We start from the raw sequence: 57,671 nt of genomic DNA on the forward strand, positions 1-57,671 counted from the left end.
GGGCTGGGCGGGTCGGGCGGGCCGGGCGGGTCGGGCGGGCTGGGCGGGTCGGGCGGGCTGGGCGGGCCGGGCGGGCCGGTGGCCGCCCGGCGCGGTCCCCCGTCGCCGCGCGACGGCCTGGCACCGGGGAAGGTGCGCCAGGACGTCGGCGGCGACGGGAGGCCGCGACGGGCGGACGTGCCCGGGACGGGTGCCCAGGAGGCCGGCGGCGCTCACAGGACACCCGGGACGATCTCGGTGGAGCGCTCGGAGAAGGCCTGCTCGCCCTGCTCCTGCAGCTGCTGCCAGGTCGCGGCGTCCCAGATCTCCAGGCGCCGTCCGACGCCGAGGACGGCGAGGTCGCGCGTCAGGCCCGCGTACTCCCGCAGCAGCGGCGCGACCGTGATGCGGCCCTGCTTGTCCGGCACCTCGTCCTGGGCGCCGGCGAGCAGCATGCGCGAGTAGTCGCGGGCGTCCTTGTTCGTGAGCGGCGCACCGGCGAGCTCGTCGACGAGCGACTCGAACGCCGAGCGCGCGAAGGCGAACACGCAGCGCTCCTGCCCGCGGGTCAGGACGATCCCGCTCTCGAAGGAGGGGCGCCACTTCGCCGGGAGGATCAGCCGGTTCTTGTCGTCGAGGCGCGGGGAGAACGTGCCGAGGAACATCGGCCCTCCTTCCCCGCGCCCTGGTGCCCACCACTGGACTCCACGTTACTCCACTTCGCTCCACTTCGTCGGTCGCACACTCCACCAACTTGAGAACCTGCTGCTCAGCGCCGCGCGGGCGCGCCGGTGCGCCGTCGTCACCCGACCGACGGCGCGACGCGCCCGCCACCGTGCCGGCACCGCGACGACCCGCTGACCTGCGCCGTCACCCTCCGGCGTCCGCCGGTGGGCCCGGGCGCCGGCTCCGGACGAGCGGTGGTGGAGCGGTGTGGAGCGCGGGGGTGCGCGGCGGCGGGGCCGGGCCGGGGCACGCCGTCCCGCCCGCGTCGCCGCCGTGCGACGATCGGGGCGGTACCGGACGACGGAGGGTCGATGACGACGGTGGAGGGGCAGGCACCGACCCTGGCGGAGGCCGCGGCGACAGCCGGGGCGGTCCGTCAGGCGGTGCGACGGGTGGTCGTGGGCAAGGACGACGTCGTCGACGTCGCGCTCGTCTGCCTGCTCGCCGAGGGGCACCTGCTGGTGGAGGACGTGCCCGGCGTCGGCAAGACGCTGCTGGCGAAGACCCTGGCGCGCAGCATCGACTGCTCGGTGCGGCGCATCCAGTTCACGCCCGACCTGCTCCCGAGCGACGTCACGGGCGTGAGCATCTGGAACCAGGAGCGCGCGGACTTCGAGTTCCGGCCTGGCGCCGTCTTCGCCAACGTCGTCATCGGCGACGAGATCAACCGCGCCTCCCCGAAGACGCAGTCGGCGCTGCTGGAGTCCATGGAGGAGCAGCAGGTCACGGTCGACGGGACCACGTACCCGCTGCCGCCGCCGTTCCTCGTCGTGGCGACGCAGAACCCCGTCGAGATGGACGGCACCTACCCGCTGCCGGAGGCCCAGCGCGACCGCTTCATGGCCCGGGTGTCGATGGGCTACCCGCGGGAGGCCGACGAGCTGCAGCTGCTCGACAGCCACGTCGGCGCCGACCCTCTGCTGGGGCTGCACCCGGTCGCCGACGCCGACGCGGTCCGCCGGGCCATCGGCGCGGTGCGCACCGTGCACGTCTCCGACGCCCTGCGCCGCTTCGTCCTCGACCTCGTCTCGGCGACCCGGCACCACCCGGACCTCCGGCTGGGGGCCTCGCCCCGCGCGGGCCTGCAGCTGGTGCGGGCGGGCCGGGCGCTCGCCGCGCTGCACGGGCGCGACCACGTGCTGCCCGACGACGTGCGCGCGCTGGCGGGCCCCGTGCTCGCCCACCGTCTCCTGCCGAGCGCCCGCGGCCGGTCGGGGCGCAAGGACCCGGTGGAGGTCGTGGCCGAGGTCGTCGCGCGGACGGCGGCGCCCGGGGCACGCGGCTAGGCGCGCCGGTCGTGCGGCTCACCGACCTGCGCAGCGCGTGGTCCGGGCTCACCGCCCGGGGCACGTCCTTCCTCACCGCCGGCGTCGTCGCGTTCGCGTGCGCGCTGCTGCTCGGGCAGTCCGACCTCGTCCGGGTCGCGGCCCTGCTGGCGGTGCTGCCGGTCGTCGTCGTCCTCGTCATGGCCGCCCAGCAGCTGCACCTCGCGGTGACCCGCGTCACCGACCCGCCGCGCGGCAGCGTCGGCGAGCACGTCGACGTGCACGTCGAGGTGGTGAACCGCGCGGGCCGGCGCACGCCGCTGCTCCTGCTGGAGGACACCCTGCCGGCCGGCCTCGTCGCCTCCACCCGCGTCGTGCTGCCGCCGCTGCGCCCGCGGGAGGCCGCGCGCGTCGCCTACCGGCTGCTCGCCGCGCGCCGCGGCCGCTACGCGGTGGGCCCCGCGCGGCTCGTGAGCGTCGAGCCGTTCGGGCTGGTCGAGCGGACGTGGGAGGCCACGAGCACCGACGAGCTGCTCGTGCGGCCCGTCGTCCACGAGCTCCCGGGCGTCCTGCCGGTGCGGCGCACCGGTCGCGGCGGCGACAGCGACCTCGGCGGGGCCGGGGTGGCCGGCGACGCCGACCTCAACGTCCGCGAGTACCGCCAGGGCGACGACCTGCGGCGCGTGCACTGGCCCACGACGGCGCGGCGCGGCGAGCTCATGGTCCGCCCGGACATGCACCCGCAGGACCACAACGCCGTCGTGGTCGTCGACACCCGCGCCGAGGCCCACCGCGGAGAGGGGGACGCGTCCTCGCTGGAGGACGTCGTGAGCGCCGCCGCGTCCCTCGCGGTGCACGCCTCGGACCTCGGCCAGCGGGTCGTCCTGCTCGGCGACGGGCAGGAGCCGCTGCTGTCGTCGCACGACAGCGCCCACCGCGACGCCGCCGACGACGACCCGGTCGAGGACGCGCTGGACCGTCTCGCCCTCGTGCGGGCCGGCGGCGCCGACCGGCTCGGCGACGCCGTGGAGCAGCTGCCGCGCTACGTGCCCTCGACCGTCGTCGCCGTGCTCGGCGAGGTCGGCCCGGAGGACGTCGAGAACCTCGCCGGCTCGTGCCGCGACGCGGTCCGGGCGGCCCTCGTGTGCGAGACGACGACGTGGGAGCAGCTGTCGCCCGGCCGGGCGCGCGGCCTGCGCGAGCGTCACGACGCCGCCGTCTCCCGGCTCGCCGACGCGGGCTGGCGGGTGGCGGTGTGGCGGGCCGGGGAGCCGCTGGCCGACGTGTGGGCCCGGCTGGAGGCCGGGGCCGGGGTGCACGCGTGAGCCGCGACGTCCGCGCGCCCCTCCTGGCCGGGCTCGCCACCGTCATGACGCTGCTCGTGCTCGCGCCGCTGCTGGCGGACCGGACGTGGCTGCAGCCCGTCGTGCTCGTCGTGGCCGCCGTCTCGCTGGCCGTCGCCGGCGTCGCGCTCGCGGAGCTGCCCCGCTGGCTCGGCTTCCCCGTCGGCGCGCTCGCGGGTGTCGTCGTGACGACGGCCCTGCTCGTGCCGGGCGAGGCGCTGCTCGGCGGCTTCGTGCCGACCCGCGACTCGGTGGAGGCGCTCGTCCTGCTGGCCGGGCGGGGGGTCGCGACGACGGAGCAGGTGGTGGCGCCCGCGCCCGTCGACGCCGGCATCGTCGCGCTCCTAACCGCGGCCGCGGCGGCGGTGGCGCTGGTCACGGTGACGATCGCCGGGCCGCTGCGCCGCCCGGGGGCGGCGGGCCTGCCGCTGCTGCTCGTGGTCTGCGTGGCGACGGCGCTGACGCCCCGGGGCATCGGGCTCGTCGGCTACCTCGCCGCCGCGGCGGGCTACCTCGCCATGACCCTGAGCGACGCCGACGGCCGGGTCCGCTCGTGGGGGCAGGTCCTCACCCGCCGCAGCGCGGGCGGGTCCGCCGTGCCCTCCGGCGTGGCCGAGCACCTCGTGCGGGCCGCGGCCGTGACCGCCGCGGTCGCCGTCGCGCTCGGCGCCCTCGTCCCGGTCGTCGTGCCGGGCGCGTCCACCGACCGGCTGCAGCGCCTCGTCGACGAGCGCTTCGGCGAGGGTGCCGGCGGGGCGCGGACGGTCAACCCGTTCCTCGACATCCGCGCCGACCTCGAAGCCCAGTCCGACACGGTCCTCATCCGCTACGCCACGACCGCGGAGGACCCGGACCCGCTGCGCATCGTGACCGCCGACGTGTTCGACGGGGCGCTGTGGGAGCCCTCCGGCGAGACCCCGCCCGCGGACCAGCAGGTCGGCGACGGGCTGCCCGCCCCGCCGGGGGCGAGCGCCGAGGTGCTCGGCGCGTCCCCGCTGGTGTCGACGTCGGTGTCGGTCGGCGGCCTCGCCCAGAGCTACCTGCCGCTGCCCTACCCCGCGGCCGAGGTCGACGTGGCCGGCGAGTGGCGCTACGACGCCCGGACGCTCAACGTCGTCTCGACCGAGCAGACGACGGAGGGCCTCTCGTACGGGGTCCGCCACTACGACGTCCGCCCGGACCCCGCGCAGCTGGCCGGGGCACCCGAGGGGGACGGCGAGGGGCTCGACCCGACGTGGACGGAGCTGCCGGACGGTGTGAGCGAGGTCGTCCTGCCCGTCGCCGAGCGCGTGACCGCGGACGCGGACGACCGCTACGGGCAGGCGCTCGCGCTGCAGCAGTGGTTCCGCAACTTCGGCGGCTTCACGTACTCCCTCGACGCGCCCAGCACGACGGACCGCGACGCCGTCGCCGCCTTCCTCGAGGACCGCCGGGGCTACTGCGTGCAGTTCGCCTCGACCATGGCGCTCATGGCCCGCTCGCTCGGCATCCCCGCCCGGCTCGGGGTCGGCTTCCTCCCCGGCGAGGAGACCGAGCCGGGGCAGTGGGAGGTCCGTGCGAACGACGCGCACGCCTGGCCCGAGCTGTACTTCGACGGCGTCGGGTGGGTGCGCTTCGAGCCCACCCCCGCCGGGCGCACCGGGGCGCCGCCGGAGTGGGCCGTCCCGCAGTCCGACCCCGCCGACGCCGCACCCGAGGACCGGCCGTCCGCGCCGTCGCAGCTGCCGGAGGAGCAGCGGCCCGAGCAGGACGTCGCCCAGGGCGGCGCGGGCGCCGGCACCGGGCTGCTGGACCGCGTCGCCGAGCTCGCGGGCGTGGTCGCCGGGTGGCTCGGTGGCCTCGCCGTCGTGCTCGTCGTGCTCGCCGTGCCGCGCGCATGGCGCTGGTGGCGCTCGCGTCGTCGCGCCCGCCTGGCCGGGGACGACGACGCCGAGCGCGCCGTCGCCGCGTGGACGGAGCTGCTGGAGCGCCTCGCCGACCTCGAGTCGCTGCCCCCGGGCACGACGGCCCGGACCCAGGCGCGGGCGCTGGCGGCGAGGGAGACCGGCGGTGGCCGCCCGCCCCTGCCGGAGCCGGCGGCCGCCGCGCTGTCGCGGCTGGTGGAGGCGTGGGAGCGGGCGCTGTACGCCGCGGAACCGGCGCCGTCCCGCGACCTCGACGACGACGTGGCGACGGTGCTGGCCGCGATCCGGGAGCGCCGGTCCTGGCGGCAGCGCGTCGTCGCGACGTGGTTCCCGGCGCCGTCGCCGGACCTGAGCGCGCCGGCCACGTCGACGCGGGACACCGGCGCGAGGGTCGGCGGGTCCCGCCGCGAAGGCCGGGCGGGTCGGGCGGACGGGGACGACCGACGGGTGACGGCGCCCCGGCGCTGACGCGGACCACGCGCCGGGCCGGGCCGGGAGACGGGCCACGAACCCGGGCCCCACGCCTGCAGTGCAGCCCTCACGGCGGTCGACGAGCCACGAACCCGGACCCCACGCCTGCAGTGCAGCCCTCACGGCGTCGAGGGGCCACGAACCTGGGCCTCACACCTGCAGTGCAGCCCTGGGGGCGGTCGCGGGCGGGGAGCAGGCCGCGCCGGCACACGCAGGCCGGCGGACGGGGTGGGTCAGGGGGTCAGAAGCCGCCCTCGGAGCGCCGCTCCCAGCGCTCCTCCATCCGCTGCACGAACGACGAGCGGCCCTTGCCCGGTGCGGCCTGGCGTTCGCGGCCGACCTTGGCACCCTTGCTGACCGAGCCCCCGCGGGCGGGTGCGGCCACGGCGAAGACGACGCCACCGAACATGATCACGAAACCGATGACGCTGAGCCACAGCAGCCCGCCGGCGGCGATGCCGACGATGACGAGCGTGAGGCCGACGACGACGGAGCCGAGCCCGACGAGCGCGCGCGACAGGCTCCCGACACCGCGTGCCCGCCCCGTCAGCGTCGTGGCGAACTTGGGGTCCTCGGCGTACAGCGCCTCCTCCATCTGGGCGAGGAGCTTCTGCTCGTGGTCGGAGAGCGGCACCGTCGACCTCCTGGCTCTCGTTGGTCGGGTCAAGGATAGACGCGCGTTCCGTCCCGCGACACCTCGCGGTACCTCCGGCCACGACCATCGTCCTGCTGTGGTCCTCACTGCTTTCCTCATCGGCACAACGTCCCCCGGACGTGAGGAGTGCCCGCCGGTCAGGTACCCCGCCCCGACGGCTCGTAACCGCGCCCGTCCGGGACCGGTTCGCCGCGCGAGCCGTCCGGCGCCGCGGTGAGGCCCACCCGTCGGCGGTCCACGAGCGTGCCCGGTCGGACCACCCCCGCCCCGAAGCGGCGGCTGAGCCGGTCGACGGCCTGCTCGGCGTCGCGCCACCCCTGCTCCGGCGCGCCCAGCTCGAGCTGGAGCGGGGCCTCGGCCGCGTCCTGCAGGCCCTCGAGCCGCACCCCCACGAGCCGGATCCGGGCGCGGTCGAGCCCGAGCCCGTCGAAGGCGGCGACGGCCGCGGCGTGCACGTCGCGGGACACGTCGGTCGGCGTCCGCAGCGTCCGCGAGCGCGTGATGGTCGTGAAGTCGGCGAAGCGCACCTTGAGCACGACCGTCCGGCCGACCTTGCCGTCGCCGCGCACGCGGGCGGCGACCTTCTCCGACAGCCGCAGGATCTCGCGGTGGACGATCCGCGGGTCGTCGACGTCGCGGGCGAAGGTCTCGTCGGCCCCGATGCTCTTGCCGGGTGTCTCCGGCACGACCCGTCGCGGGTCGCGGCCCCACGCGAGCTCGTGCAGGTGCGCACCCTGCGCCTGCCCGAGCGCACGCTCCAGCGTGCGCAGCGGCGTGTGGGCGAGGTCGGCGACGGTCCGCAGGCCCAGGCGCTCCAGCACCTCCTGGGTGCGCGGGCCGACCCCCCACAGGTCGCCGACCGGCAGGCTGTGGACGAACGGCACGGTGTCGGCGACGGGCACGACGAGCAGGCCGTCGGGCTTGGCGGCGGAGCTCGCGAGCTTGGCGACGAACTTCGTGCTCGCCACCCCGACGGAGCACGTGATGCCCTGCTCGTCGGCGATGCGGTCGCGTACCTGGCGGGCGATGGCGGTGGGGCTCCCGAGCCGGCGGAGCGCCCCGGCCACGTCGAGGAAGGCCTCGTCGAGGCTGAGCGGCTCCACGAGCGGGGTGACGGAGCGGAACACCTCCATGACGCCGCGGGACACCTCGGAGTACGTCTCGTGGTGCGGCTGCAGGACGACCGCCTGCGGGCACAGCCGCCGTGCGCGGGCCATCGGCATGGCGGCGTGGACGCCGCTGCGGCGGGCCTCGTACGTCGCCGACAGCACGACCCCGCGCGTGCCGCCGCCCACGATGACGGGCTGCCCGAGCAGGTCGGGCCGGCTGCGCAGCTCGACGGAGGCGTAGAAGGCGTCCATGTCGGCGTGCAGCACCGTGCAGCCGGCGTCGTCGCCGGACAGCCCCAGCTCGGCGGCGCGGCCGTCGGCGCGCCCGACCTGCCGGCGGCTCACGGGGCCTCAGCCGCCTGCGCGGACGGCGTGCCAGTGCAGGTGCGAGGCGACGCCGCGGAGGTCGGCGTGCCCGAGCGCGGCGGCCTCGAGCCGCTGCAGCGCCTCGCGCAGCCGCGGGTCCGGGTCGACGACGGCCTCGGGGACGAGGTCGGCGAGGACGGGGACACCGACGACGTCGACGACGGCCAGGCCCGCGTGACGGAGCAGGTCGGCGGTGGCGGCGGCGTCCAGGCGCCGCAGCAGCGGGTCGTCGGGACCGGCCCGGCCGTCGGGGTCGGTGAGGACCGCGAGCGCCTCCTCGACCCGGCCGGCGGCGGCCCGCAGCGCGACCGCACCGGAGCGCTGCGCGGTGAGCAGGCTGAGCGAGCCGCCGGGGCCCAGGACGCCCGCGACGTCGGCGAGGGTGGCGGCGGGGTCGTCGACGAGCTCGAGCACGTCGTGGCACAGCAGCACGTCGACCGGGCGCTCGAGCAGCCCGGCCAGCTGGCGGGCGTCGCCCTGGTGCCCGCGGACTCGCTCGGCGACGCCGGCCTCACGGGCCCGGCGGTCCAGCGCGGCCAGCGCGTCCGGGCTGGGGTCGACGACGACGACGTCGTGGCCGTGCTCGGCGAGGCGCACCGAGTACGTGCCGGCGCCGCCGCCGAGGTCGACGACGAGGGCGCGGCCCTCGTGCCCGCCGGTCTCGCGCTGCGCGCGGGCCAGGACCGGCTCGACGAGCGCGTCGACCGCCGCCGCCCGCAGCGCGGCGCGGGTGGAGCGCCGCTCGCGGCGCGGGGAGGCGGTGTCGGGCACGGCGCCAGCCTACGAGCCGGGACCGACGCCGTGGGGACGCTCGCGCTCACCGCCCGGAGCTCCCCTGGCTGGCGTGCCACAGCCGGCGCGGGGCCGAGCGGGAGCCGCCCTCCCCCGCCGTCCGGCCCGGCTGGTCGCCCCGCTCGGCCCGCTCGCGCTGCGCGCGCTCCCGCTGCGCCCGGGCCTCCTCCGCGAGCTTGCGCGGCTCGCGCCCGCTCACCCCGGCCGGCTTGATGTCGGCGTACGGGGACTGCACGAAGCCGCTCGCGTGCACGAGCACCCGCCGCCGGGTGCCGCCCATGCCGCCGGCGTTCTCGCCGCCGTCGGTGCGGCCCGGGCCGGTGCCGGACGGCAGCGAGGCCGTGCTCGCCATGGTCCCGACGGGCGGGCGGACGAGGACGGGCCGGCTCGAGCGGCTGGCCGCGGCGCCCGCGACGGCGCCGTCGAGCGCGGCCGCGTCGAGGTCGAAGCCGGCGGGGACCGTGTCGAGCAGCGCGTGGACGGCCTCGAGGCCGCCGTCCTTCCACGCCTGCCACAGCACCGGCAGCTCCCACGCCCCCGTCGCGCGCAGCGACACCCCGCGTGGGCCGGTCCGCCGCAGCACGCCGCGCACGAGCAGCAGCCACGAGTGGAACACCGTGGCGGCGTACGGGCCCTGCACGTCCTCGAAGAACGTCGCGTCGACCGCGCCGGTGGCGTCGTCGAGGGTGAGGAACACGACCCGGCGCCCCGAGCGGATCGGCGGGGTCTGGGTCGCGACCTTGACCCCGGCGACGAGCAGCTCGCTGCGGCTGCGCTGCCCCACGAGGTCGGGGCTGCGGGTGACGCCGAGCGCGCTGAGCAGCGGGGCGTAGAAGTCGAGGACGTGGCGGGAGGCGTCGAGGCCGAGCACGTCGAGCTCGGCGACGACGCGCTCCGCGCTCGTCATGTCGGGCAGGTCGGTGCCGACGGTCTCGTCGGGCGCGTCGCCGAGGTCGAGGGCGAGCTGCGCGGCGGGCGGCGCCTCCTGCTCGGCCATGTGCCCGGCCGTCGTGCCGGCCACCCGGCGGCCGGGGCGGGCGACGCCCCGCCCGCCCGCCCGTCCCGAGCGCGCGACCGACCGGCTCCAGCGGTCGAGCTCGGCGACCTGCAGGAGCAGGTCGCGCCGCGTGACCCGGCCGCGCCTGCGGGTGGGGACGGCGTAGCCCGCTCCCCCGGCCGGCCCCGGGCCGAGCACCCGGCCGGTGAGCCCGTACAGCTCGTCGAACGCGCCGGCCATGACGAGCCGCTCCGCGACGGGCCGCGAGACCCCCGCCCGGTGCCAGAAGTCCGCGAGCGAGCCGTAGGGCCGCCCGGCGACGATGCGCGCGACCTCGGCGTCGGAGATGCCCTTGACGTCGGCAAGCGACAGCCGGATGCCGTAGCCGCGGGCGTCGGGCAGGCCCGGGGTGCGGGGTGCCTCCCGGGGCGGGGCGCCGAGCACGCCCGGTGGCGGCTCGTCCCAGGGGGCGACCTTCTCCACCCGGTACGTGCCGTCGGAGGCGTTGACGTCGAGGCCGAGCACCGCGATGCCGAGCTGGCGGGCGTCGTCGAGCACGAGCCGCTTGGGGTACATGCCGGGGTCGTGGGTGAGCACCCCGGAGAGGAAGGCGGCCGGGTGGTGCCGCTTGAGCCACGCCGACTGGTACGTGGGCAGCGCGAACGCGGCGGCGTGGGCCTTGCAGAACCCGAACGAGGCGAACGCCTTGAGCACCTCCCAGAACCGGGAGACGGTCTCGGGGCTGTAGCCGCGGCGCACGGCCGTGGGCACGTACCACTGCTGGACGGCGGCCTGGCCGTCGGTGGAGCCCATGGAGCGGCGCACCTCGTCGGCCTCCGCGAGGGTGCAGCCGGTCGTGACGGCGACGATGCGGATGACCTGCTCGTGGAACACGACGACGCCGTAGGTCTCGGCGAGCACGGGCTCGAGGTCGGGGTGGAGGTACTCGGGCGCGTTCCAGCCCTGCCGGGCCCGCAGGAACGGCGTCACCATGTCGGACTTGACCGGGCCGGGGCGGAACAGGGAGATGTCGGTGGTGACGTCCTCGAAGCGGTCGGGGGCGAACTTGCCGACGAGCTCGCGCTGCCCGGGCGACTCGATCTGGAAGCAGCCGAGGGTGCGGGTCGAGCGGATGAGGGCGTACGTGTCGTCGTCGTCCAGCGGCACCTGCGACCGGTCGTCGAGGTCGACGTGCTCCCCGTCGACGCGGGCGACCTCCGCGACGGCGTGGGCCATGGCCGACTGCATGCGGATGCCGAGCACGTCGAGCTTGAGCAGCCCCACCTCCTCGACGTCGTCCTTGTCGAGCTGGGTCATGGGGTAGCCCTCGTAGCTGGGCTCGACCGGCGTGCGGTCGAGCAGCCCGCCGTCGGACAGGATCACCCCGCACGGGTGGAGGGCGACGTGGCGCGGCAGGCCGTCGACCGCCTCGACGAGGTCGAAGAAGGCGTCGAGGTCGCCGGAGCCGAGACCGGAGGCGCGCAGCTCGGGCAGCTCCTCGATGGCCCGGCGGGCGTCGCGCGCGCGGATGTGCGGGAACGACGTCGCGATGGCGTCGACCTCGGTGGGCGGCATGCCGAGCGCGGCGCCCACGTCGCGCACGGCGTGGCGCACCCGGTAGGTGTCCATCATCGACACGCACGTGACCCGGTCGCCGCCGAAGCGCGCGAGGACCGCGTCGTACACCTCCTTGCGCCGCGCGGACTCCACGTCGACGTCGACGTCGGGCAGGGTCGCGCGCAGCGGCGACAGGAACCGCTCCATGAGCAGGCCGTGGCGGACGGGGTCGACCCCGGAGATCCCGAGCACGTGGCACACGAGGCTGCCCGCGCCCGACCCGCGCGCCGCGACCCGGACGCCGAGGCCGCGGGTGAGGTCGCACACCTCCGCGACGGTGAGGAAGTACCCGGCGAAGCCGAGCCGCGCGACGACGTCGAGCTCGTCGGCGAGGCGCGCGGCGATGTCGGCGGGGCCCGCGTGGCCGGTCGGCGTGGGCACGCCGCGCCCGCCGTAGACCCGGTCCAGGCCCTCGCGGCAGCGTGCGGCGAGGACGGCCTGCAGGTCGGTGCCCGCGTCGTGGCCGAGCACCTCGGCCTCCGGCAGGTGGACCGAGCCGACGGACAGGTCGGCGGCGGGGTCGAGGCGGCAGCGGTCGGCGAGCGCGGCGGTGGTGGCGAGCAGGCGGGCGGCGATCCGGCCGGTGTCCTCGTCGCGGCTGCCGGGCAGCCCGGCGGCGAGGCCGGCGACCTCGCGGGCGCGGGCGGCCATGTCGGCGCCGTCGGCGAGGTGCCCTGCGCTCGTCGTCCGGTCGAGGTGGCGGGGGTCCAGGCGCACGAGGCGGCGGGCGGCGTCGAGCACGTCGACGGTGAGCCCGTCGCCGACGTCGACGTGGCGGACGGCGTTGGTGAGGACGGCGGGCACGCCCGCGGCGTCGGCGACGGCGAGCATGCGGGCGGCGAGCCCGACGCTGCCGGGGGTGTCGCGGGGGCCGCGGTGGTGGACGACCTCGACGAACAGGCTCCCGGCGGGCAGCCGGTCCGCCCAGCGGCGCAGCAGCCGCACCGCGAGGTCGTCGCGGCGGGCGAGCACGGCGCGGCCGACCTCGGAGTGCGGGCCGAGCAGCACCGCGAGCGCGGGGGCGCCGGTGCGCGGGTCGCGCGCGTGGGAGACGAGGAGGTCCTCGGTGGCCACGGGCCGCCCCCGCTCGCCGCGGGCGTGGGTCGCGGACACGAGCCGGCACACCCGCGCCCACCCGGCCCCGGCCGGCAGCCCGGCACGCCGGTCCGCGCCGAGGGCGAGGACGGTCGCGCGCGGGTGGCGGGGGTCGACCTGCGCCCCGCCGCGGGCGGGGGTGCGGCGGGCACGGGCCGCGACGGCCGCCGACGGGTCGGCCCACGCCGGCAGCCCCGCGAGCGCCCCGGACGGCTCGAGGGCGAGGTCGGTGCCGAGCAGCGGGTCGATGCCCGCGTCGGCGCACGCGGTGGCGAACTTCACCGCGCCGTAGCAGCCGTCGCGGTCGGTGAGGGCGAGCGCGTCCATGCCGTGCTCGACCGCGCGCGCCACGAGCGCCGCCGGGGTTGAGGCGCCGTGGCGCAGCGAGTACCCGGAGGCGACGTGGAGGTGGGTGAACGGCACGGTGGGGCTCCGGAGGTGGTGGCGAGCGGGTGGTGGTGAGCGGACCGGGGGCGGTCAGCGCGAGCCGGGCACGACGTCCGGCAGGACGGGGCGCCACGGCAGCCCGAGGCACCGGCTGACGGCGCGCAGGAACTGCTCGGCGTCGCGGAGCAGGTCGTCGGCCTGGCGCGCGTCGTGGCGCGCGTGGTGGCGGGCGGGGTCGTGGCCGGGCTGATGGGCGCCGGCCGGCCCGCCGAGCGTGCCGAGGTACTGCGCCCACTCGGTGAGCTCCGGGGCGAGGCGCGGCAGGACCTGCCACACGCTGCGCGGCCGGGAGCGGGCGGGACCGGGCCGGCCGCGGACGGCGAGCACGGCGGTGGCCGCCCGCAGCGCCGCCAGGTGCGCCCCGGTCCAGCGGGCACCGGCGTCGAGCTCGACGGCCGCCGCCTGCAGCCCCTCGCGGGCGCGGTCGAGCAGCGCGACCGCGGCGGCGCCCGGCACGGCCACGAGCGCGATCTCGGCCTCACGGACCTCGAGCACCCGGGAGGTCGGCCCCGTCATCAGTCCAACCGGCACAGCAGCCACCACTCCCCCTCGCCGGCGGGCCGGACGGGGGCCGCCCCGCGGCCCGGGTCGTGCCCCGCACCACCCGCGGCCGCGGCACCCGCACCGGCGAGCACCAGCCGGTCGAGCGGCACGACGCGGGCGATGTCGTACACGGCCGTGCCCGCCCAGCGACCGGGACCGGCCTCGACCCGCCAGACCCTCCGTTCGTAGGGCAGCGGCTCGCCACGGCGGACGTCGACCTCCCACCACGCCTCCCGCTCCAGCCAGTCGGCGAGGACGGTGGTGACGACGTGGAGGCGGTCGCGCCAGATGAAGGCGTCCGGCCTCGCGGGCGACCCGTCACCGGGGTCGACGACCCTCACCTGGACCTGCTCGTCGTAGCGGCGCACGATGGACCTCCTCGCTCCCCGGACCTCGTCCATGATCGAACCTGTGTTCGAACGAACGCGTGTTCGAAGAGTAGGACCGAGCCCGGTCGACGTCCACCGCTCCGGCGTGTCGCCCGCCTCCTAGGCTCTGCTCCGTGACCGAGCCGCTCGACCTCACCAGCCACGCCGGCGTCGGCCGGGTCCGCGCCGCCCTGCACGCCGCGGGCGTCGACGACGCCGCCGAGCGCATCCGCACCCTCGACTCCGGCGCCCGCACCGCGGCCGAGGCCGCCGCGAGCCTGGGGGTCGGCGTCGCGCAGATCGCGAACTCGCTCGTCTTCGTCGCGCAGCCCCACCACGACGCCGTCGGCGGCGACGACCCCTTCCCCGTCCTCGTCCTGGCCTCCGGCGGGCACCGCGTCGACACCGACCTCGTCGCACGGGCGCTCGACGTCGCCTCCGTCGGCAAGGCCGACGCCGGGCTCGTCCGGCAGTCGACCGGCTTCGTCATCGGCGGGGTCGCCCCCGTCGGGCACACGCACGAGCTGCCGACCCTCGTCGACGCCGACCTCGCCCACCTCGGCGAGGTGTGGGCCGCCGCCGGGCACCCGCACGCCGTGTTCCCCACCACCCACGACGAGCTCGTGCGCATCACGGGCGGCACGAGCGCCACCGTGTCCGCCGCCCCGGCGACCGGCTGAGCCGCCCCCCGGAGCCGCACCCGTCCCCGGCGTCCGAGCCGTCCCGGAGCCGCGCGGTCGGACGAGCGGCGCAGCCGGGCCCCTCGCGCGGCGCTCACGACGGGTGCTGGCTCCCGCCCGGCGACACGCCGACGCGCACGTGCGGGACCCAGCACTCGTCGCACCCGCACGAGTGCTGGGTCCTGGCCCTCCCGGACGGCGTGTCGACCCTCCGGACCCAGCCCCCGTCGTGAGCGCCGCGACCCCCACCCGTGAGGCGGCCGGGTCCGAGCCCCCGCCCCCGGGCACCCGCGGGCACGCCCGGCGCCGACCGTGTCCCCGCGGCGGGCCGCACCTACGATGAGCACCATGCGCGACGCACGTGACGGCGACGTCCGGGCCCGGCGCCGGGGGCTGCTGAGCCCCGTCGGCGTGCCGCTCGTGCTCGCCGCCGTCACCGTCCTCGTCCAGGTCGCGTACCCGCTGCTGGACGGGCGGGCGCTCGCGTGGTCGACGACCGCGACGGTCGTGCTGTTCTGCGCGGCGAGCCTCGCGCACGCCGCGCTCACCGCGGGGGCCCGGACCGCGGTCCTCGTGCTCCTCGTCGCGGGCGGCGCCGGCCTGGTGGCCGAGGCCGTGGGCACCGCGACCGGGTTCCCCTTCGGCCCCTACGAGTACACGGGCACGCTCGGGTGGGAGGTGCTCGACGTCCCCGTCCTCATCCCGCTCGCCTGGACGATGATGGCGTGGCCGATGCTCCTGCTCGGGCGGCGGCTCGCCGACGCGCTCGTGGGAAGCCGGTCACGGGCGACCACGGCGCTCACCACCGCGCTCACCACGGCGCTCACCGCGGTGCTCGGCGGGCTGGGCCTCGCCTCGTGGGACCTGTACCTCGACCCGCAGATGACCGACGCCGGCCACTGGGTCTTCGCCTCCCCGGAGCCGGGGCTGCCGGGCGTCCCCGGCATCCCCCTCACGAACTACGCCGGCTGGGTGCTGGTGTCGCTCGTCATGGTCCGTGCGCTCGACGTCGTCGTGCCGCGGACCGCGGGCCGCGGCCGCGCCGCCGACGAGCTCGTGCCCGCGCTGCTGCTGGGCTGGACGTGGCTCGGCTCGGCGCTGGCGAACGTCGCGTTCTTCGGACGACCCGAGGTCGCCGCCTACGGGTTCGTGGGCATGGGCGTGCTCGTCGGGCCCTACCTGTGGCTGCACGTGCGGGGCGCGCGCCGGAGCCTCGACGGGCCCGCACCGGCGCGGGTGCGCCGCTCCGGGTCGCGGGCGTGAGCCGCGCCCTCCGTCGCGCCGGGTCCGTCCTCACCACCACCGGGACGCTGCTCGCGTGCGCCCTCACCGCCCACACGGTCGTCAACGCGGCCCGGCTGCGACGCCCGCCGGACGACCCGCCGGAGACCACGGAGCGCGTGAGCGTGCTCGTGCCGGCGCGGGACGAGGCGGCGACGCTGCCGAGGCTGCTCGAGCGGCTCGCCGAGCAGGTGGGCGTCCCCGACCTCGAGATCCTCGTGTGCGACGACCGCAGCAGCGACGGCACCGCCGACGTCGTTCGCGCCGCCGCCCGGCGGGACCCGCGCGTCAGGCTGGTGGAGGGCGCCGAGCCGCCGCCGGGCTGGCTCGGCAAGCCGCACGCGTGCGACCGGCTCGCCCGGGCCGCCACCGGCGACGTGCTCGTCCTGGTCGACGCCGACGTCGTCCTGGCCCCGCACGCGGTGGCCGCGACCGTCGCCCTGCTCCGCGGCAGCGGCCTCGACCTCGTCTCGCCGTACCCGCGCCAGGAGGCGGTGACCGCCGGCGAGCGGCTCGTGCAGCCGCTGCTGCAGTGGTCGTGGCTGACGACGCTGCCCCTCGGTCCGGCCGAGCGCTCGCCGCGGGCGAGCCTCGCGGCGGCGAACGGCCAGCTGCTCGCCGTCGACGCCGCCGCCTACCGTCGCGCGGGCGGCCACGCCGCCGTGGCCGGGGAGGTGCTGGAGGACATCGCGCTGCTCCGAGCGGTCAAGCGCACGGGCGGGCGCGGCGTGCCGTGCGACGGCAGCACGGTCGCCTCGTGCCGCATGTACTCCTCGTGGCAGGAGGTGGAGGCCGGGTACACGAAGTCGCTGTGGTCGGCGTTCGGGTCCGCGCCGGGCGCCGCCGCCGTCATGGCCGTCCTGCTGCTCACCTACGTGTGGCCCGCGGCCGCGGCGCTGCTCGGCTCCCGGGTCGGGGCCGTCGGGTACCTCGCGGGCGTGGCCGGCCGCTACGTCGCCGCCGAGCGGACCGGCGGACGGTCCCTGCCCGACGCCCTCGCGCACCCCGCGTCCGTCGCCGCCGCCGCGTGGCTCACCGCCCGCTCGTTCGCGGGGCGGCGCTCCGGCACGCTGACGTGGAAGGGTCGTCCCGTGGGGACGCACCGGCGGAGGGACGGACGATGAGCACGACACCGGCGAGCCGGGTGGTCGTCGTGGGCGCGGGCCTCGGCGGCCTGGCCAGCGCCGTCAGGCTCGCGCACGCCGGTCACCAGGTGACGGTCCTCGAGCAGTCGACGCAGGTCGGCGGCAAGCTCGGCCGCTACGCCCGCGACGGCTTCGGCTTCGACACCGGCCCCTCGCTGCTCACGCTCCCCTCGGTGTACGAGGAGCTGTTCGCGGAGACCGGGGAGCCGCTGAGCCGGCTCGTCGACCTCGTCTCCGTCGACCCGGCCTTCCGCTACCGCTTCCCCGACGGGACCGTCCTCGACCTGCCCAACGCCGACCGGACGCGCGTCGCCGCGGCGCTGGACGCGGCCCTGGGCGAGGGGGCGGGGGCGCAGTGGACGGCGTTCATGGAGCGCGCCGAGACGATCTGGGAGGCGACCCGCGGGCCGTTCCTCACCTCTCCCCTCGAGGGGCTGCGCACCCTCGTGCGCGAGGCCCGCCGCGTCGACGACCTGCTGCGGATCGCGCCGTGGTCCTCGTTGCGGGCGCTCGGGCGGCACTACCTCAAGGACGCACGGCTGCGGATGCTGCTCGACCGCTACGCCACCTACACCGGCTCCGACCCGCGGCGCGCGCCCGCCGCGCTCGCGACCGTGCCGTACGTCGAGCAGCGATACGGCGCCTGGTACGTGCGCGGCGGGCTGCAGCGCCTCGCCGACGCGCTCGCGCAGCGCGCGATGGAGTGCGGGGCCGTCATCCGCACCGGCGCCGACGTCGCCGAGATCCTCGTCAGGGACGTGCCCGGCCCGACCGGCTGGCGCACCCACGGGGTCCGGCTGCGCGACGGCAGCAAGGTCGAGGCCGACGTCGTCGTGTCGAACGCCGACGCCGCCCACACCTACCACGAGCTGCTCGCCGGGCCGCCGGGCGAGCTGGGCCGGCAGCGGCTGCGCCGCGCGGAGCCGTCGCTGTCGGGCTTCGTGCTGCTGCTCGCCCTCGACGGTCGGACCCCCGACCTGCAGCACCACACCGTGCTGTTCCCCGCCGACTACGACGACGAGTTCGACTCGGTGTTCGGCACCGGCCGGCACCGGGGGCGCTGCCGCCCGGCGCCGGACCCGACTGTGTACGTGTCGGCGCCGGACGACCCGGCGCTGCGCCCGTCGGAGGACACCGAGTCGTGGTTCGTGCTCGTCAACGCGCCGCGGCACCGGCCCGGGGAGCCGGCGCGCGGCATCGACTGGCGCGCGGAGCACCTGGCGGACGACTACGCCGACCGCGTGCTCGACGTCATGGCCGAGCGCGGCCTCGACGTGCGGGACCGGGTCCGCTGGCGCGCCGTCCGCACGCCCGCCGACCTCGAGTACGACACCCGCAGCGTCGGCGGGTCGATCTACGGCAGCTCGAGCAACGGCGCCCGGTCCGCGTTCCTGCGCCCGGCGAACGCGAGCAACATCGACGGGCTGTACCTGGTCGGCGGCTCCGCGCACCCCGGCGGCGGCATCCCGCTCGTCGGCATGAGCGCGGCGATCGTCGCCGACCTCGTGGGCCCGCCCGTCGCCCCGGAGCCGGAGCCCGAGGACGACGGGCTCGTGTGAGACCCCAGGTCCGGCACCGCCGGACCCGCCGCGTCACAGCCGCACGACGGACCCGTCGAGCAGCGGCACCGACATCGACCACGTCTCGCCGTAGCAGAGCTTCTGCTCCTCCAGCAGGCCGAGCGCGACCTGCTCGCCGAGCCGGAACGACTCGATGTAGTCGCTGTAGTAGTGCACCCCGCCCCAGCCGCGGCCGAGCGCGACGTTGGCGGCGACCTTGTCGAGCTCCCCGCCGACCGTCAGCGCGGGGTGGTCGGCGGACACGTCGACGAGGGCGCTGCCGTCCTCGTTCGCCTCGAAGGCGTACCCGAGCGGGTGCCCGGCGTCGAACCACGCCTTGAGCACCGTGACGCACGCGCCGGCGACGGTCGCGTGGCCCGCGCCGTACGAGGGGTGCGCGGGCGAGCCCTCGGGGAAGGCCATCGGCAGCAGCCACGGGTCGCTGCCGCCGCCGACGTGCGCGTCCAGGTTCACCGCGGAGTCGCTGAGGGTGTCGAGCATCGGCCGCAGCACCTCCAGGCGGTCCGTGACGGCCGGGTCGCTCGACGTCGCGAGCCGGTTGAGCCGCGCCGCGACGACCTCGGGCCGGCAGCGGCGGTGGACGTTGTACTTCTGGTACCGGACGGCCTTGAGCGCGCGGGTGGCGACCTCGGTCACGAGCGTGAGCACGTGCGGGCCGCCGAACTGCGCGAAGCCGGACTGCTTGTCGAGCAGGTCGCCGCGCTGCAGCGGCAGGCCCGGGTCGAACGGCGCGCCGCTGCCGAGCAGGAGCAGGCACGCGTTGAGGTACGCCTCGTACAGGGCGTCGTAGTGCACGTAGGTGGCGAGGTCCCGGCCGGTCGTGATGAACCGGTACCCGGTGTAGGGGTCCTCCCGGCCGTTGAGGCGCGCGCCGCGCTGCACGTCGAGCCACGTCGCGAAGTCCGTCATGTAGTCCACGCCCGCCGGGGCCGTCCGCACGCGCTGGTCGATGCGGACCGCGCCGTAGGCGACGTGCCCGGCGTCGCGGTCGTGCGCGCCCGCGCCGGGCAGCGCCCGGTGGTTGCCGACGAGCAGGAACTGCGAGACGTACGGCCCGACGCGCTCCCCCGGCGCGGTGCCGCGGAACAGCTCGCCCACCTCGAGGTCGCCCGCGGTGCCGCCGCGCACGAGCCGCCGACGGGCCTGCGAGCTCGGCAGCACGTCCGTCGACCCCGTCGTGGGCCGCCCGGCGCGGAACCAGTCGAGGGTCCGCAGCGACGCGCGGGCGGCCCCGACGGTGCTGTCGGTCGACCAGCGCGAGAACGGGACGTCGCGGCACAGCGCCATCCAGTACAGCTCGGCCATCTCCGCGACGAGCTCCTCGCTGTCGAGCGCGGGGGCGGGCGGCATGGTGACGGACTGCGCGTCGGGGCCCTGCAGGTCGAAGGTGTGGCCCGCGCCGAGGCTCTCCCAGCCGCGGTACGGCGTGGCCGGGTCTATGCCGGACGTCCACGGGGTCGTGCCGCCGGGGCCGGCGGGCACGAAGTCGAGGGCGGCGACGTCACGGGGGTCGCCGGAGTCGATCGCCCGCACCCACTCCGCGTACAGCCCGGGATCGACGAAGCCGTCGTCGTCGTGCGGCAGGCACTTGGAGAAGCTGCCGACGTAGGAGGGGCGGCCGTCGGGGCCGCGGTGCGTGACCTCGTCGCCGTTGGCGCGGTGGACGGGGTGTGGTCGGGCGGCGGCGACCTCGGCGGCGAGGTGCCGGCGCTGGAGGGACAGGCTGCGTCGTGCGGTCATCGTGGGCTCCCCGAGCGGGTTCTCGCCCCGGCTCTCGGGGCACGGCCGGAGGAGCGCGACGCGGCTCCGGCTGATACCCGCCTGCGCCCGAGCGCGACCCGGCACTACCCGGTGCGGCGCGCCGCGGCGGCCGCGCGGCCGCGCAGCAGGCCCAGGTCGCCGCACACCTCGAGCGTCGCGGTCGAGGAGTTGAGCGTGTAGAAGTGCAGGCCCGGCACGCCCGCGGCGAGCAGCCGCTCGCACAGCCGCGTCGCGGCCTCCACGCCCACGGCCCGCACGGCGGCGGGGTCGTCGGCGACGGCCTCGAGCCGCCCGACGAGGTCGGCCGGCAGCGGCGTGCCGGACAGCTCGGCGAAGCGCGACACCTGACGCAGGTTCGTCACCGGCATGATCCCGGGGATGACCGGCAGGTCGACGCCCTGCGCGTCGACGGCGTCGACGAGGCGCAGGTAGGCGTCGGCGTCGAAGAAGAACTGGGTGATGGCGAAGGTCGCGCCGGCCCGCGCCTTGAGGGCGAGCACCCGGGCGTCCTGCGACGGGGTGCGCGACTCCGGGTGCCGGTCGGGGAACGCCGCCACGCCCACCGAGAAGCCGCCGAGCGCGCGCAGCAGCTCCACGAGCTGCAGCGCCCGGTCCAGGCCGCCGGGCGTCGGCTGCCAGGGCTGTCCCGGCCCGCCCGGCGGGTCGCCGCGCAGCGCGAGCACGCTGCGCACCCCGGCGTCGGCGTAGGCGCCCACGACCTGCCGCAGCTGCGGCACGGTCCGCCCGACGCACGTGAGGTGCGCGACGGGCGACAGCGAGCTCTCGCGCGCGATCCGCTGCGTCGCGCGGACCGTCCGCTCCTGGGTCCCGCCGCCCGCGCCGTACGTCACCGACACGAAGTCGGGCGAGACGGTCTCCACCCGCCGGACCGCCTGCCACAGGACCGTCTCCCCCGCCTCGTCACGGGGCGGGAAGAACTCGAAGGAGACGGTCGGGCGCCGCTCGGCCCGCGCCACCTCGAGCGCCTCCACCACGGTGCGGTGCGGCTGGCGCATGACGGAGGCCTCGGGCACCGACCCAGGGTAGGCACGACGCGCCGGGGGGTCCGGTGGTTGGTCGCGCGCGGGAAACCTACGCTGGCTGACCATGAGCAGCCCGGCCGCCGTCCCCGGCCCCGTCACGGCGCCGATCGCCGTCAGCGCCGTCGCCTCGGCGCGGGCGGTGCTGGACCGGGAGGACCTGCGCACCCGCGTGCAGAAGACCCTCGACGACGTCCTCGCCCGCCAGCTCGCGACCGTGGAGGCGGTGAGCCCGCACGCGACGCCGCTCGTGGAGTACGTCGCCGACCTCGTGGCCGGCGGCAAGCGGCTGCGCCCGGCCTTCGCGTACTGGGGCTGGCGCGGCGCGGGCGGACCGGACTGCGAGGAGGTGCTGACCGCCGCGACGAGCCTCGAGCTGTTCCAGGCGGCGGCGCTGATCCACGACGACGTCATGGACGACTCCGACACCCGCCGCGGCCGTCCCGCCGTGCACCGCCGGTTTGCCCGGCTGCACCGCGGGTCGGCCTGGCACGGCGACACCGAGCGGTTCGGCACGGCGGGCGCCGTGCTCGCGGGCGACCTCTGCCTCGTGTGGTCCGACGAGCTCCTCACCGCCTCCGGGCTGCCCGCGGACGCGCTCGCCCGGGGCCGGGCCGTCTTCGACCGCATGCGGACCGAGCTCATGGCCGGGCAGTACCTCGACATGCTCGAGCAGGTGACGGCCGGCGAGACCGATCCGACCGGCGAGGTCGACCCCGTCGACAGCGCCCGCAACGTCATCCGGTTCAAGAGCGCGAAGTACTCCATCGAGCACCCGCTGCTGCTCGGCGGCTGCCTCGCGGGCGCCCCGCAGACGCTGCTCGACGCGTACTCCGGCTACGGCCTGCCGCTGGGTGAGGCGTTCCAGCTGCGCGACGACCTGCTCGGGGTCTTCGGTGACCCCGCCGAGACGGGCAAGCCCGCCGGGGACGACCTGCGCGAGGGCAAGCGGACGGTGCTCGTCGCCCTCGCGCTCGAGCGGGCGACCCCGGCCCAGGCTGCGACCGTCCGGCGGCTGCTCGGCGACCCGGGCCTGGACCCGGACGGGGTGGCGACCCTCCGCGAGGTCCTCCTCGACACCGGCGCCGCCGACCGGGTCGAGGCGATGATCGCCGACGACGTCGCCCTCGCCCACGCCGCCCTCGCGCGCGCCGACATCACCGACGAGGCGCGCGAGGTTCTCGAGGGCCTCGTGGTCGCGGCCACGGCCCGTAGCACCTGACACACCTCCGCGCACGGCGACGACCGCACCGCACGGCACCACCCACCGCAGCACCCACCGCAGCACCCGGCACCACCGACCACCTGGAGCTCTCGTGGCCCGCCCCGTCCTCACCCCGTCCCGACTCGCCGGGTGGCTGCCCGGCCGCACCCGCACCGTCACCGGGCCCACCGACCACGTCGTCGTCGTCGGCGCGGGCCTCGCCGGGCTGTCCGCGGCCATGCGCCTGGCGGGCGCCGGGCGGAAGGTCACCCTGCTGGAGCGCGAGGACGTGCCCGGCGGGCGCGCGGGCCTCGTCGTCAAGGACGCGCCGGACGGGGCGGGGCAGTACCGCTTCGACAACGGCCCGACCGTCCTCACCATGCCGGACCTCATCGCCGACTGCTTCGACGCGGTCGGGGAGGACATGCACGACTGGCTCGACCTCGAGCCCGTCACCCCGCTGTACCGGGCCTTCTACGCCGACGGCTCCCACCTCGACGTGCACGCCGACACCGAGGCGATGTGCGCGGAGATCGAGCAGGTCATCGGCCCGGACGAGGCGGCCGGGTACCGGCGCTACGTCGACTACGTCGCCCGGCTGTACCGGTACGAGATGAAGGACTTCATCGACCGGAACATCGACACCCCGCTCGACCTGCTGACCCCCAACCTCGTGCGCCTGCTGCTCATGGGGGGCTTCGGCAAGCTCGCGCCGCGCGTGGAGAAGTACCTGTCCGACCCGCGCACGCAGCGCATCTACTCGTTCCAGTCGCTGTACGCGGGCGTGAGCCCGTACGACGCGCTCGCCATCTACGCCGTCATCGCCTACATGGACTCCGTCGCGGGGGTGTTCGCCGCCAAGGGCGGCATGCACGCGATCCCGCAGGCGATGGCGGCCGCGGCGGAGAAGCACGGCGTCGAGATCCGCTACGGCACGACCGTCGAGCGGGTCGAGCACTCCGGCGGGCGCGCCCGGGCCGTCGTCACGAGCACCGGGGAGCGGATCGAGGCGGACGCGTTCGTGCTCAACCCCGACCTGCCCGTCGCCCACCGCGACCTGCTGGGGAGGAGCCCGCGCCGGCACGGCCGGCTCACGTACTCCCCCAGCTGCTACCTGCTGCTCGCGGGGTCCACGCGCCGCTACGACTTCGCGGCGCACCACAACATCCACTTCGGCGAGGAGTGGGAGGGCGTCTTCACCGACCTCACCCACGGCCGGCTCATGCGGGACCCGAGCATCCTCGTCTCGCGCCCGACCGCCTCCGACCCGGGGCTCGCCCCGCCCGGGCGCGACGTGTACTACGTCCTGTTCCCGACGCCGAACCTCAGCGCGGGCATCGACTGGGAGTCCGGTGCCGAGCGCTACCGCGAGCACGTGCTCACCCAGCTGCACGACCGCGGCTACACGGGCTTCGGCGACGCGATCGAGGTCGAGGACGTCACGACGCCCCTGGACTGGGAGCGGCGCGGCATGTACGCGGGCGCCCCGTTCGCCAGCGCCCACACGTTCGCGCAGACCGGGCCGTTCCGGCCCGGGAACCTGTGGGGCGAGAACGTCGTGTTCACCGGCTCCGGCACCCAGCCGGGCGTCGGTGTGCCGATGGTGCTCGTGTCGGGCCGGCTCGCCGCGGAGCGGGTGCTCGGCCCGGACCCCTCGTACCGCTCGCGGGCCTGGCGCGGGTTCTGAGCCGGGCGGGCTGGGGCAGGATCGACGCGTGAGCACCAAGGACCTCGACGCGGCCGGCATCACCGACCCGCCCCTGCGGGTGGCGTACGAGCGCTCGCGGCAGCTGCACTCCTCGCACGGCAAGACGTACTACCTCGCGACGCTGCTGCTGCCGCGCGCGAAGCGGCCGTTCGTATGGGCGCTGTACGGCTTCGCACGCTACGCCGACGAGTTCGTCGACAGCCTCACCGAGCCGGACCCGAGCGGGCTGGTGCGATGGGGCGACGACTTCCTCGACCGGCTCCGCCTCGACCCGCTCGCGCCGGCCGGCGTGGACCCGCGCCACGACCCGGTCGGCGCGGCGATGGAGGACACGATGCGGCGCTGGGGCATCCCCCGCGCGCACGTGGAGGCGTTCCTGGAGTCCATGCGGATGGACATCACGGAGGCGACGTACCGCACGTACACCGACCTCGAGCACTACATGTACGGCTCGGCCGCGGTCATCGGCCTGCAGATGCTGCCGATCCTGGAGCCGAGCACGCCGGAGGCGGCGCCGCGCGCGCGGGCGCTGGGCGAGGCGTTCCAGATGTCGAACTTCATCCGCGACGTCGGCGAGGACCTCACACGCGGGCGGGTGTACCTGCCGCAGGAGGACCTCGAGCTGTTCGGGGTGACGGCGACCGACCTGGCCGCGGGCGAGGTGACGGCCCCGATCCGCCGGCTGCTGCAGTTCGAGATCGACCGCACGCGCGCGCTGTACGCCTACGCCGAGCCCGGCATCGACATGCTGCACCCGACCTCACGCGACTGCATGCGGACCGCGTTCGAGCTGTACGGCGGGATCCTCGCCGCGGTCGAGCGGGCCGACTACCAGGTGCTGCGCCGCCGCGTGACGGTGTCGCTGCCGCGACGCCTCGCCGTCGCCGGGCCGGGGCTCGTGCGCGCGCACGCCGCGCGCAGGCGGCCGGAACGGCACGAGCAGCCGGTCGAGGAGCGCGAGGAGCGTGACGACGCGCCCGACGACGGCGCCCGCGCCGAGGACGGCCGGACGCCGGGCGGCGACGAGGAGCAGGCGGTCAGAACCCCAGCGCCTGCGCGCGACGCCTGATCTCGGTCTTGCGGCCGGCACGCAGGGTGTCGACGGGGCGGCCCTCGACGAGGGTGGCGTCCGGCGTGAAGAGCCAACGGATCGCCTCCGACGTCGAGTAGCCCGCGTCGGCGAGGACGGTGAGGGTGCCCTTCAGCTCCGGCATGGGGGCGGTGCCCTCGGGCGTGTCCACGAGGAAGGCGGCCGGCACCTTCATGACGCCGTCGACCCGGGTGGCGGCGAGGTCCCCGTCGGCGACCAGGCGGCGCGTGCGCATGATGTCGAGGTCGAGGCGCTCCGCGACGTCCGGCAGGGGCAGCCAGTCGGCGACGAGGTCGCGCAGCTCCTCCGCGCGCGCCGGGTCGACGTCCTCGGTGGGCTCGGCCCGCAGGGCGGGGGCCCCGGCGTAGGAGCGGCGGTCGGTGGGGCGGGGACGCGAACGAGGCACGACGGCAGGGTGCCAGACCCGCGCCGGCCCCGCGGCCGGATCCGGGCCCACTCGCACCGCCGCCTCCACGCCCCGCGGCTCCCGGCTCCTTACACTCCCGACGTGAGCAGCCCCACGACCGAGACGTCGGGCGGGCCCCGGCGCGACGCCGTCGTGGGCCGGCTCGTGGGCGGCCGGTACCGCGTGCTCGCCCGCGTGGCGCGTGGCGGCATGGCGACGGTGTACCGCGCCGAGGACACCCGGCTCGGCCGCGAGGTCGCCCTCAAGGTCATGCACCCGCACCTCGCGGAGTCCGAGGAGTTCGTCGCCCGCTTCCGTGCCGAGGCGCGGGCGGCCGCCTCCGTGCAGCACCGCTTCGTCGTCGCCGTCCACGACCAGGGCGCCGACGACGACCTCGTGTGGCTCGCGATGGACCTGCTGCCGGGCCGCACGCTGCGCGACGTGCTCCGGGAGCGGGGGTCCCTGTCCCCCGCCGAGGCGTACCCCGTCATGGAGGCGCTGCTGCAGGGCCTCGCCGCCGCGCACGCGTCCGGGCTCACCCACCGCGACGTCAAGCCGGAGAACGTCCTCGTCACCCGGGACGGCGGCTGGTGCGTGAGCGACTTCGGGCTCGCCCGGGCGGCGACGGCGTCCCGCACCGCGACGGGGTCGCTGCTGGGCACCCCGGAGTACATCGCGCCGGAGGCGGCGCAGTCCGGGCAGGTCGACGCCCGCACCGACGTGTACTCCGCCGGCATCGTGCTCTTCGAGCTGCTGACCGGCCGTCAGCCCCACACCGGCGAGGTGCCGTTCCAGGTGGTGTGGAGCCACGTCACCACCGACGTGCCGCCCGCCTCCTCGCTCGTGCCGCACCTGCCCCCCGAGGTCGACGACCTCGTCGCCTGGGCCTGCCGCCGCGACCCCGACGAGCGGCCGCAGAGCGCCGACCGCCTCCTGGCCCGGATGCGGCGGGTGTGGTCGCACCTGGAGCCGGACGTCCTGGACGCACGCGCCCCCGCGCTCGCCGCGGCGGCCGTCGGCGCCGGCGAGCGCGCCCGGCCGGCGAGCGACCGCGACGGCGTGGCGTCGGGTGCCTCGGCGCGTGTGCCGCCGCCGCAGCGCTGGTGGGAGGACGTCGACGAGCACGACGCCGACGAGTACGACGACAGGCACGACTCGGACCCCGACGCCCGGCACACCGACCGCGTCGCCCGTCACGACCCGCGGCCCTGGGCCGCCGGGCCGCGCGGCGACGACGCAGGCCCGGACGACGACGGCACGCGACCGACCACGCGGCTGCCGGTCCGGCGCCGCCGGCGCCCCGGGCTCGCCGGTGTCCTCCTCGTGCTGCTCCTCGCCAGCGTGCTCGCCGCGGGGTGGCTGTGGTGGAGCGAGGCCGGCCCGGGCGCGCAGCGGGTGGTACCGGACGTCGCGGGCCTCAGCGCCCCGGCCGCCGAGGACCGGCTGGCCGCGGACGGTCTCGCCGCCACGAGCACACCCGTCTTCGACGAGGAGGCCCCCGAGGGGACGGTCGTGGGCAGCCGGCCCGCCGCCGCGGGCCAGGTGCACAAGAACGGGACGGTGACGCTGCTGGTGTCCGCCGGTCCCGAGCTCTTCGACGTCCCCGACGTGCGCGACGGCACCCCGGAGCAGGCCGCCGCCGCGCTCGCCGAGGTCGGCCTGAGCCTCGGGGAGACCACCGACGCGTTCTCCGCGCAGGTCGCCGAGGGGCTCGTCGTCGCCACCGAACCGGGGCCGGGCGAGGCGGTGCGCGCGGGCACAGCCGTCGACGTCACCGTCAGCCGCGGGCCGGAGCCCGTGACGGTGCCCGACGTGACGGGCGGCGACGTCGACGCGGCCCGACGGCTGCTGGAGGCGGCGGGCCTCCGCCTCGGTCGGACCGACGAGCGCTACGACGACGCCGTCCCCGCGGGCGACGTGCTCGCGCAGGACCCGCCCGGCGGCGAGGCGCGGCCGGGCACGGATGTCGACGTCACCGTGTCGCGCGGACCCGAACCGGTCGAGGTGCCGGACGTCTTCGAGTCGCGCTTCGACGACGCTCTCGCCGAGCTCGAGGGGCTCGGCTTCGTGGTGGAGCGGCGCGGGTCGAACATCTTCGGCCGCGTGGTCAGCCAGGACCCGTCGGCCGGCACGATGCTCGTGCCCGGCTCGACGGTCGTCGTCACGACGTTCTGAGCACCGGTCGGCGGCGTGTGACCGACCGGGCGCCGGTCGCTAGGGGCGCCGGCCCGTCGTGCGGTCGATGTGGTCCGGCACCGGTCCGTCGTAGTCGCCCGTGCTCACCATGCCGTCCGGCTCGACGAGCAGGATGCGGGCGCCGCCGACCGAGCGCGGCCGGTGCGGCACGTCGGCGGGGACGGTGAAGCAGTCGCCCGGTCCGAGGGCGACGGCCCGCTCGACCGTCGCGTCGGACCCGTCCGTGCCGTCGGCACCGGCCGTGCCGTCCGGGGAGCCGGGGCCGGGCTCCCGCAGGTCGATGACCAGCTCGCCGTCGAGCACGACGAACAGCTCGTCCAAGCCCGGGTGGGAGTGCCACACGAACTCCCCGCGCACGCGGACGGCCTTGAGGCGGTGGTCGTTCACCGCGCCGAGCAGGTACGGGCTCCACTCCCGGCCGATGCCGTCGAGCACCGACCACAGGTTGACGGGCTCGCCGGCGGTGCTCACGACAGCCGCGCGAGCACGTCCGGCAGCACCTCGCACGCGACGTCGGTGTCGGCGTCGTCGACGTCGAGGTGCGTGACGACGCGCACCATGCGCGGGCCGAGCGACGACACGCGCACCCCGCGCTCGGCGGCGGCCGCGACGACGTCCGCGCCGGGGCGGTCACCGGTGTCGAGCACGACGATGTTGGTCTCGACCTCGTGCGGGTCGACGCTGCCGGGCACGGCGGCGTGGCACGCCTCCGCGATCCGGCGGGCCCGGCGGTGGTCCTCGGCGAGGCGGTCGACGTGGTGGTCGAGGGCGTGCAGGCAGGCGGCGGCGAGCACGCCGGCCTGGCGCATGCCGCCGCCGTAGCGCTTGCGCAGCACGCGGGCGCGCGCGATGCGCTCCTCGCTCGCGACGAGCACCGACCCGACGGGCGCGCCGAGGCCCTTGGACAGGCAGACCGACGCGGTGTCGGCGAGGCGGCCGTAGACGTCGAGCGGGGTCCCGGTCGCGACATGCGCGTTCCACAGCCGGGCGCCGTCGAGGTGCACCGCGACGCCCGCGGCGGCGGTGCCCTCGCGCAGCTTCTCCAGCTCGGGCAGCGGCTGCACCGTCCCGCCGCCGAAGTTGTGGGTGTTCTCCACCGCGACCGCGGCGGTCGAGACGAGGTACGGCCCGGCGTCCGGCGCCATCAGCTGCAGCGGCACGGCCGCCTCCAGCCGGCGGGGGCGGTTGGTGCCGTCGGCGACGCCGTCGGACCACGTGCGCGAGGAGACCCCGCCGAGCGCGGAGTGCCCGCCGAGCTCGGCCCGCAGCACGTGCGACGTGATGTCGGCGAGGAGCTCCTGGCCCGGCTCCACGAGCAGGCGCACCCCGACCATGTTCGCCATCGACCCCGAGGGGAAGAACAGCCCCGCCTCGTGCCCGAGCAGGTTCGCGACGCGCCGCTCGAGCGCCGCGAGGGTCGGGTCCTCGGCGTACACGTCGTCGCCGACCTCGGCCTCGACCATCGCCTCGCGCATGGCGCGGGTCGGCCGTGTGAGCGTGTCCGACCGCAGGTCGACGGGCCGGCCCGACGGCTCCGCGGTCACCGGCGCCCGAGCATCTCGGCGACGAGGAACGCCATCTCCAGCGACTGCTGGTGGTTGAGCCGCGGGTCGCACACCGACTCGTAGCGGCGCGCGAGCGCCGCGTCGTCGATCATCTCCGAGCCGCCGAGGCACTCGGTGACGTCGTCGCCGGTGAGCTCCACGTGCAGCCCGCCGGGGATGGTGCCGACCGCCTCGTGGACCTCGAAGAAGCCGCGGACCTCGTCGATGACGTCGTCGAAGCGCCGCGTCTTGTACCCGCTGGCGGACTCGAACGTGTTGCCGTGCATCGGGTCGGTGATCCACAGCGGCTGGGCGCCGCTGGAGCGGACCTTCTCGACCACGGCGGGCAGCACGTCGCGGATGCGCTCCGCGCCCATCCGCGTGATGAACGTGAGCCGGCCGGGCGTGCGGTCCGGGTCCAGCCGGTCGATGAGGGCGAGCGCGTCGTCGGGCGACGTGGACGGTCCGAGCTTGACCCCGATCGGGTTCTGCACGCGGGCGGCGAGCTCGATGTGCGCACCGTCGAGCTGGCGGGTGCGCTCCCCGATCCACACGAAGTGCGCGCTCGTCGCGTACTCCAGGCCGGTCCGGGAGTCGGTGCGCACGAGCGGGCGCTCGTAGTCGAGCAGGAGCGCCTCGTGGCTGGCGAAGAACTCCACCCCGCGCAGCTCCTCGGGGTCCGCACCGCAGGCGGCCATGAACCGCATCGCCTTGTCGATCTCGCGCGCGAGCACCTCGTAGCGGGCGTTCGCGGGGTTGGAGGTGAAGCCGCGGTTCCACTCGTGCACCTGCCGCAGGTCGGCGAACCCGCCGGTGGTGAACGCGCGGATGAGGTTCAGCGTCGCCGAGGCCGTGTGGTACGCCCGGACGAGGCGCTGCGGGTCGTGGGCGCGGTCCTCCGGGGTGAAGGCGTAGGAGTTGACGGCGTCGCCGCGGTAGGCGGGCAGCGTGACGCCCTCGCGGGTCTCGAGGTCCTTGCTGCGCGGCTTGGCGAACTGCCCCGCCATGCGGCCCATCTTCACCACGGGCAGCCCGCTGCCGTACATGAGGACGACGGCCATCTGCAGGATCGTCTTGACGCGTCGGCGGATCGCGTCGGCGGTCGCGCCGTCGAAGGTCTCCGCGCAGTCCCCGCCCTGCAGCAGGAACGCCTCGCCGCGGGCGGCGGCCGCGAGCCGGTCGCGCAGGTTGTCGCACTCGCCGGCGAACACCAGCGGCGGATAGGTCCGCAGCTCCGCGGAGGCCGCGGCGAGGGCGTCGGTGTCGGCCCACGTCGGCTGCTGCGCCGCCGCGAGCTCGGGCCAGTGGATCGTCACCCCGCCAGGGTAGGCGGGCCGGCGGGGTGCCCTACGCGCGGTCCGCGCTCTGGTCGGGGGTCCGCTCGTCGCCGTCCTCGGGTGCCTCGCCCACGGCGCCGTCGACGTGCCCGTGGCCCGCAGCCGCCTCGTCCGCGGGCACCTCGTCGTCGCGGTCGGGCCCGCCCTCGCCGTCCAGGCGGGCCCGGGCGGTCGCCTCGTCGAGGTCGTCCGTGCCGTCGGGCAGGCGCGAGGTGTAGTCACCCGGCGAGAGGTCGTCACCGAACCAGCGCTCCGACAGTCCCGACAGCTGGCCGGAGAGGCGGGTCGTGTCGCGGCCGGTGATGCGCTCGACCCGGCCGAGGACCTCCCCCACGACCTTCGCCCGCTTCTCCGCCGCGATCCGCTCCTTGGCGACCGAGGCGTACTCGTCGACGTACTCCTGGCCGGACAGCCGCATGAGCTCGTACATGATCTCGTCGGTCACCGACCGGAGCACGTGCCGGTCGTCGGCCATGCCCTCGTAGCGGGAGAAGTCGAGCGGCCGGCCGATGATGATGCCGACGCGGTGGATCTTGGGGATCTTGCGACCGATGGGCTGGACCTTGTCGGTTCCGATCATGGCGACGGGCAGGACCGGCACCCGGCTCTCCAGCGCCATCTTCGCCACGCCCGTCTTGCCCCGGTACAGCTGGCCGTCGGGCGAGCGGGTCCCCTCGGGGTAGATGCCGAGGAGCTCGCCGCGGCGCAGCACGCGCAGCCCGGAGCGCAGCGCCGCCTCGCTCGCCTTGCCGCCGCTGCGGTCGACGGGCAGCTGCCCGACGCCCTTGAAGAACATCGCCTTCGCCCGGCCCTTCACCCCGCGACCGGTGAAGTACTCGGCCTTGGCGAGGAAGGTCACCCGGCGGCGCAGCATCAGCGGCAGGAAGATCGAGTCGGAGAACGACAGGTGGTTGGAGGCGAGGATCGCCCCGCCCGTCGCGGGCACGTACTCCCCGCCGCGCACCCACGGCCGGAACAGGGACCGGAGGATCGGGCCGAGGATCGCGTAGAGGATCCAGTAGAACGCCACCGACACCGGTCCACCTCCGTCGCTGCACCGGGCCGTCCACCCGCGCGGGCGCCAGTCTGGCCCCGACGGGACGGTGTGTCACACCGCCCCGCGGGCGTCCCACCCGTCCGCGCGACGCCGCCCGACCTCACCACCGGGCCGACCGTGGTGGCGACCGGTCGCCCCGCCCACCCCGCTGCGTCGATCCACCCGCCCGAACCCGTGGTGCCGGCCCCGGCCGCCGTGCGACGCTAGGGGTGTGCCGATCCTCCCCGGAGCAGAGCCGTTCCAGGCGGACGGCGGCGACGTCGCCGCCCTGCTCGTCCACGGCTTCACCGGCACGCCCCAGTCGATGCGCGACTGGGCCGAGCACCACGCGGCGGCGGGCCTCACCGTCCGGGTCCCGCGGCTGCCCGGCCACGGCACGACGTGGCAGGAGTGCAACCGCACGCGGTGGGAGGACTGGTACGCCTGCGTCGAGCGGGAGCTGCTCGCCCTCGCGGCGGACCACACCGTCGTGGTCGGCGGCCTGTCGATGGGCGGCGCCCTCGCGCTGCGGCTCGCGCAGGAGCACCCGGAGCACGTCGCCGGCCTGGTGCTCGTCAACCCCGCGGTCCGCACGGAGGACTGGCGCATCCCGCTGCTGCCGCTGCTGCGCCGGCTCACCCCGTCCTTCCCGGCCATCGGCGGCGACATCCGCAAGGACGGCCCGTCGGAGATCGCGTACACCCGCACGCCGCTGCACGCGGGCGCGTCGGTCACACGGCTGCAGCGGACCGTCCGCGGGGACCTGTCCCGCGTCACCGCCCCGATCCGCCTGTTCCGCAGCGCCGTCGACCACGTGGTGCCGGCGTCCTCCAGCGCCGCGGTCCTCGCGGGGGTGTCGAGCACCGACGTCGAGCAGGTCGTGCTCCCGGACTCCTACCACGTCGCGACGCTCGACCACGACGCCGCGACGGTCTTCGGCGGCTCCCTCGCGCTCGCCCGGCGCGTCGCGGCGGACTCCGGCCGGGTGGTCGCGTGAGCGGCACCGGCGACGCCGACGACCGCGGCCGCGCCGAGGACACCGAGGGCCGCCACGAGCGGGACCGCCTCGACATCGACGCCCGCTTCGCGGCCATCGTCGCCCGGTTCCACGACGACGAGCCGCCGAGCCCCCGCGTGGTCGACGTGCCGGGCGCGGGGACCGGGGACGACCCGGTCGTGCTGGGCCCGGGCAGCGGTCCCGGGACGCTGCCGGACACCGACGCGCCCGACGGGTCGCGACCGGCGCGCGAGTCCCGGGGGGACGAGCGGTGGTGGCCGGCCCCGGGGCCGGAGCGCCGCGACCAGGCCGGTCCGCCGGCCGGCGGGCCGGCGCGGCACCGCTCCTCCGACACCGACGCCGGCACGCGGTCGACGCCCTTCGGCCCGGCCCGGCAGGACCCGCGCGGCCTCGGCGACCGGCGGCCGCAGCGGCCGCAGCAGCCGCCGGCCGTGCCGCACCTGGAGAGCCGCGAGGAGCGGCTCGCCCGCATCGACCGGGAGGTCGAGCGGGCGGTTCACGGCGCGGACGGCGGGCACTACGTGCCCCCGGAGCCGCCTCCTCTGCCGCGCCCGCGCGGGCTCGCGTCGCGGGCCGCGTGGGCGTCGGTGCTCGCGGGCCCGCTCCTGCTCCTCGTCTTCGCGCTGTTCTGGGACGAGGTGCCGTCGTGGCTGCTCGGCTCCGTCGTCGTCGCGGTCGTCGCCGGCTTCACGTACCTCGCGTGGCGGCTGCCGCGCAGCCGTGACCGCGATGACCCCGACGACGGTGCCATCGTGTGACGCGTGACCACCTCCCCCACCCGGACCGGCGACCCGCGCGAGGTCGTCGAGCTGTCCGGGCACGTGCTCGACACCGGCCTGTTCACCCGCGTCCTCGACGACGTCCGCTCCCTCGGCGGTGACTACGAGGTCGTGCGCTTCGACGTCGGCAAGGAGCACGACGACCCCTCGACCGTGCGGCTGGCGGTGACCGCGCCCGACACCGCGACGCTGGACTCCGTGCTCATGCGCCTGCACGCGCACGGGGCGAACCTCGTCGACGTCGAGCCGGCCCGGCTCACGGTCGTGGAGCGCGACGGCGTGTTCCCCGCGGACTTCTACGCGACGACGAACCTGCCGACGGCCGTCCGGGTCGGCGAGTCGTGGCACGACGTCGAGAACCCCGAGATGGACTGCGGCATCGTCGTCGACGTCGACGGCGAGGGGCCGGGCGCGACCGTCCGGTCGGTGCGCACCGTCCCGGTCAGCGACGTGCGTGCGGGATCGCGCGTGGTGAGCGGTGCGGTCGGTGTCCGCGTCACCGCGCCCGCCCGCGTGCAGGGCGACGACTCCGGCTTCACCTTCATGCAGTCGGAGGTGAGCAGCGAGAAGCCGCAGGCGCTCGTCGTGCGCCAGGTCGCCGACGAGATGCGGGCGGTCAGGGCGAGCGGCCGGCGGATCCTGTGGGTCCTCGGCCCGGCCGTCGTCCACACCGGCGCCGCGCCGAGCGTCGCCGCCCTCGTGCGCGGCGGCTGGGTCGACGTGCTCTTCGGCGGCAACGCCGTCGCGACGCACGACGTCGAGCAGGCCCTCTACGGCACGTCGCTCGGCGTCGACCTGTCCGCCGGCCGCGGGGTGGAGCACGGGCACGAGCACCACCTGCGCGCCATCAACGCCGTCCGGCATGCGGGCTCGCTCGCGGCGGCGGTCGAGCAGGGCGTGCTGACGAGCGGCATCATGCACGCGCTCGTCGAGGGCGGGAAGGACTTCGTCCTCGTCGGCTCCGTCCGCGACGACGGCCCCCTGCCGGACGTCCACACCGACGTGCTCGACGGCCAGCGGGCGATGCGGGCGCAGCTGCAGTCGCCGGAGCGCGGCGAGGTCGGCTTCTGCATCGTCGTCGCGACCATGCTCCACGGCGTCGCGACCGGCAACGTGCTGCCGAGCCACATCCCGCTGGTGTGCGTCGACATCAACCCGGCGACCGTCACGAAGCTCACCGACCGGGGCTCGGCGCAGGCGCGCGGGGTCGTCACCGACGTCGGCCTGTTCTGCGCGACCCTCGCGAGGGAGCTCACCGGCTCGGAGGTGTGAGCCGGCGCGTCAGCGCCGCCACAGCAGGTGGTGGACGACGCCGCTGGGGCTCGGCACGACGTCGCGGTGGTACCGGTGGTCGAGCTCGGCCGGCGAGGTCCACAGCCGGCTGCCGCCGCCGAGGGTGACGGCCGGGTTGACCGCCACGTGGAGGGTGTCGACGAGGTCGGCGTCGAGGAACTCGCGGACGGTGCTCGCGCCGCCCCCGAGGCGGACGTCCTTGCCGTCGGCGAGCTCGCGGGCCCGCTCGAGGGCCTGGGCGGGTGCGAGGTCGGCGAAGTGGAACGTCGTGTCCGACAGCGTGAACGCGGGCCGCGGGTGGTGGGTGAGCACGAGGACGGGCGTGCGGAAGGGCGGGTCGTCGCCCCACCACCCGCGCCAGTCCAGGCCGTCGCCGTCGGTCCACGGCCCGCGGTGGGGCGCGAACTTGTTGCGGCCCATGATCTCGGCACCGATGCCGTGGTGGAAGTCGCCGACGAGCCGGTCGTCGAGCCCGCGCGTGCCGCCGCCGTCCCGGCGACCCGGCCAGCTCGCCGTCGCGAAGGCCCACTCGCCGAGCACGGTCGGGTCGGCGTGGCCGAAGGGCCGTTCGAGGCTCTGGCCCTCCCCCGCCCCGTAGCCGTCGGCCGAGACGAAGAAGTTCTGCACCCTGAGCAGCTGCTGCACGCGTCCTCCCTGGTGATCGTGGGCTGTTCCGCTGGTGGACCGGGGAGCCGGGTCGTTCTCACCGGTCGGAGGCGTGACGGTACGTGCACCGCCGTAGGGTGACGCCGTGGTGGGAGCCGACGCTCGGGCGCGTCCGACGGCGCGCGGGAGGGCACCGCGGCGCTCGGTGTGGCGCGTGTGGCGGCGGGGCGTCCTCGCCGCCCACGTGCTCCTGGTCCCCTTCTGGTGGGTGGCGCGGGAGGTGGACCTCGCGCGTCGGCCGCTCGGCGACGGGGTCTGGCCCGGTGAGCCCGGCTGGCCCGCGGGCAGCGGGTCGGCCGAGTGGTTGCCCGGGCAGCTCCCGACGGTCCTCGCCGTGCTCCTCCTGTGGCTGGTCGTGCTTCCGGTGTCGGCCCTGGTCACGGCCGCGGTGAGTGCGGCGGTCGCGCGGTGCCGCTAGACCCGGCGAGCGCGGCGCCGGTCGCGAGGGCCACGCGAGCACTCAGCAGCCCCCGCCCGAGGCCCACCTCGACGAGGTCGTCGAACACGGCCGGGTCGCCGGCGGCGCGCACACCGGCCGCGAGCACGCCCGGCACCCGCACGAGCCGCTGCAGGGCGGACGTGTGGCGCAGGTGCCGACCGAGACGCCGTCGCAGCATGGTCCGGTACGCCCGGCCGGGGTCACCGCCGTCGGCCGCCACGGCCGCCGACCCGGCGCACGCCCCGGACAGCACGGCGTAGTACAGCCCTTCCCCCGTCAGCGGGTTGACGAGCGAGAGCGAGTCGCCCGCGAGCAGCACACGCCCGTCGGGCTGACGGACGGGGTCGCTCGACAGCGGCAGGTGGTGCCCGCGCCAGCTCCCCGCACCGTCGGTCGTGCCGGGCAGCAGCGCCTCGAGCCGCTCGAGGTAGCGACGGCGCGACGGCGCCGCCCCGCCGACGAGGACCTCGCCGTAGCCGACGTTGGCGGTGCCGTCGCCGACGGGGAACGACCACGCGTACGCCGGCGGACCGGTGCCGTCGAACACGATGCGCTGCTCGTCGGCCAGGTCCGCCCGCACGGGGCCGTACCCGCGCACCGCGAGCCCGGTCGCGCGCCCGGGTGGGCCGGGCAGCCCGAGTGCCCGGCGGACCGCGGAACCGGCGCCGTCGGCGCCGACGACGACTCGGGCGCGCAGCCCGTCCCCGCCGGACAGGCCCAGGCGCACGTCGCGCGACCCCACCGAGACCGCCCGAACGACACCCGTCCGAGCCTCCGCGCCCGCGGCCAGCGCGGCCGCGCGGATGCGGGCGTCGAGCACCCGGCGGGGCACGACCCGCGCCGGACGCCGCATGTCGCGCGCCACGGCAGCCGCCCCGCGCTCGTGCGGCCGCCCGGACGGGCCGGGCGCGACCTGCAGGTGCAGCCGGCGGACCGGGCGGTGGTCGTCGACGAGGCCGGGTGCCCCGAGGGAGTCGAGGACGTCGAGCACGTGCGGGGCGACCCCGTCGCCGCACGCCTTGTCGCGGGGGAAGTCGGCGCGGTCCAGCAGCAGCACCCGGGCCCCGGGCCGTACGCGCAGCGCCGCGAGCGCGGCCGCGGAGCCCGCGGGCCCGGCGCCGACGACCGCGACGTCCCACGTGCCCGTTGCGTCCACGGCCCCAGCCTCAGGGCGCGGGGCGCACCGCCGCCACCGGGGACGCGCGCCCTGCCGCACACCGGCGAGCCGTCGCTAGCTGAGCAGGAGGTCCACGACGACCGGACGCTCGGCGACGACCTTGCCGAGCAGGTCGGGCCGGGCGCCGATCGCCCCGGGCAGCGCGACCTGGCGCACCGTCGCCGCGTGGCCGAGCAGGCCCCGCGGACGGGTCCGGGGGGTCCCGGCCGGGGCGGTCGGGGCCGCCCCGGGGGTGAGGTCGTCGAGGCGACGAGCGAGCGCGTCGCCGCCGGCCGTGCCCGGCAGGTCACCCGCGACGACGGTGGGGACGTCGTCGGGTGGGCCGAGGAGCGCGAGGAGGTGCGCGGCGACACCCGCCTGGTCGGCGTCCCCGCCCCTGGTCGTCACGGTCGCCGCGCGCAGGCGGCGGCCGTCGGTGAGGCGCAGCGTGGCCAACGCCATCCCGCCGCCGGGCCCGGCCAGGGCCTCGGTGCCGTCCGGCGACAGGCGCAGCGAGGTGAGGACCGCGGCCCCCGCGGAGTCCCGACCGGACACCGCGACGACGAGGCCGACGTCGGAGGCGAGGCCGCCGACGCGGTGCCCGCTGAAGGGGTGGGTGGGGACCCGGTGCAGCAGCGCGACGTCGGGACGGGTCTCGCGCAGCAGCCGCACGAGACCGGCGCGGCTGCGCCGGAACCGGTCGACGTCGACGGCGAGGACCCGGACGGACGTCGGGACGGTGGCGGGGACGGTGGTGCCGGTCGCCACGGGCTCAGTCCGCGAGGGCGAGGTCGGCGGCACCGACGAGGCCCGCGTCGTTGCCGAGCTCGGCCCGCACGATCGCGGCGGCCGGTCGGAACCCACGCCCCGTCAGCTCGTGCTCGTAGGCCTCGCGGGCGGGTCCGAGCAGCAGGTCGCCCGCGTCGGACACACCCCCGCCGATGACGACGACGCCGGGGTCGAGCAGCGCGACGAAGCTCGCGACGGCGGTGCCGAGCTGCCGGCCGAGGCCGGCCAGGAGCTCGACGGCCATCTGGTCGCCCTCCCGCGCGGCGGCCGTCACGAGCGGGCCGGTGATGCGCTTCGCCTTGCCGCCGGCGCGCTCGAGGAGGCCGCTGGCGAGCGCGGAGCCGGACTCGGCCTGCTCACGGGCCTCGCGGACCAGCGCGGAGCCCGAGGCGTACTGCTCCCAGCAGCCGCGGTTGCCGCAGCCGCAGCGGTGCCCGTCCGGCACGGCGCGCACGTGCCCGAGCTCCGCGGCGACCCCGTGGGCGCCCCGGACCAGCCGGCGGTTGATGACGATGCCGCCGCCGAGGCCGGTGCCGACGGTGAGCAGCAGCATGTCGTCGTGCTCGCGCCCGGCGCCGAACTGGAACTCGCCCCACGCGGCGGCGTTGGCGTCGTTCTCGATGACGACGGGGACGTCGACGTGGGCCTCGACCTGCGCCTTGATCGGGTTGTCCCGCCACGCGAGGTTCGGCGCGAACATGACCGTGGAGCGACCGGCGTCGATGTAGCCGGCGGCCGCGACCCCGACGGCGCTCACCTCCGCGGCCGGTCGCAGCTCGCGGATGCCGTCGACGACCGCCTCGACGATCTCGTCGGGGCGGGTGGGCTCGGTCTCGCGGCGGGTCCGGGCGACGATCGTGCCGTCACCCGTCACCACCCCGAGCGCGATCTTCGTGCCGCCGATGTCGACGCCGATCGTGGCGGTCATGGTGAGGGCTCCTCTGCGGGGGTCGCGGGCGTTGCGTGCGGGGTCGCGGTCCGGGGACCGCTGACAGGGATTGTGGTCCGTGCGCGAGCGACGTCGGACGCCCGGTCCGCCGCGCGGTCGGCCGCACGGTCGGCCGGCTCGGCCGGACGGTCGTCGGCGGCCGGCTGCGCGACGTCCTCGGCGGCCGCGGGCGTTGGCGTCGGACGGGCGGGACCGGTGCGGCTGGTGGCGCCCTCGAGCGCGGCGAGCAGCTCCCGGCCGGCCTGCACGACGTGCCCGGCGGCGGCCTGCAGGTGCGCGGCGGTGGCGGGGTCGACCCGCCCGGCGGACTCCGCGAGCCGGCACACGGGGCAGCCGGGGCACTGGTCCGCCGCGCCGCCGCCGAGAGCGTGCCAGCCGCTGCGGAGGGCGTCGAGAACGCCGGGGCCGTCCGGCCTCGCATCGTCCGGCCTCGCACCGCCCGGACTCGCACCGTCCGGGGCCGTCGTCTCGTCGCGGGGTGTCGTCATCGTCGTCGTCCGGCGATCAGCGCCACAGGTCCGGGTCGGGACGCAGCCGCACCTCGAGACGGGGCCCGGCGGCCGGGTCGAGCACGACCTCCGCGGCCTCGACGTCGCAGCGGGTGAGCGCGGCCGGCAGGACGAAGGACCGCTCGGCCCCCGGCACGCGGACGTGGAGGGCGGTGCCGTCGTGCTCCAGGCGCGGCGGCTCGGGCGACGGCAGGTCGCACCACCACGTGTAGCCGGCCGCCTCGACGCGCACGCCGCTCGCGGGGGCCGGTGCGGCGAGCGGGTCCGCCTCGGCGACGCGGTCGAGGCCGAGCAGCGGGCGGGTGCAGCCGTGCGCGGCGTGCTCGGATGCCGCGCCGACGACCGCCGCGGTGCCCGCGACCGTGGCGAGCGCCCGCGCGGCCCGGCGCAGCGCGAGCGCCTCCCCGAGGGCCGACGCCGCGGCAGGGTCGTCGACCGCGGGGGCGGCGAGCCGGTCGAGGCGGGCGTCGAGCACCCGCACCGCCAGCGCCGGCGCGTCGACGAGGCGGAGCACGTCCGCGGCGCCGACGGTCACGACGACGGCGTCGGCGCGGGCGTCCTCGACGTGGCCGGCCACGAGGTCCCAGACCGTGAGCGGCCCGGCGAGCGGCACGGGCAGGCCCGCCGCGACGACGTCGGCGTGCAGGCCGAGCACCCCGGCCAGCCGCGCCGCCCAGGCGAGCGGCACCCGGACGTCCTCGGCACCGTCGACACCGTCGGCGCCGGTGGCCTCGCGGGCTGCGTCGGCACCGTCGACCGTGGCCCCGAGGACGGCGAGGCCCTCACCGGCGTGCGAGCCGGCGTCGACGACGACCGCCTTGGCCCCGGCCCGCCGCACCGTGCCCGGGACGCGGGCGCCCGCGGGGCAGCAGTCGACGGCGAGCAGGACGCGCACGGTCCGCGCTCAGCGCTCGGCGCGGGCGCGGAGGTCCTTGAGGGCGGCGTCGGTGATGACCTTCTCCGCCTTGCGCCGCAGCAGCCCGGGTAGGCGCATGGTGACGTCGACCTCCAGCCGGTACGTCACCTGCGTGCCGGCGCCGGCCTCGACGAGCACGTAGGCGCCGTCCATCTTCGACGTCACGGAGCCGGGCTCCACGAGCGACCACGACATGGTCCCGGTGCCGCCGGTCGTCACGGCGTAGTCGTAGCGGACGTGCAGCGTGTCGCGGACGGGCCCGTTGCTCATCGTGAGCCGGGCCTCGGTCGGCCGGCCGTCGGCGTCGGTGTCGAGCACCTCGACGGCGGTGATGCCACCGGCCCACTCGGGGTAGCGCCCGAGGTCGGTGATGACCTCGAGCACGTGCTCCGGCGGCGCGTCGATGGTGAGGGTCGACTCGGTGCGCTCGGCCACGGGGGCTCCTGGGGGTCGGCGGTGCGCGGGCGGCCCGAACCTACCCTCAGAGCACGAGGCCCACGAGCCCCGCGATCGCGAGCAGCACGAGCAGGAGCAGCAGGGCCGCGCCGCAGCCCACCGCCAGGCGGGCCGAGCGCGGCAGGCCGGCGAGCGGGCCCCGGGACCCGGGCCGCTCCGACGCGCTCGTGACCGACAGCTCGGCGAGCATCGCCTCCGCGCGCGGCTCGGCGACCTCGGCCGCTCTCGCGGCTGCGGCGTCGGTGCCGGCGGGGTCGACCGGCCCGGGGCCGGGGGCGCGGACGGGGGCGAGGTCCTCGACCGGCTGGCCGAGCGGGTCGGTGGTGCGCCTGCCCGTCGCGTCACCGGTCCCGGCGCCGGGGTCGACGGCCGGGTCCCCGGCGGCCGGCCACGCGGGGTCCGGGTCGGCGTACAGGTCCCCGCCCGCGGCGTCCGGGTCGTCGCGCTCGCCGCCGGTCGCCCGCAGGGGCTGGTGGCAGAGCGTGCACCACTCCTGGCTCGCCACGACCCGGGCGCCGCACGACGGGCACCGCCCGACGGCCTCCGCGGTGTCGTCACCCGTCGTCCCGCTCACCGCTGCGCTCCCGGGGTCGCTCTATAGGCCTGCACGAGGCCACGCTTCCACGACCGGCGCACGACGTCGCGCAGCCGCCGCGCGTGCCGCGCGCGACGTCGCCCCTCCCGCCCGGCCGGGCCGTGCCGGCCGTGCGGGCTCGACCCGCCGGGTACGGTCCCGGGCGCGATGCCGGTGCCGGTGTTGGTGCCGGGGCCTGCGTCGGGGTCGGGGCCGGCGTCGGGGTCGAGGCGCACGTACAGGTGCACGACCGTCCCGCCCCAGGCGGGCTCGAGCCACACCTCCGCGCTCCCCCGCCACGTGAGGGTCCGTCCCCACCGGCGGCTGCGGGCCGTCGCCCGCCAGCGCACACCCTCGGCCCCCCGCTCCTCGCCGACCACGAGGTCGAGGCCCGTCCCCCCGGTGGCCGCGGCAGCGAGCCACTGCTCCCACGAGGCGCGGCTCGTGGCGCGCACGTCGCCGGGAGCGGCGCGCACGAACGTGTCGTCCACGACGTCCACGAGGGGCACGGCGAACAAGGATGCCGCCAGCAGGTCCTGACCTGGGACGTGGTCCTCGACTACGCTCGCTGTCCACAGGCTGAGAAGCCCGTGCCCCTGCAGCCGCCGACTCGACGAGGAGACATCGTGCGCGAGTTCACCGTCCCGCCCGCCGTGGAGCCCTACCCGGGGTCCATGGCCGACATCCTCGTCGACCGGGCCCGCAACGCCCCGGACGCCGCGATGTTCTCCCGGCGGGACGGTGACACCTGGACCGACGTGACGACGGCGCAGCACCTCGCCGAGGCGACGAGCGTCGCCAAGGGCCTCATCGAGGCCGGCATCCAGCCCGGGGACCGGGTCGGGCTCATGTCCCGCACCCGCTACGAGTGGACCCTCGCCGACCACGCGATCTGGCTCGCGGGCGGGGTCACGGTGCCGATCTACGAGACCTCCTCCGCCGAGCAGGTCGCCTGGATCCTGTCCGACTCCGGCGCGAAGGCCGTCTTCGTCGAGGCCGCGCACCACCGGACGGTCGTGGAGTCCGTCGCCGACCGCGTGCCGGCGTGCGCGCACACGTGGGTGTTCGACGACGGCGGGCTCGACGCGCTGGTCGACTCCGGTGCCGACGTGGCCGACGACGCCGTCGACGCCGCGCACGGCTCCCGCACGGCCTCGGACCTCGCGACGATCATCTACACCTCGGGCACGACCGGGCGGCCCAAGGGCTGCGAGCTCACCCACGGCAACTTCATCGACCTGTGCCGCAACGCGGAGTCGAGCCTGTGGGAGGTGCTGCACATGGAGGGCGCCTCCACGCTGCTGTTCCTGCCGCTCGCGCACATCTTCGCCCGGTTCATCCAGGCGCTGTGCGTGGTGACGGGCGTGCGGATGGGCCACCAGCCCGACCCCAAGGACCTCGTGCCCGCGCTCGGGACGTACCACCCGACGTTCATCCTCAGCGTCCCCCGCGTCTTCGAGAAGGTCTACAACGCCGCCGAGCAGAAGGCGACGGGCGAGGGCAAGGGCCGGATCTTCGCCGCGGCCGCGCAGACGGCGATCGACTGGTCGAAGGCGCAGGACACCGGCGGCCCGGGTCTGCTGCTGCGCGCCAAGCACGCGCTGTTCGACCGGCTGGTCTACGTCAAGCTGCGCGACCGCCTCGGCGGCAAGGTGAAGTACGCGGTGTCCGGCGGGGCACCGCTCGGGGAGCGCCTCGGTCACTTCTTCCGCGGCATCGGCCTCATCGTGCTCGAGGGCTACGGCCTCACCGAGACGACCGCGCCGGCCTGCGTCAACGTGCCGGAGCGGGTCAAGATCGGCACGGTCGGCAAGCCGATCCCCGGCTGCGGCGTGCGGATCGAGGACGACGGCGAGATCTGCCTGTCCGGCGTCAACGTGCTGCGCGGCTACTACGACAACCCGACCGCGACGGCCGAGGCGATCGTCGACGGCTGGTTCCACACCGGCGACCTCGGCGAGCTCGACGACGAGGGCTACCTGCGGATCACCGGCCGCAAGAAGGAGATCATCGTGACGGCGGGCGGCAAGAACGTCGCCCCGGCCCAGCTGGAGGACCGGATCCGGGCGAACCCGATCGTCAGCCAGTGCATGGTCGTCGGCGACAAGCGTGCGTTCGTCGCGGCGCTCGTCACGCTCGACCCGGAGATGCTCCCGGTGTGGCTGGAGAACCAGAACAAGCCGGCCATGAGCCTCGCCGAGGCGGCGCAGGACCCCGACGTGCTCGCCGCGATCCAGTCCGCGATCGACGACGCCAACACGACGGTGTCGAAGGCGGAGTCGATCCGGAAGTTCACGGTCCTGCCCGACGACTGGACCGAGGACACGGGCCACCTCACGCCGTCGATGAAGCTGAAGCGGAACGTGGTGCTCAAGGACTACGAGAACCAGGTGGAGAAGCTGTACGGCTGATCGGGCCGAACGGCCCGGACTTACGGGCTGCCGGTCGATCGAGCCTGTCCCACGGATGCTCTCGCGTGGTCAAAACCCCTACGGCGGGGAGCACGCTGACCGATACTCCGTGGTGCCACCAGGACGGCTGGTGTCGTGGTGTCCCCGCTGCCCTGGCCCTGCGCCAGACGACCTGATGGAGTCCGACTGTGGTCCTGCAGCAACGCTCGGGGACCCCCACTGCGCCGCCTGACCCGGACCGTCCCTCACGGCTGACTCGCTGGGTCCCGCTCCTACTGGTGGTTGCTCTGCTCGCCTCGATGGTCCGCTTGGCGGCGCGGCCGATCAGCGACCCTGACGCCTTCTGGCACCTGCGGGTGGGCTACCTCCTCCGAACCGGCGAGTTCTCCCTCTTCCGCACCGGACCGTTGTCCAGCTTCGCGACGGAGTCCTGGATCCCCCGCGACTGGGTGCCGCAGCTGGTCGCGAGCCAGGTGGAGGCGTGGTTCGGGCTCCCAGGCGTCGCGTGGCTGTACGGGCTGTCCCTCGTCGCCTTCGTGCTCGTGACGTACCTGCTCTGCCGCCGGTGGTCCGACGCGCTGCCGGCGGCCGTCGCCACCGGTCTCTGCGTGGTCGGTGCGATCGGCAGCCTGTCCCAGCGACCGCAGATGGTCAGCTTCGTCCTGCTCGTGGTGGTCGTCCACGCCTGGCTGCGGACGGCCGACGACCTACGGCCGCGCTGGTGGCTGGTGCCGCTCATGTGGGTCTGGGCCGGCTCCCACGGCATGTGGTACCTCGGTATCGCCGTCGGTGGGGCCGTCGTGGTCGGGCTGATGCTCGACCGACGAGCGGACCTGCGGCGGCTCTTCGTGCTCGCGCTGGTGCCATTCCTCGGTCTGGCGGCCGCCGCCATCACCCCGGCGGGGCCCTGGCTGCTCCTCGCCGTGTTCCAGACCGGGGACAAGTGGCGGTTCGCCACGGAGTGGGGTCCGCCGGACTTCACGTCCGTCAACCACGCCACGGCCATGCTCATGGTCGCGCTGACGCTGCTGCCGTGGACCCGGGTGCGCGCCCCCATGGCCTGGGTGCACCTGCTGCTGGTGCTGCTCGCCACGGCTCTGGTGCTCATGGCCGAACGTACGGTCGCCGCCGGTGCCGCGATGGTGGTGCTCGTCCTGGCCTCGACCCTGCAGGGTCTGTTCCACGGACGGGCGCCCGCACCGCTACCGCGCTCGGAGGTCGTGACCCTGGTCGCGGCTGCGGGACTGGCCGCCGGCGCACTGGCGATCACGGTGCCCATCACGTCCGATGGCCCCGCCGGCGTGCCGGAGGGGCTCTCTGCCGAGCTCGACGCCCTAGAGCCGGGCAGCGCCGTCATCAACGCGTACGAGCTGGGTGGCTGGCTGCACTGGCGGCACCCGGAGCTCAACACGGTCATCGACGGGTTCACGGACGGCTACTCCGTGGAGGCCCTGGAGGCGTGGACCTCGGCCGTGGTCGTCGCACCAGGGTGGCAGCAGTACGTCCGGAGCACAGGAGCCGACCACGCTCTGCTCAGCGAGGAGTCGCCACTGACCGAGGCGCTGACCGACCGCCTCGGCTGGCGGGTGGTGGAGGTGGACGAGGGCTACGTCCTGCTCGAGGCCGGGCGAGGATGACGTCGAACGAGGGGCACCGCCGGACCCGGAGATGGCGCACGTGACCGTCTCCGCCGACGGCGTGGCGGCCCAGTCCCGTGAGGGGGTGACGGTCGAGCGGCTGCACGTGCGTTTCGGCTCGGTGACAGCGGTGGACGCTGTCGACCTGGGGGTCTCGCCCGGGCAGGTGCTGGCACTCGTGGGGGGCAACGGCGCCGGCAAGTCGACGACCATGCGCGTCGTCGCCGGCGTCGTGCCCGCCACGTCCGGCCGGGTGGTGGTCGACGGGGTGGACGTGTCCCGTGACCTGCTCGCCGCGAAGCAGCGCACCGGCTACTGCCCGGACGTCGGCGGTCTGCTGCCGCGGGCGACGCCGTGGGAGCACCTGCAGCTGTCGGCCGCGCTGCGGGGTCTGACCGGCTGGGAGGAGCGGGCCCAGCACCTCCTCAAGCGCTTCGAGCTCGCCGACGTCACCGACCGGGTCACGGCCGGGTTCAGCCACGGCATGGGTCGGCGCATGTCGGTCGTGCTCGCCGGGCTGCACCGCCCGCCCGTGCTCCTGCTCGACGAGCCCTTCGACGGCGTCGACCCGCTCGGGGTCGAGGCGACGTTCGAGCTCGTCGAAGACCTCACCGCCACCGGCACCGCGGTGCTCGTGTCCACGCACCTGCTGCAGCTGGCGACCGAGGTCGCCAACGACGCCGTCGTGCTGCGCTCGGGGTCCGTAGTGGGGCGCCTGCCGGTGGCAGACCTGGTCGGGCGCGAGGGCGCCCGCCGGTACCGGGAGCTGCTCGGCTCGTGAGCGCGACCCTTGCCGGGACGCGAGGCCTCCGGCCGAGCCGCGACCCCCGCGCCGTCGCCCGCGAGCTGCGGGTGCTGCTCCGGTTCCGCCTGACCGTGGGCGGCGCCCACCCGGCCCGGCGACGGACGGTCGTCGCGGCGCTGGCGATCGGCCTTGGTCTCGGGGTTCCCGTCGCGGTCGCGGCGTGGGCCCCGCGCGACCAGGCTGACGACGCCGTCGTCCTGACCCCTGTCGTGTGGACCGTGTTCGTGGTGGCGGCGGTCGTCGCGGCGCTCGCGGCCGCCGGCGGCCGCGAGCTGCTGCCCCGGGCGCAGGCGGTGGCCTACCCCGTCAGCTCCACGACCGACCAGCTCGGCGCACTCGTCCTCACGCCCCTGAACGTGGCGTGGAGCCTGCAGGCCCTCCTCGTGCTCACCACGAGCGCCTACGCCGTCGGACCGGACGCCCGGCTGCCGTTCGTGCTCCTCGCGGCCTGGGTGTGGCTGGTGGCGGCGACGTGCGTGGCCGGGCTACTCGGGTGGGTGGCCGAGCTAGTCCGCACGCTCCCGTTCGGCCGGTGGCTGCTGCGCGGTGTCCTCGTGCTGGCGCTCCTCGGCGGCGTGGCGCTCGTGTGGTCGGGGCTGTGGATCCGGCTGCTGGACCGGACGCCGGTGACCGCCCTTGTCGTTGCCGCGATCCTCGGCCCGGGTGACCCGGTCGTCTTCGCACTCGTGCAGCTCGGGGTCCTGCTCGTGGCCGCCGCCGCCGTCCTCGCGGCCGTTCCGCTCGGCGAGCTCCTCGAGCAGCGTCCACTGCCGGACGACACGCGGGGCGACAGCCGGCTCGTGCGTCGTCACGGCCCGCCCCGATCCGAGCTCGCCGCGGCCGTCCTCCTCGACGTCCGCTCCGTGGTCCGGAGCCCTCCGTTGCGTCGGGGGCTGGTGGTGCTGCTGCTCACGCCGCTCCTGGCGGCGGCACTGGTCGAGCTGCCGTGGGTCGGCGTCGTCGTGCTGCCCGCGCTCGTCGGGTCCGGGACAGCGCTGCTCTACGGCGTCAACGCGCTGGCCCTCGACGGCCGCGGTGCCCTGTGGCGCGACTCGCTGCCGCACCGCCCGCACACCACCTTCGTCGGGCGTCTGCTCGCCCTGACCCTGCTCTGCCTCGTCAGCTCGACGGCCGTCGTCGCCGTGGCGAGCGTGCGCGCCGAGACCCCCAGCGCGGTCGGGGTGCTCGCAGTGGTGTGCGCCATCATCGTGACGACCGCGCAGGTCGTGTCGCGGTGCGCCCGCTGGTCGATGCGCAAGCCGTACCCGGCCGAACTGCGGCGAAGCCGCGACACCCCCGCCCCGCCCGCCGCCATGGCCGGTTACTCAGTGCGACTGTCCGTGGTGACGACGGTGACGTGCGTGGCGTTGGGGATCGCGGTCGTCCTCGACAGCGTGATCGTCGCCGTAGGGGTCAGCGCACTGCTGCTGTCCTTCTCGCTGCTTCGCCTTCGACGGGCGGCTCTGCGCCACGCGGACACGTCCGAACGGGCGAGGGCGGTCGCGACGGTCGTCGGGGCCTGACTCATCCGTTCGGACACGATGTGGTCCACATGGATGACGGTTCACCCAGTCGTAGGTCACACTGCGTGTCGACGTTCGGGGCGTCGTGTCGGTCGGGAACGGGAGAGGGTGCCGTGCTGCGCAAGAGTCGACGCCGTCGTGACGACGGGGCCGCGGCGGTCGAGTTCGCGCTCGTCGGCGGCTTGATCCTCATCCCGCTCGTCATGGGCATCCTCGCCTTCGGGCTGTACTTCTGGTCCACGACCCAGGTCAACCACGCCCTCCGCGAGGGAGCACGCGCCGGGGCGACGGGGATGTCCTGCAACGACTGGAACGCCCTGATGAGGCAGCGACTGGCTGGCGTGAACTGGACGCGCGCAGAGATGGAGCCGAGAGTAGCGCGCCTGGCGGCGGACCCCTTCACAATCACGGTCACTTGGTCCCAGCCGATTGTGCCTGTCCCGGGAGGGGTAGGGCCGTCGGCGAATCCCACCCTGCAAGCAAGTACGCGCGTAGAACGAATGCCCGATGACACGAGCGCCTGCATGGTGACGCGATGAAGGCGCTAGCCGGCACTCGTCACCGACGCGGGGACGAGGGTGCCGTCGCGGTCTTTACCGCCATCCTGGCCGTGGTGCTTTTCGTTGTGTGTGCGATGGCGGTTGAGTTCACGAATCTCTGGTCAACCGACCGTGCGTCTCAAAAAACCGTAGACCTGGCGGCAACCTCGGCGGCCCAGTTCCTGCCCGACATGTGCGCAGCAGCGCGCGAGGCGCGGGCCAACCTCAACGACAACCCGATCCCCGACTCGGCCGCCCTTCCATCTCTGTCCGTGTTGCTCAACGGCGACGTCACTGACGGAGAGATCCAGATACTCACGTCGATGGAGGCCGCTCCGCCACCCTTCGGTACGAACACGGCCGCCGCCCGAGGCGCCGGAGCGTGGCTCGACGCCCGCGGGTGCTCCGACGCCACACGGCCGACCGTCGAGGACGCCAACGCGGCGCAGGGTCGCGCACGCATGGTTCGCGTGATGGCGCCGCTTGCGTCGATTCCGCTGCAATTCAGCCCCGTGGCCGAGGCCGAGCCCGTAGGGGCAACTGCAGCTCCTCGTAGTGCCTACACACGTCGCATGGCCACGGCTGGCATCGTCGGGTCCAGTCGCGGCGTCGGTTACGGACTCATGCCCGTCGCCATGCCCGAAGGTTGTCTTGAGTCAAGCGGGTTTGGCCCGACGACAATCTTGGTGGGCCAAGAAAACAATTTCGACGGAATCAACTGGACGGCACGCAACAATAACGGCGCGAACGGCCCACTCTTCACTACAGGCCTGCCCGACGTTTCAGAGACAACCGTTGCATCGGGCTCCGCAAGAGTTAGCGTCACCGTCAACCGACTTGCGCTTAGCCCTACCACGGCTAGCGCCACCGCCCCCGGCGCTGTGGTCTTTGACTTCCACACTTTTGGACCGCTAGGAAGTCTCCGCGCGGTGGCCGAGCCTCCGGCCGTCGCTCTCCAGGGCGCCCCTTTCGGTACCGCTGGGAACTTCAGCGCCACATTCATCATCACTCTGCCCTCCGCCATGGCTAATTCCCCCGGCATTTGGCTCGTGCGAGCGGCTCAACCGAACGCCACTGGAAACGCCAACAACCGGCGGTGGACGCCCGATAGCGAAGTCGCAGAAATTTTCGTAATTGGCGACGCCGCACAGGAGATCGGATGCGACGAACCGAACCGTGGCAACTTCGGCATGATTAGAACCGAGCGCCGAGACGGCCGCGGTAACGATGTGACTACGAACATGGCGCTCGGTATGGACCACAGCTTAAGCGCGTTTCCGACACCACCTGGCCCAGCGTCCCCTACCTGTGACGGGGAAGACATTCCGAGTGGTGCGCGTCGAGACTTAACTCCGACGGGTGGCCCCGTGGACAACGCCAACTGCTCCTACATTCTTCCCGGAAGCCCTGACGGAAAGTACACCCAGGGCTTAGTGACTGGGATACCGGGGTCGAACCCACGTATCGACGGGCGCCTTGCAAGAACATCTGCGGTGTCGGTTCCCAACTCTTGCACCGATCCGGCCTCGTCCGGCGACTATCTGTGGCGAACGCCGACGCATGGGCGCGTTCAAGTGATCAACACCGTATTGTCGTGCTATCTGCTTCCGGGCGCGTCTCTGAGTGGAGCGATCGCGGAGTCCGCGACCACGCCCTCCTTTTCAGAGGACATCTACGGTGATCCTCGGTTCTTCTTCGTTCCGGTCTTCGACACGTCCGAGCGACCGGGTTCGGCTGGCAATTACTACGCCATTAAACGCTTCGTCGGTGCCTTCATCACGAGCCAACAGGAAGATGGCACCGTCCCGAGTTGCACGAATGGCCGTAAGGCGTCCTGCAATGGTCTTCAATTCGGGGGCACACAATTAAACGAAGTGACCATCTTCACCTTTCCCTTAGTCGCCCTGCCCCCGACCACCGAGACACCCGTGCAAGAGGGGCCCGATGGCTTCGAGGATTACATCGGGGGCACTAAGGAGGTCGTCCTGTACGAGTGAGACGTATCGTCCGTTCGGACGATACGAAACCACCGGACAGGACGATCCGGACGCCCCACGGCGCCGGATAGCGTCAACCAGGCACCACGCCAGACCCCGGCGTGGTGCAAGCTCCTAGGGGAGGCTCCACCTCATGGTCGGTCGTGTGCTGCTGCTCATCGCAGCCTTCTTCGTCGCCGGGCTCGGCGCACTGCTCGTGTACCTCTACGCGGACCAGGCTGACGAGCGGGCGCTGGCTGAGCTCCGACCGTTGTCGGTGTACGTGGTGCAGCAGCCGCTGGAGACCGGGGCCGACGTCGCCACGGCCATCTCCGAGGGGCTCGTCGCCCTCGAGGACGTGCCGGGTGCCGCGGTCCCGGACAACGCCGTCGGAGCGGACAGCACCGTGGAGCAGGGCACGGTCGCCCTCACCACCCTGGTGCCCGGCGAGGTGCTCGTCGCCTCCCGCATCGGCAACCCCTCGCAGCAGGAGCGGCTCCCGCTCACCGACGGACGCATCGCCGTCTCCTTCCCCTTCGAGGACCCCAACCGCGTCGCGGACTTCATCCGGCCGGGGTCCGAGGTCGCGGTCTTCCTCACCTACGACGACCCGGAGGCCCTGGAGGAGCAGCCAGGCGGCGGTTCCGAGGACGACGTCGCACCCCCCCCGGCCGCGGCCGGCGAGGACCCCGAGGCCCGACGCACGCGGCTGCTGATGGATCGGGCGCAGGTCATCGCCGTGGGCGCGACCACGACGCAGCCGGTCCCCGCCGAGGGCGAGCAGCAGCCGACCGAGGTGGTGCCGCGCACCATCCTCACCCTCGCCCTCACGCAAGAGGAGGCCGAGCGGCTCGTCCTCGGTCAGGACCAGGGCGAGATGTACCTGGCCCTGCTCGCCGAGGACTCCGAGATCGCCCCCAGCGACGGCGTCAACCTCGAGAACCTCTTTCCGGGAGCCGCAGGATGACCATTCTCGTCGCCGTCCCGTCGACCGCCGCCGAAGCCGCGGGCGAGCATGCCCGCCCCGTCGCCGACCTCGAGGGCATGCAGCTGCTCCTTGACCGCGACAAGGTGCCCGTCACCGTCGTCCTCGGGCCGGACGTCGACCTCGAGCGGGCGCTGCCCCTCACGTCCGACCTGCGGCTGCACCGCCCCGAGGTCGGCTTCGTCCTGCTGCGCGACGCGGTCGACTCGACCGTCCTGCGCGACGCCCTGCGCGCCGGCATCCGCGAGGTCGTCGAGACGTACGACCCTGTCGCGTTGGCCGACGCGGTGAAGCGCAGCGACGAGCTCAACGCCGCCCTGGCGGAGCGCTCTCACGTCGGCGACGACGACGCGTCGTCGCTCGGACGGGTCGTCACGGTCTTCTCGGCGAAGGGCGGCTGCGGCAAGACGACGATCAGCACGAACCTCGCGGCCGCGCTCGCCGACGGCGGCCGGCGCAACGTGGTGATCGTGGACCTCGACCTCGCCTTCGGCGACGTCGCGATCGCGCTGCAGCTGTTCCCGTCCCGCACCATCGCCGACGCGGTCCCGATGGGCGAGGCCGATATCGACTTCGACGGTGTGCAGTCGCTGCTGACGCCGCACTCCCCCGGTCTCACGAGCCTCGTCGCGCCGGTGGAGCCGGGCGCCGCCGACACCATCCCCGCCTCGCTGGTGGGGCGGATCCTCGAGCTGCTCCGCGAGCACTTCGACTACGTGATCGTCGACACGCCACCGGCCTTCGACGACCAGGTGCTCGCCGCCTTCGACGCCTCGGACGCGATCGTGCTGCTCGCCACCCTCGACATCCCGGCGCTGAAGAACCTCAAGCTGACGCTGGAGACCCTTGACCTCCTCAACTACCCGCGGGAGCGGTGGCGGATCGTGCTCAACCGGGCCGACTCCAAGGTGGGTCTCGCCACGAGTGAGGTCGAGAAGACGCTGCGCACCGCGATCACGGCGCAGGTGCCGAGCAGCCGCGACGTGCCCGCCACGGTGAACCGGGGTGTGCCGATCGTGCTCGACGACGCGAAGCACCCGGTGTCGGTCGCCATCAAGTCCTTCGCCGACCGCGACATCGTCGGCACGCTCACGCCGGCCGCCAAGCAGGAGAAGGTGCCCGCGCCGCTCCGCAACGACCGCCGCGGCTTCCTGCGCCGCCGGGCCAAGGCCTGACCGGGACCGGGAGGACCACATGAGTCTCGCTGACCGCCTCGCGGCGGCCCGGGCGCAGCAGGCGCCCGCATCGGACGCCCCGAAGGGCCCTCGCAACCGGACCCGCCGGGCCCAGCACAAGGACCCCTTCGCCGACCTCAAGCGCGACGTGCACCAGGCGCTGCTCGACACGCTCGGGCCGCAGCTGTACGACGCCCGGCTGTCGGCGTCGGAGCTCGAGCAGAAGGTCCGCTTCACCCTGCAGGACGTGCTCGCCGGCGGTGAGGTACCCCTGACATCGGCGGACCGGACCCGCATCACGCAGGAGATCGCCGACGACATCCTCGGCTACGGCCCGCTCGAGCCGCTGCTCCGCGACCCCGAGGTTACGGAGATCATGGCCAACGGTCCCGACCTCGTGTACGTGGAGCGAGGAGGCCGGCTGTACGAGGTCGACGCCCACTTCAACGACGAGACGCACCTGCGCCGGACCATCGACAAGATCGTCGGCCGGGTCGGCCGTCGCGTCGACGAGGCCACTCCCATGGTCGACGCCCGCCTTCCCGACGGCAGCCGCGTCAACGCGATCATCCCCCCGCTCGCGGTCGACGGGTCGGTCCTCACGATCCGCAAGTTCGCCGCCGACCCCCTCACGGTCGACGACCTCGTCGCCTTCGGGAGCCTGTCCCGCACGGTGGCGGAGTTCCTGCGGGCGTGCGTCGCGGGCCGGCTCAACGTCATCGTGTCCGGCGGCACGGGCGCCGGGAAGACGACGACCCTCAACGTGCTGAGCGCCTTCATCCCCGAGACGGAGCGCATCATCACGGTCGAGGACGCCGCCGAGCTGCAGCTGCACCAGCAGCACGTGCTCCGCCTGGAGTCGCGACCGCCGAACATCGAGGGCCGCGGCGAGGTCAAGATCCGCGACCTCGTCAAGAACGCGCTGCGGATGCGCCCGGACCGCATCGTCGTCGGCGAGGTCCGCGACGAGGCCGCGCTCGACATGCTCCAGGCCATGAACACGGGCCACGACGGCTCGATCTCGACCGTGCACAGCAACGGCCCGCGCGACGCCGTCGCCCGCCTCGAGACCATGGTGCTCATGGCCGGGGTCGAGCTCCCGGTGCGGGCCATCCGCGAGCAGGTGTCGAGCGCGGTCGACCTCATCGTCCATCAGACCCGCTTCCGCGACGGCGGCCGCCGGATCACCCACGTCACCGAGGTCGTCGGCATGGAAGGGGACATCGTCACGCTGCAGGACATCTTCCTCTTCGACAGCCGCGCAGGAATCGACGAGCACGGCCACCCGGTCGGGCAGCTGCGCTCCACCGGGCTGCGGCCGAAGTTCCTCGACAAGCTCGCAGCGCAGGGCATCCACGTCGACCCGACCGCCTTCGCCTTCGAGCGGTTCGCGCGATGACGAGGCGTAGCGCCCTCAACGCAGGGCTCGTGCTGGCGACCGCCGCGCTGCTGGCGGCGCCAGCCGCCGCCTCGCCCGTCGACGCGGCCGACGCCCGCATCTCGAACGTCGGCTACACGGATACGGGCCTCGAGCTGACGTACTCGGCCCCGGGGCTGCCCAGCGGGACCGGCCTCGACCCCGAGACCATGACCGCCGAGTTCGTGCCCGAGGTGGGAGGCGCGGCGTTCTCGCTCGACGTCGACGCCGTCGCAGCAGAGGGCGCGGCCATCCAACAGCGAGTCGTCCTCGTGCTCGACACGTCGGGATCATTGTCCGACGACGACGTCGTCGCCCTCCGCGAGGCCGCCAACAGCCTCGTCGACCAGCTGCCCGAGCAGGCGGAGGTCGGACTCGTCACCTTCGGTCAGCCCGCAGTCACCGTCCTCGATCCGACCACCGACCGGGCCGCGCTCCGTGCTGAGCTCGACGAGCTGGACGACGTCGGTAACACCGCCTTGTTCGACGCCGTCATCCTCGGCACCGAGATGCTGCGCGGCGAGGGCAGCGAGTCGATCGTGCTCATGACCGACGGCCAGGACGAGGGCGACGGTCCCGGGACCATCGGCAGCGAGGCGACGCTGGACGAAGCCGCCGCGTCGGTGGCCGCGTCCGGTACCCGGCTCACGGCCGTCGCATTCGGCGATGCGGCGACCGAGCCGCTCGAGCAGCTGGTGGCCGCGAGCGGTGGCAGCGGCGTGGTTCCCGCCGACGACGGTCCGGCCCTCGTGCAGGCGCTGCAGGACATCGGCGAGGACCTCGCCACCGAGCTCGCCGTCGCGGTATCCGTGCCGGAGTCGATCCGCACGACCTCGGGCGTACTCACCCTGTCCGCCACCGCGGGGGACGTCGACACCACCGCCACGTGGGAGGGCCGGCTCGGCCCGGACGCCCCGGCCCCGACGCCGACACCCACCGCGACTCCCGAGCCCGAGCCCAGCCCGGAGCCGTCCGAGGCGGTTGTCGTCGCGCCGCCGTCGGCCTCGCAGCTGGGCTTCCTCGGGCCGGTGGCGCTGTACATCGCTCTCGGCGCCCTCTTCCTCGCGCTCCTCATCGTGGCCCTCGTGCTCGTCGGTCTGGCCGCGAGCCGCAACAGCCCCGCCGCCGTTCGCGAACGCAGCCTCCAGGTCTACTCCGTGCACGGCAGCCAGCCGGCCCTGGTCGAGCAGGAGCGCTCGAGCACGCGGCTCGGAGACAACGCGGTGGCTCGCACCGCGGTCGAGTACGCCGGGCGCGTCGTCGACAAGCGGCAGAGCGGGGACCGACTCGGCCGAAGGCTCGACGCGGCCGGCATCCCGCTGCGTCCCGCCGAGTGGGTGGTCATCCACACCGTCAGCACGATCGGCGGCGGTCTCCTGCTGCTTCTCTTGTCGCGCGGCAACATCCTCGGCCTGGTCCTGGGCCTGGTCATCGGCTACCTGGTGCCGCGCTTCCTCGTGTCGTTCCGCCGTGACCGACGTGAGCGGGCCTTCCTCAACGTGCTGCCGGACACCCTCGGGCTGATGGCGTCCGGGCTGCGCGCCGGGTACTCCATGCCTCAGGCCATGGACTCCGTCGCCCGGGAGGGCCAGGAGCCGGTCAAGAGCGAGTTCAACCGCGCCCTGGTGGAAGCACGCCTCGGGGTGCCGGCCGAGGAGGCACTCGAAGGCATCGCCCACCGCATGGACAGCCAGGACTTCCGCTGGGTCGTCATGGCGATCCGCATCCAGCGCGAGGTCGGCGGCAACCTCGCCGAGCTGCTCGACACGGTGAGCGGCACCCTGCGCGAGCGCGCCCGCCTCAAGCGACAGGTGCTGGCGCTGTCGGCCGAGGGGCGGCTGTCGGCGTGGATCCTCGGAGGGCTTCCCGTCCTCTTCGCCGCCTACCTCGTCCTCGTCCAGGGCGACTACGTCAGCACCCTGTGGACCGAGCCGTTGGGCATCGCCCTGTCCCTGGTGGCCATCGTGCTGTTCGTCATCGGCCTGTTCGGCCTGCGTTGGGCGACGAAGGTGGACGTGTGATGATCGAGAGCATCCAGAACATCACCGGCGCCCTGTTCGGCTCGCCGCTGCTGGTCGTCGGTGTGGGGGCGATCTTCCTCGCCGTCCTGCTCGGGGTGGGCTCCCTGCTGCTCGCCCCCACCGCCAACCAGGCGGCCGTCTCGAGGTCGCTGGCCGCCGTCGAGGCGCTGCAGTCCGCACCTCGGTCCATGCGACAGCAGGAGCTCGAGCAGCCGCTGCGCGTCCGCGCCCTCGACCCCGCCTTCGGGACCCTCACCCGCCTCGGCCGTCGACTGACGCCCGACGGTCAGGTGGCTCGCATCCGCAAGCGTCTCGACCTGGCGGGCAACCCGACCGGGTGGGACGTCGACCGGGTGGTGTCCCTCAAGGTGCTGCTCAGCTTCGTGCTCGGGGCCTTCACCGCGCTCGTGTGCCTGCTGGCGTCCACGTCTCCTTTCCGGGCGATCGTGGGCGTCGGGCTCGCGCTGGCGATCGGCTGGTTCGCGCCCTCCCTCATCGTCTACCAGATGGCAGCCAAGCGCTCGGAGCGCATCCAGAAGTCGCTGCCCGACGCCCTCGACCTGCTCACGATCTCTGTGGAGTCGGGGCTGGCCTTCGACGCTGCCCTGGCGCAGGTCTCCCGCAACACCGACGGCCCGCTCGCGGCGGAGTTCTTCCGCGTGCTGCAGGAGATGCAGATCGGCACAGGGCGCATGGCCGCCATGCGTGCGATGGCCGACCGCACCGACGTCGCCGACCTCAAGTCCTTCGTGGCGGCCATGGTGCAGGCAGACTCCTACGGCGTGCCCATCGCGAGCGCGCTGCGTACCCAGGCGGACGAGATGCGCGTCAAGCGGAGCCAGCGGGCCGAGGAGGCCGCACAGAAGGTGCCGGTGAAGATCCTCTTCCCGCTGATCTTCGGCATCATGCCTACGCTGTTCGTCGTCATCATCGGACCGGGCGTCATCCAGACCTTCCTGTCCTTCAGCAACCTCTGACCGGGAGGCCGCGTGGGGCTCCTGCTGCACCTGCGTGACACGTCGCAGTCGACGCTGCCTCCCCTCGACCGGCACCTCGTGCTCAGCCTCGCGGTGGAGCGCTTCCACCCCGACGACGTGACCGCTGACGTCGACCTCGTCGTCGTGTCCCTCGAGGACGAGGTGGCGGCCCTCGAGCTGGCCCGCAGCATCCACGACGGCCGACCGGGGACCCGCGTGCTCGTCCGCGCACCGGGCGAGTCCGGGCCGCGCGTGGTCGAAGACGGCGTGTGGGTCACCGGGGCCGGCAGCGTCTCGACCAGGAATGCCGTCAGCAGGATGCTCGACGGCAGTGACGCGGACGATCCGAGGCAGGACGAGGCCGAGCCTGCGAGGGGCCGGGGTGACGAGCGCGCAGCCGGGGACGACGTCATCGACCTGCGCCGTCAGGTCCCGCGAGGCGGTGGTCGTGACCTCCTGCGTCAGCGCCTCGGTGGTGCGACGGCCGGCCTCGGAGCGTCGGCGCGAGCCTTCGACCTGCGGGCTCCGGAGCCGGTGTCCGTCGAGCAGCCCGTCGAACCGATCGCGGACGACGCGGACCCCGCGGACGGACCGGTGGAGGTCCCGGCGGTCCCGACCCCGGACCAGCCGTCCGTCCGGTCGCGCGGGCGTGAGAGCCGGGATGACGCACCGGAGGCCCTCGTCGCCCGGCTGCTGCCGCAGGTGGACCGTCTCTACGGCGTCAAGGAGACCGCGACCGCCGTCGTCGAGCACCTGCGGGACACCGTCGACGTGGCGGCAGCGGCGGTGCTCGTCCCCGACCAGCAACGTTGGGTGGTGGCGGCGGCGAGCGGCCACCGGCACCTCGAGGAACGGCTGGTCCTGGCCGCGGACCACTGGCTGGTCACCGAGGTGGGTGCGGCCCAGCACGCCGTGATCGTCGACGACACCGACGTGGCCCGGAACCGCTTGTCCGGTGCGCCCCTGAGCGCCTGGG

49 protein-coding genes and 1 pseudogene (1 of these 50 running past the window's edge) are annotated in these 57,671 nt (G+C 75.2%); 27 read left to right on the top strand and 23 right to left on the bottom strand.

What is annotated here, in order from left to right:
• Window positions 1-212: 212 nt before the first annotated feature.
• Entirely contained in the window at window positions 213-644 is a 432-nt protein-coding gene (mraZ, locus tag WAA21_RS09915; protein WP_336922630.1) for a division/cell wall cluster transcriptional repressor MraZ, read from the bottom strand.
• 372 nt (window positions 645-1,016) lie between these two features.
• Here mraZ and WAA21_RS09920 point away from each other — a divergent pair, with 372 nt between their 5' ends.
• From WAA21_RS09920 to WAA21_RS09930, 3 genes are read left to right on the top strand one after another with little or no spacing between them, the layout of a single operon-like run.
• Window positions 1,017-1,991, top strand: a complete 975-nt coding sequence (locus tag WAA21_RS09920; protein WP_336922631.1) for an AAA family ATPase — start codon at window positions 1,017-1,019, stop codon at window positions 1,989-1,991.
• Between the two features lie 11 nt (window positions 1,992-2,002).
• Window positions 2,003-3,295 carry a DUF58 domain-containing protein gene (locus WAA21_RS09925; protein WP_336922632.1) on the top strand — a complete coding sequence of 431 codons (1,293 nt, stop codon included), beginning with the start codon at window positions 2,003-2,005 and terminating at the stop codon, window positions 3,293-3,295.
• Window positions 3,292-5,685, top strand: coding sequence for a transglutaminase family protein (locus tag WAA21_RS09930; protein ID WP_336922633.1), 2,394 nt, complete (start codon window positions 3,292-3,294; stop codon window positions 5,683-5,685). Before WAA21_RS09925 ends, WAA21_RS09930 begins: the two co-directional genes overlap by 4 nt.
• A 244-nt stretch (window positions 5,686-5,929) precedes the next feature.
• On the opposite strand, the gene WAA21_RS09935 is transcribed toward WAA21_RS09930, so the two are convergent.
• The 6 genes from WAA21_RS09935 to WAA21_RS09960 form a co-directional block, all read right to left on the bottom strand.
• Window positions 5,930-6,322: a DUF3040 domain-containing protein gene (locus tag WAA21_RS09935; protein ID WP_336922634.1), complete on the bottom strand. Its 393-nt coding sequence runs from the start codon at window positions 6,320-6,322 to the stop codon at window positions 5,930-5,932.
• Window positions 6,323-6,480: 158 nt separating this feature from the next.
• The gene (gene dinB / locus WAA21_RS09940) at window positions 6,481-7,797 is read right to left on the bottom strand and encodes a DNA polymerase IV (protein ID WP_336922635.1); all 1,317 of its coding nucleotides are present in this window, start codon (window positions 7,795-7,797) and stop codon (window positions 6,481-6,483) included.
• A 6-nt stretch (window positions 7,798-7,803) separates the two neighbouring features.
• Complete coding sequence (locus WAA21_RS09945) at window positions 7,804-8,589, bottom strand: class I SAM-dependent methyltransferase (RefSeq protein ID WP_336922636.1); 786 nt, start codon at window positions 8,587-8,589, stop codon at window positions 7,804-7,806.
• Window positions 8,590-8,635: 46 nt separating this feature from the next.
• Window positions 8,636-12,742: a DNA polymerase III subunit alpha gene (locus WAA21_RS09950; protein ID WP_336922637.1), complete on the bottom strand. Its 4,107-nt coding sequence runs from the start codon at window positions 12,740-12,742 to the stop codon at window positions 8,636-8,638.
• A 54-nt stretch (window positions 12,743-12,796) separates the two neighbouring features.
• A complete protein-coding gene (locus WAA21_RS09955) occupies window positions 12,797-13,282 on the bottom strand; it encodes an SAV_6107 family HEPN domain-containing protein (protein WP_336922638.1) in 486 nt (161 codons plus the stop codon).
• A complete protein-coding gene (locus WAA21_RS09960; protein WP_336922639.1) occupies window positions 13,282-13,677 on the bottom strand; it encodes a DUF6504 family protein in 396 nt (131 codons plus the stop codon). The genes WAA21_RS09955 and WAA21_RS09960 overlap by 1 nt, the downstream gene beginning before the upstream one ends.
• Before the next feature lie 134 nt (window positions 13,678-13,811).
• On the opposite strand from WAA21_RS09960, the gene WAA21_RS09965 reads away from it, so the two are divergent.
• The 4 genes from WAA21_RS09965 (at window position 13,812) to WAA21_RS09980 (ending at window position 18,342) form a co-directional block, all read left to right on the top strand.
• A complete protein-coding gene (locus WAA21_RS09965) occupies window positions 13,812-14,357 on the top strand; it encodes a YbaK/EbsC family protein (protein ID WP_336922641.1) in 546 nt (181 codons plus the stop codon).
• Window positions 14,358-14,705: 348 nt separating this feature from the next.
• Complete coding sequence (locus WAA21_RS09970; RefSeq protein ID WP_336922642.1) at window positions 14,706-15,620, top strand: carotenoid biosynthesis protein; 915 nt, start codon at window positions 14,706-14,708, stop codon at window positions 15,618-15,620.
• Complete coding sequence (locus WAA21_RS09975) at window positions 15,617-16,762, top strand: glycosyltransferase (RefSeq protein WP_336922643.1); 1,146 nt, start codon at window positions 15,617-15,619, stop codon at window positions 16,760-16,762. Before WAA21_RS09970 ends, WAA21_RS09975 begins: the two co-directional genes overlap by 4 nt.
• Window positions 16,759-18,342, top strand: coding sequence for a phytoene desaturase family protein (locus WAA21_RS09980; protein ID WP_336922644.1), 1,584 nt, complete (start codon window positions 16,759-16,761; stop codon window positions 18,340-18,342). The genes WAA21_RS09975 and WAA21_RS09980 overlap by 4 nt, the downstream gene beginning before the upstream one ends.
• A 33-nt stretch (window positions 18,343-18,375) precedes the next feature.
• On the opposite strand, the gene WAA21_RS09985 is transcribed toward WAA21_RS09980, so the two are convergent.
• Together WAA21_RS09985 and metF are read right to left on the bottom strand one after the other, a co-directional pair.
• Entirely contained in the window at window positions 18,376-20,103 is a 1,728-nt protein-coding gene (locus WAA21_RS09985; RefSeq protein ID WP_336922645.1) for a vanadium-dependent haloperoxidase, read from the bottom strand.
• Between the two features lie 104 nt (window positions 20,104-20,207).
• Window positions 20,208-21,158, bottom strand: coding sequence for a methylenetetrahydrofolate reductase [NAD(P)H] (metF, locus tag WAA21_RS09990; protein WP_336922646.1), 951 nt, complete (start codon window positions 21,156-21,158; stop codon window positions 20,208-20,210).
• 73 nt (window positions 21,159-21,231) lie between these two features.
• Here metF and WAA21_RS09995 point away from each other — a divergent pair, with 73 nt between their 5' ends.
• From WAA21_RS09995 to WAA21_RS10005, 3 genes are all read left to right on the top strand, one after another.
• Window positions 21,232-22,386, top strand: coding sequence for a polyprenyl synthetase family protein (locus tag WAA21_RS09995; RefSeq protein WP_336922647.1), 1,155 nt, complete (start codon window positions 21,232-21,234; stop codon window positions 22,384-22,386).
• A 94-nt stretch (window positions 22,387-22,480) separates the two neighbouring features.
• On the top strand, window positions 22,481-24,055 hold the full coding sequence (crtI, locus tag WAA21_RS10000) for a phytoene desaturase family protein (protein ID WP_336922648.1): 1,575 nt from the start codon (window positions 22,481-22,483) through the stop codon (window positions 24,053-24,055).
• Between the two features lie 28 nt (window positions 24,056-24,083).
• Complete coding sequence (locus WAA21_RS10005) at window positions 24,084-25,145, top strand: phytoene/squalene synthase family protein (RefSeq protein ID WP_336922649.1); 1,062 nt, start codon at window positions 24,084-24,086, stop codon at window positions 25,143-25,145.
• Here the strand turns inward: WAA21_RS10005 and WAA21_RS10010 are convergent.
• Window positions 25,114-25,572, bottom strand: a complete 459-nt coding sequence (locus WAA21_RS10010) for an Rv2175c family DNA-binding protein (RefSeq protein WP_442893261.1) — start codon at window positions 25,570-25,572, stop codon at window positions 25,114-25,116. The two genes, WAA21_RS10005 and WAA21_RS10010, sit on opposite strands and share 32 nt — an antisense overlap.
• 102 nt (window positions 25,573-25,674) lie before the next feature.
• On the opposite strand from WAA21_RS10010, the gene pknB reads away from it, so the two are divergent.
• Window positions 25,675-27,747 (top strand): Stk1 family PASTA domain-containing Ser/Thr kinase, encoded by a 2,073-nt coding sequence (gene pknB, locus WAA21_RS10015; RefSeq protein WP_336922650.1) that lies wholly within the window; start codon window positions 25,675-25,677, stop codon window positions 27,745-27,747.
• 39 nt (window positions 27,748-27,786) lie between these two features.
• On the opposite strand, the gene WAA21_RS10020 is transcribed toward pknB, so the two are convergent.
• The 4 genes and pseudogenes from WAA21_RS10020 to WAA21_RS10035 all read right to left on the bottom strand — a co-directional run.
• Window positions 27,787-28,239, bottom strand: a complete 453-nt coding sequence (locus WAA21_RS10020; RefSeq protein WP_336922651.1) for a cupin domain-containing protein — start codon at window positions 28,237-28,239, stop codon at window positions 27,787-27,789.
• The gene (locus WAA21_RS10025; protein ID WP_336922652.1) at window positions 28,236-29,312 is read right to left on the bottom strand and encodes a threonine aldolase family protein; all 1,077 of its coding nucleotides are present in this window, start codon (window positions 29,310-29,312) and stop codon (window positions 28,236-28,238) included. The genes WAA21_RS10020 and WAA21_RS10025 overlap by 4 nt, the downstream gene beginning before the upstream one ends.
• Window positions 29,309-30,628 carry a class II 3-deoxy-7-phosphoheptulonate synthase gene (locus WAA21_RS10030; protein ID WP_336922653.1) on the bottom strand — a complete coding sequence of 440 codons (1,320 nt, stop codon included), beginning with the start codon at window positions 30,626-30,628 and terminating at the stop codon, window positions 29,309-29,311. Before WAA21_RS10030 ends, WAA21_RS10025 begins: the two co-directional genes overlap by 4 nt.
• A 370-nt stretch (window positions 30,629-30,998) precedes the next feature.
• Window positions 30,999-31,679 (bottom strand): annotated as a pseudogene (locus WAA21_RS10035) (lysophospholipid acyltransferase family protein); the annotation flags it as partial.
• A gap of 238 nt (window positions 31,680-31,917) precedes the next feature.
• Here WAA21_RS10035 and WAA21_RS10040 point away from each other — a divergent pair.
• The 3 genes from WAA21_RS10040 to WAA21_RS10050 are packed head-to-tail and all read left to right on the top strand — an operon-like array spanning window position 31,918 to window position 34,754.
• Window positions 31,918-32,682: an alpha/beta hydrolase gene (locus tag WAA21_RS10040; RefSeq protein WP_336922654.1), complete on the top strand. Its 765-nt coding sequence runs from the start codon at window positions 31,918-31,920 to the stop codon at window positions 32,680-32,682.
• Window positions 32,679-33,461, top strand: a complete 783-nt coding sequence (locus tag WAA21_RS10045; protein ID WP_336922655.1) for a hypothetical protein — start codon at window positions 32,679-32,681, stop codon at window positions 33,459-33,461. Before WAA21_RS10040 ends, WAA21_RS10045 begins: the two co-directional genes overlap by 4 nt.
• Window positions 33,462-33,464: 3 nt before the next feature.
• On the top strand, window positions 33,465-34,754 hold the full coding sequence (locus WAA21_RS10050; RefSeq protein WP_336922656.1) for an ornithine cyclodeaminase: 1,290 nt from the start codon (window positions 33,465-33,467) through the stop codon (window positions 34,752-34,754).
• A gap of 9 nt (window positions 34,755-34,763) precedes the next feature.
• Here the strand turns inward: WAA21_RS10050 and WAA21_RS10055 are convergent, their stop codons facing one another.
• Window positions 34,764-35,420, bottom strand: coding sequence for a dihydrofolate reductase family protein (locus tag WAA21_RS10055; RefSeq protein ID WP_336922657.1), 657 nt, complete (start codon window positions 35,418-35,420; stop codon window positions 34,764-34,766).
• Between the two features lie 106 nt (window positions 35,421-35,526).
• On the opposite strand from WAA21_RS10055, the gene WAA21_RS10060 reads away from it, so the two are divergent.
• Entirely contained in the window at window positions 35,527-35,859 is a 333-nt protein-coding gene (locus tag WAA21_RS10060) for a hypothetical protein (protein WP_336922658.1), read from the top strand.
• Here WAA21_RS10060 and WAA21_RS10065 read toward each other — a convergent pair.
• From WAA21_RS10065 to WAA21_RS10100, 8 genes are all read right to left on the bottom strand, one after another.
• Window positions 35,819-37,036, bottom strand: coding sequence for a geranylgeranyl reductase family protein (locus tag WAA21_RS10065; protein ID WP_336922659.1), 1,218 nt, complete (start codon window positions 37,034-37,036; stop codon window positions 35,819-35,821). The genes WAA21_RS10060 and WAA21_RS10065 overlap by 41 nt on opposite strands.
• Before the next feature lie 75 nt (window positions 37,037-37,111).
• Entirely contained in the window at window positions 37,112-37,804 is a 693-nt protein-coding gene (locus WAA21_RS10070; RefSeq protein ID WP_336922660.1) for a hypothetical protein, read from the bottom strand.
• 4 nt (window positions 37,805-37,808) lie between these two features.
• Window positions 37,809-38,753 (bottom strand): ROK family glucokinase, encoded by a 945-nt coding sequence (locus tag WAA21_RS10075; protein WP_336922661.1) that lies wholly within the window; start codon window positions 38,751-38,753, stop codon window positions 37,809-37,811.
• The gene (locus WAA21_RS10080; protein WP_336922662.1) at window positions 38,750-39,262 is read right to left on the bottom strand and encodes a hypothetical protein; all 513 of its coding nucleotides are present in this window, start codon (window positions 39,260-39,262) and stop codon (window positions 38,750-38,752) included. Before WAA21_RS10080 ends, WAA21_RS10075 begins: the two co-directional genes overlap by 4 nt.
• Window positions 39,263-39,278: 16 nt before the next feature.
• Complete coding sequence (locus WAA21_RS10085; protein WP_336922663.1) at window positions 39,279-40,178, bottom strand: hypothetical protein; 900 nt, start codon at window positions 40,176-40,178, stop codon at window positions 39,279-39,281.
• Window positions 40,179-40,187: 9 nt separating this feature from the next.
• On the bottom strand, window positions 40,188-40,634 hold the full coding sequence (locus WAA21_RS10090; protein ID WP_336922664.1) for an SRPBCC family protein: 447 nt from the start codon (window positions 40,632-40,634) through the stop codon (window positions 40,188-40,190).
• Between the two features lie 46 nt (window positions 40,635-40,680).
• Window positions 40,681-41,229, bottom strand: a complete 549-nt coding sequence (locus WAA21_RS10095; RefSeq protein ID WP_336922665.1) for a hypothetical protein — start codon at window positions 41,227-41,229, stop codon at window positions 40,681-40,683.
• Window positions 41,226-41,738, bottom strand: a complete 513-nt coding sequence (locus WAA21_RS10100) for a hypothetical protein (RefSeq protein ID WP_336922666.1) — start codon at window positions 41,736-41,738, stop codon at window positions 41,226-41,228. The genes WAA21_RS10095 and WAA21_RS10100 overlap by 4 nt, the downstream gene beginning before the upstream one ends.
• A gap of 117 nt (window positions 41,739-41,855) precedes the next feature.
• Between WAA21_RS10100 and WAA21_RS10105 the strand changes: the two genes are divergently transcribed.
• The 12 genes from WAA21_RS10105 to WAA21_RS10160 form a co-directional block, all read left to right on the top strand.
• The gene (locus WAA21_RS10105) at window positions 41,856-43,640 is read left to right on the top strand and encodes an AMP-dependent synthetase/ligase (protein ID WP_336922667.1); all 1,785 of its coding nucleotides are present in this window, start codon (window positions 41,856-41,858) and stop codon (window positions 43,638-43,640) included.
• Between the two features lie 278 nt (window positions 43,641-43,918).
• Complete coding sequence (locus WAA21_RS10110) at window positions 43,919-45,277, top strand: hypothetical protein (RefSeq protein WP_336922668.1); 1,359 nt, start codon at window positions 43,919-43,921, stop codon at window positions 45,275-45,277.
• A gap of 40 nt (window positions 45,278-45,317) precedes the next feature.
• Window positions 45,318-46,058: an ABC transporter ATP-binding protein gene (locus WAA21_RS10115; RefSeq protein ID WP_336922669.1), complete on the top strand. Its 741-nt coding sequence runs from the start codon at window positions 45,318-45,320 to the stop codon at window positions 46,056-46,058.
• Window positions 46,055-47,605 carry a hypothetical protein gene (locus WAA21_RS10120; RefSeq protein WP_336922670.1) on the top strand — a complete coding sequence of 517 codons (1,551 nt, stop codon included), beginning with the start codon at window positions 46,055-46,057 and terminating at the stop codon, window positions 47,603-47,605. The genes WAA21_RS10115 and WAA21_RS10120 overlap by 4 nt, the downstream gene beginning before the upstream one ends.
• A gap of 65 nt (window positions 47,606-47,670) precedes the next feature.
• Window positions 47,671-48,144 (top strand): TadE family protein, encoded by a 474-nt coding sequence (locus WAA21_RS10125; protein ID WP_336922671.1) that lies wholly within the window; start codon window positions 47,671-47,673, stop codon window positions 48,142-48,144.
• Window positions 48,141-50,141: a hypothetical protein gene (locus tag WAA21_RS10130; RefSeq protein WP_336922672.1), complete on the top strand. Its 2,001-nt coding sequence runs from the start codon at window positions 48,141-48,143 to the stop codon at window positions 50,139-50,141. The genes WAA21_RS10125 and WAA21_RS10130 overlap by 4 nt, the downstream gene beginning before the upstream one ends.
• 133 nt (window positions 50,142-50,274) lie before the next feature.
• The gene (gene cpaB, locus WAA21_RS10135) at window positions 50,275-51,087 is read left to right on the top strand and encodes a Flp pilus assembly protein CpaB (protein ID WP_336922673.1); all 813 of its coding nucleotides are present in this window, start codon (window positions 50,275-50,277) and stop codon (window positions 51,085-51,087) included.
• Window positions 51,084-52,280, top strand: coding sequence for an AAA family ATPase (locus WAA21_RS10140; RefSeq protein ID WP_336922674.1), 1,197 nt, complete (start codon window positions 51,084-51,086; stop codon window positions 52,278-52,280). Before cpaB ends, WAA21_RS10140 begins: the two co-directional genes overlap by 4 nt.
• Before the next feature lie 19 nt (window positions 52,281-52,299).
• A complete protein-coding gene (locus tag WAA21_RS10145; protein ID WP_336922675.1) occupies window positions 52,300-53,679 on the top strand; it encodes a CpaF family protein in 1,380 nt (459 codons plus the stop codon).
• Complete coding sequence (locus WAA21_RS10150; RefSeq protein WP_336922676.1) at window positions 53,676-55,718, top strand: type II secretion system F family protein; 2,043 nt, start codon at window positions 53,676-53,678, stop codon at window positions 55,716-55,718. Before WAA21_RS10145 ends, WAA21_RS10150 begins: the two co-directional genes overlap by 4 nt.
• Window positions 55,718-56,695 (top strand): type II secretion system F family protein, encoded by a 978-nt coding sequence (locus WAA21_RS10155; RefSeq protein ID WP_336922677.1) that lies wholly within the window; start codon window positions 55,718-55,720, stop codon window positions 56,693-56,695. Before WAA21_RS10150 ends, WAA21_RS10155 begins: the two co-directional genes overlap by 1 nt.
• Before the next feature lie 12 nt (window positions 56,696-56,707).
• Window positions 56,708-57,671: the 5' portion of a GAF domain-containing protein gene (locus tag WAA21_RS10160; RefSeq protein ID WP_336922678.1), read on the top strand. The gene runs 233 nt beyond the window's last position; the window shows 964 of its 1,197 coding nt (coding positions 1-964); it begins with the start codon at window positions 56,708-56,710; its stop codon lies beyond the right edge, outside the window.

This window comes from Aquipuribacter sp. SD81, from assembly GCF_037153975.1.
GTDB lineage: Bacteria > Actinomycetota > Actinomycetes > Actinomycetales > JBBAYJ01 > Aquipuribacter.

Excerpts from the sequence above, each read along its gene's own strand:
- mraZ (WP_336922630.1), bottom strand. The coding sequence starts at position 644 with ATGTTCCTCGGCACGTTCTCCCCGCGCCTCGACGACAAGAACCGGCTG.
- WAA21_RS09920 (WP_336922631.1), top strand. The coding sequence starts at position 1,017 with ATGACGACGGTGGAGGGGCAGGCACCGACCCTGGCGGAGGCCGCGGCG.
- WAA21_RS09955 (WP_336922638.1), bottom strand. The coding sequence starts at position 13,282 with ATGACGGGGCCGACCTCCCGGGTGCTCGAGGTCCGTGAGGCCGAGATC.
- WAA21_RS09970 (WP_336922642.1), top strand. The coding sequence starts at position 14,706 with ATGCGCGACGCACGTGACGGCGACGTCCGGGCCCGGCGCCGGGGGCTG.
- WAA21_RS09980 (WP_336922644.1), top strand. The coding sequence starts at position 16,759 with ATGAGCACGACACCGGCGAGCCGGGTGGTCGTCGTGGGCGCGGGCCTC.
- WAA21_RS09985 (WP_336922645.1), bottom strand. The coding sequence starts at position 20,103 with ATGACCGCACGACGCAGCCTGTCCCTCCAGCGCCGGCACCTCGCCGCC.
- WAA21_RS09995 (WP_336922647.1), top strand. The coding sequence starts at position 21,232 with ATGAGCAGCCCGGCCGCCGTCCCCGGCCCCGTCACGGCGCCGATCGCC.
- WAA21_RS10075 (WP_336922661.1), bottom strand. The coding sequence starts at position 38,753 with ATGACCGCCACGATCGGCGTCGACATCGGCGGCACGAAGATCGCGCTC.
- WAA21_RS10080 (WP_336922662.1), bottom strand. The coding sequence starts at position 39,262 with ATGACGACACCCCGCGACGAGACGACGGCCCCGGACGGTGCGAGTCCG.
- WAA21_RS10130 (WP_336922672.1), top strand. The coding sequence starts at position 48,141 with ATGAAGGCGCTAGCCGGCACTCGTCACCGACGCGGGGACGAGGGTGCC.
- cpaB (WP_336922673.1), top strand. The coding sequence starts at position 50,275 with ATGGTCGGTCGTGTGCTGCTGCTCATCGCAGCCTTCTTCGTCGCCGGG.
- WAA21_RS10140 (WP_336922674.1), top strand. The coding sequence starts at position 51,084 with ATGACCATTCTCGTCGCCGTCCCGTCGACCGCCGCCGAAGCCGCGGGC.
- WAA21_RS10145 (WP_336922675.1), top strand. The coding sequence starts at position 52,300 with ATGAGTCTCGCTGACCGCCTCGCGGCGGCCCGGGCGCAGCAGGCGCCC.
- WAA21_RS10150 (WP_336922676.1), top strand. The coding sequence starts at position 53,676 with ATGACGAGGCGTAGCGCCCTCAACGCAGGGCTCGTGCTGGCGACCGCC.
- WAA21_RS10155 (WP_336922677.1), top strand. The coding sequence starts at position 55,718 with ATGATCGAGAGCATCCAGAACATCACCGGCGCCCTGTTCGGCTCGCCG.